The organism is Pseudoalteromonas sp. SR41-8, assembly GCF_014163915.1.
Lineage (GTDB): Bacteria > Pseudomonadota > Gammaproteobacteria > Enterobacterales > Alteromonadaceae > Pseudoalteromonas > Pseudoalteromonas rhizosphaerae.
This window is the reverse complement of sequence record NZ_JACJEE010000017.1, coordinates 30,321-87,991: the sequence shown is the minus strand read 5'-3', so window position 1 is coordinate 87,991 and position 57,671 is coordinate 30,321. Positions and strand designations below refer to the sequence as shown.

General features: G+C 41.5%; 50 protein-coding genes and 1 other RNA gene (1 of these 51 only partly in view). 36 read left to right on the top strand and 15 right to left on the bottom strand.

The genetic code is table 11. From position 1 onward, the window contains the following. From pnp to H5162_RS12955, 10 genes are all read left to right on the top strand, one after another. On the top strand, positions 1–826 hold the end of the coding sequence (pnp, locus tag H5162_RS13000; RefSeq protein ID WP_145240442.1) for a polyribonucleotide nucleotidyltransferase. The gene continues 1,301 nt to the left of window position 1, outside the view; the window shows 826 of its 2,127 coding nt (coding positions 1,302–2,127); its start codon lies beyond the left edge, outside the window; it ends in the stop codon at positions 824–826. 138 nt (positions 827–964) lie between these two features. After that, positions 965–1,843: a lipoprotein NlpI gene (gene nlpI, locus H5162_RS12995; RefSeq protein WP_182778709.1), complete on the top strand. Its 879-nt coding sequence runs from the start codon at positions 965–967 to the stop codon at positions 1,841–1,843. Beyond that, positions 1,827–3,038 (top strand): hypothetical protein, encoded by a 1,212-nt coding sequence (locus tag H5162_RS12990; RefSeq protein ID WP_182718694.1) that lies wholly within the window; start codon positions 1,827–1,829, stop codon positions 3,036–3,038. The genes nlpI and H5162_RS12990 overlap by 17 nt, the downstream gene beginning before the upstream one ends. A gap of 213 nt (positions 3,039–3,251) precedes the next feature. Beyond that, complete coding sequence (locus tag H5162_RS12985; protein WP_149983002.1) at positions 3,252–6,044, top strand: monovalent cation/H+ antiporter subunit A; 2,793 nt, start codon at positions 3,252–3,254, stop codon at positions 6,042–6,044. Next, positions 6,044–6,391, top strand: a complete 348-nt coding sequence (locus H5162_RS12980; protein WP_145240450.1) for a Na+/H+ antiporter subunit C — start codon at positions 6,044–6,046, stop codon at positions 6,389–6,391. The genes H5162_RS12985 and H5162_RS12980 overlap by 1 nt, the downstream gene beginning before the upstream one ends. Then, the gene (locus H5162_RS12975; protein ID WP_145240452.1) at positions 6,388–7,905 is read left to right on the top strand and encodes a monovalent cation/H+ antiporter subunit D; all 1,518 of its coding nucleotides are present in this window, start codon (positions 6,388–6,390) and stop codon (positions 7,903–7,905) included. The genes H5162_RS12980 and H5162_RS12975 overlap by 4 nt, the downstream gene beginning before the upstream one ends. Beyond that, positions 7,905–8,441 (top strand): Na+/H+ antiporter subunit E, encoded by a 537-nt coding sequence (locus H5162_RS12970; protein ID WP_145240454.1) that lies wholly within the window; start codon positions 7,905–7,907, stop codon positions 8,439–8,441. Before H5162_RS12975 ends, H5162_RS12970 begins: the two co-directional genes overlap by 1 nt. Further along, positions 8,435–8,704, top strand: coding sequence for a K+/H+ antiporter subunit F (locus H5162_RS12965; protein ID WP_016707651.1), 270 nt, complete (start codon positions 8,435–8,437; stop codon positions 8,702–8,704). Before H5162_RS12970 ends, H5162_RS12965 begins: the two co-directional genes overlap by 7 nt. An 11-nt stretch (positions 8,705–8,715) precedes the next feature. After that, complete coding sequence (locus H5162_RS12960; protein WP_145240456.1) at positions 8,716–9,048, top strand: Na+/H+ antiporter subunit G; 333 nt, start codon at positions 8,716–8,718, stop codon at positions 9,046–9,048. A 118-nt stretch (positions 9,049–9,166) separates the two neighbouring features. Next, positions 9,167–9,751, top strand: coding sequence for a hypothetical protein (locus H5162_RS12955; RefSeq protein ID WP_145240458.1), 585 nt, complete (start codon positions 9,167–9,169; stop codon positions 9,749–9,751). A gap of 62 nt (positions 9,752–9,813) precedes the next feature. On the opposite strand, the gene H5162_RS12950 is transcribed toward H5162_RS12955, so the two are convergent. After that, the gene (locus tag H5162_RS12950) at positions 9,814–10,884 is read right to left on the bottom strand and encodes an efflux RND transporter periplasmic adaptor subunit (RefSeq protein WP_257326219.1); all 1,071 of its coding nucleotides are present in this window, start codon (positions 10,882–10,884) and stop codon (positions 9,814–9,816) included. 17 nt (positions 10,885–10,901) lie between these two features. After that, complete coding sequence (locus tag H5162_RS12945; protein ID WP_182778707.1) at positions 10,902–14,012, bottom strand: efflux RND transporter permease subunit; 3,111 nt, start codon at positions 14,010–14,012, stop codon at positions 10,902–10,904. A gap of 260 nt (positions 14,013–14,272) precedes the next feature. Here H5162_RS12945 and H5162_RS12940 point away from each other — a divergent pair, with 260 nt between their 5' ends. Continuing rightward, positions 14,273–15,301, top strand: coding sequence for a DUF2804 domain-containing protein (locus H5162_RS12940; RefSeq protein WP_220493608.1), 1,029 nt, complete (start codon positions 14,273–14,275; stop codon positions 15,299–15,301). 535 nt (positions 15,302–15,836) lie between these two features. Here H5162_RS12940 and H5162_RS12935 read toward each other — a convergent pair. The 4 genes from H5162_RS12935 to map form a co-directional block, all read right to left on the bottom strand. After that, a complete protein-coding gene (locus H5162_RS12935; protein ID WP_257326216.1) occupies positions 15,837–16,850 on the bottom strand; it encodes a tetratricopeptide repeat protein in 1,014 nt (337 codons plus the stop codon). Between the two features lie 240 nt (positions 16,851–17,090). Then, the gene (dapD, locus tag H5162_RS12930) at positions 17,091–17,918 is read right to left on the bottom strand and encodes a 2,3,4,5-tetrahydropyridine-2,6-dicarboxylate N-succinyltransferase (protein WP_145240464.1); all 828 of its coding nucleotides are present in this window, start codon (positions 17,916–17,918) and stop codon (positions 17,091–17,093) included. Between the two features lie 9 nt (positions 17,919–17,927). After that, a complete protein-coding gene (gene glnD, locus H5162_RS12925) occupies positions 17,928–20,546 on the bottom strand; it encodes a [protein-PII] uridylyltransferase (RefSeq protein WP_145240466.1) in 2,619 nt (872 codons plus the stop codon). Between the two features lie 53 nt (positions 20,547–20,599). Further along, positions 20,600–21,385 (bottom strand): type I methionyl aminopeptidase, encoded by a 786-nt coding sequence (gene map, locus H5162_RS12920; RefSeq protein WP_145240468.1) that lies wholly within the window; start codon positions 21,383–21,385, stop codon positions 20,600–20,602. A 271-nt stretch (positions 21,386–21,656) separates the two neighbouring features. On the opposite strand from map, the gene rpsB reads away from it, so the two are divergent. From rpsB to H5162_RS12850, 14 genes are all read left to right on the top strand, one after another. Then, positions 21,657–22,385 carry a 30S ribosomal protein S2 gene (rpsB, locus tag H5162_RS12915; protein ID WP_145240470.1) on the top strand — a complete coding sequence of 243 codons (729 nt, stop codon included), beginning with the start codon at positions 21,657–21,659 and terminating at the stop codon, positions 22,383–22,385. A gap of 105 nt (positions 22,386–22,490) precedes the next feature. Continuing rightward, positions 22,491–23,342, top strand: a complete 852-nt coding sequence (gene tsf / locus H5162_RS12910; protein ID WP_145240472.1) for a translation elongation factor Ts — start codon at positions 22,491–22,493, stop codon at positions 23,340–23,342. A gap of 159 nt (positions 23,343–23,501) precedes the next feature. Next, entirely contained in the window at positions 23,502–24,251 is a 750-nt protein-coding gene (gene pyrH / locus H5162_RS12905) for a UMP kinase (RefSeq protein WP_145240474.1), read from the top strand. A gap of 50 nt (positions 24,252–24,301) precedes the next feature. Further along, positions 24,302–24,823, top strand: coding sequence for a ribosome recycling factor (gene frr / locus H5162_RS12900; RefSeq protein WP_215909106.1), 522 nt, complete (start codon positions 24,302–24,304; stop codon positions 24,821–24,823). Positions 24,824–24,881: 58 nt separating this feature from the next. Continuing rightward, a complete protein-coding gene (locus H5162_RS12895) occupies positions 24,882–25,661 on the top strand; it encodes an isoprenyl transferase (protein WP_145240478.1) in 780 nt (259 codons plus the stop codon). Positions 25,662–25,678: 17 nt separating this feature from the next. Further along, positions 25,679–26,545, top strand: a complete 867-nt coding sequence (locus H5162_RS12890; RefSeq protein WP_145240480.1) for a phosphatidate cytidylyltransferase — start codon at positions 25,679–25,681, stop codon at positions 26,543–26,545. Further along, positions 26,542–27,747, top strand: coding sequence for a 1-deoxy-D-xylulose-5-phosphate reductoisomerase (gene ispC / locus H5162_RS12885; protein ID WP_145240482.1), 1,206 nt, complete (start codon positions 26,542–26,544; stop codon positions 27,745–27,747). Before H5162_RS12890 ends, ispC begins: the two co-directional genes overlap by 4 nt. A 1-nt stretch (position 27,748) precedes the next feature. Beyond that, positions 27,749–29,101 carry a sigma E protease regulator RseP gene (gene rseP / locus H5162_RS12880; RefSeq protein ID WP_145240483.1) on the top strand — a complete coding sequence of 451 codons (1,353 nt, stop codon included), beginning with the start codon at positions 27,749–27,751 and terminating at the stop codon, positions 29,099–29,101. Between the two features lie 104 nt (positions 29,102–29,205). Further along, on the top strand, positions 29,206–31,677 hold the full coding sequence (gene bamA, locus H5162_RS12875; RefSeq protein WP_182731381.1) for an outer membrane protein assembly factor BamA: 2,472 nt from the start codon (positions 29,206–29,208) through the stop codon (positions 31,675–31,677). Between the two features lie 11 nt (positions 31,678–31,688). Further along, a complete protein-coding gene (locus tag H5162_RS12870; protein WP_145240487.1) occupies positions 31,689–32,207 on the top strand; it encodes an OmpH family outer membrane protein in 519 nt (172 codons plus the stop codon). Between the two features lie 10 nt (positions 32,208–32,217). Beyond that, the gene (lpxD, locus tag H5162_RS12865; protein ID WP_182778705.1) at positions 32,218–33,255 is read left to right on the top strand and encodes a UDP-3-O-(3-hydroxymyristoyl)glucosamine N-acyltransferase; all 1,038 of its coding nucleotides are present in this window, start codon (positions 32,218–32,220) and stop codon (positions 33,253–33,255) included. 13 nt (positions 33,256–33,268) lie between these two features. Next, positions 33,269–33,721: a 3-hydroxyacyl-ACP dehydratase FabZ gene (fabZ, locus tag H5162_RS12860; protein ID WP_145240491.1), complete on the top strand. Its 453-nt coding sequence runs from the start codon at positions 33,269–33,271 to the stop codon at positions 33,719–33,721. A gap of 2 nt (positions 33,722–33,723) precedes the next feature. Next, positions 33,724–34,494: an acyl-ACP--UDP-N-acetylglucosamine O-acyltransferase gene (lpxA, locus tag H5162_RS12855; RefSeq protein WP_182731383.1), complete on the top strand. Its 771-nt coding sequence runs from the start codon at positions 33,724–33,726 to the stop codon at positions 34,492–34,494. Between the two features lie 140 nt (positions 34,495–34,634). After that, complete coding sequence (locus H5162_RS12850) at positions 34,635–35,018, top strand: septal ring lytic transglycosylase RlpA family protein (RefSeq protein ID WP_182758352.1); 384 nt, start codon at positions 34,635–34,637, stop codon at positions 35,016–35,018. On the opposite strand, the gene cydC is transcribed toward H5162_RS12850, so the two are convergent. Genes cydC through H5162_RS12825 form a run of 5 tightly spaced genes read right to left on the bottom strand, consistent with a single transcriptional unit; the run spans position 35,015 to position 41,418 of the window. Next, positions 35,015–36,748, bottom strand: coding sequence for a thiol reductant ABC exporter subunit CydC (gene cydC / locus H5162_RS12845; RefSeq protein WP_182778703.1), 1,734 nt, complete (start codon positions 36,746–36,748; stop codon positions 35,015–35,017). The genes H5162_RS12850 and cydC overlap by 4 nt on opposite strands. Continuing rightward, positions 36,741–38,525 carry a thiol reductant ABC exporter subunit CydD gene (gene cydD / locus H5162_RS12840; protein WP_145240497.1) on the bottom strand — a complete coding sequence of 595 codons (1,785 nt, stop codon included), beginning with the start codon at positions 38,523–38,525 and terminating at the stop codon, positions 36,741–36,743. Before cydD ends, cydC begins: the two co-directional genes overlap by 8 nt. After that, entirely contained in the window at positions 38,515–38,667 is a 153-nt protein-coding gene (gene cydX, locus H5162_RS12835) for a cytochrome bd-I oxidase subunit CydX (RefSeq protein ID WP_064667585.1), read from the bottom strand. Before cydX ends, cydD begins: the two co-directional genes overlap by 11 nt. Positions 38,668–38,680: 13 nt before the next feature. Then, positions 38,681–39,820 (bottom strand): cytochrome d ubiquinol oxidase subunit II, encoded by a 1,140-nt coding sequence (cydB, locus tag H5162_RS12830; RefSeq protein WP_182778701.1) that lies wholly within the window; start codon positions 39,818–39,820, stop codon positions 38,681–38,683. Further along, entirely contained in the window at positions 39,817–41,418 is a 1,602-nt protein-coding gene (locus H5162_RS12825; RefSeq protein WP_182778699.1) for a cytochrome ubiquinol oxidase subunit I, read from the bottom strand. Before H5162_RS12825 ends, cydB begins: the two co-directional genes overlap by 4 nt. Before the next feature lie 378 nt (positions 41,419–41,796). Here H5162_RS12825 and lpxB point away from each other — a divergent pair, with 378 nt between their 5' ends. The 6 genes from lpxB to H5162_RS12795 all read left to right on the top strand — a co-directional run bounded on the left by lpxB (position 41,797) and on the right by H5162_RS12795 (position 49,763). Then, positions 41,797–42,954 (top strand): lipid-A-disaccharide synthase, encoded by a 1,158-nt coding sequence (gene lpxB, locus H5162_RS12820; protein ID WP_145240502.1) that lies wholly within the window; start codon positions 41,797–41,799, stop codon positions 42,952–42,954. Further along, entirely contained in the window at positions 42,944–43,540 is a 597-nt protein-coding gene (rnhB, locus tag H5162_RS12815) for a ribonuclease HII (RefSeq protein WP_145240504.1), read from the top strand. Before lpxB ends, rnhB begins: the two co-directional genes overlap by 11 nt. Beyond that, entirely contained in the window at positions 43,540–47,031 is a 3,492-nt protein-coding gene (gene dnaE / locus H5162_RS12810; protein WP_182778697.1) for a DNA polymerase III subunit alpha, read from the top strand. The genes rnhB and dnaE overlap by 1 nt, the downstream gene beginning before the upstream one ends. A 16-nt stretch (positions 47,032–47,047) precedes the next feature. Next, on the top strand, positions 47,048–48,004 hold the full coding sequence (gene accA, locus H5162_RS12805) for an acetyl-CoA carboxylase carboxyl transferase subunit alpha (protein ID WP_145240508.1): 957 nt from the start codon (positions 47,048–47,050) through the stop codon (positions 48,002–48,004). 107 nt (positions 48,005–48,111) lie between these two features. Then, on the top strand, positions 48,112–49,419 hold the full coding sequence (gene tilS, locus H5162_RS12800) for a tRNA lysidine(34) synthetase TilS (protein WP_182734970.1): 1,308 nt from the start codon (positions 48,112–48,114) through the stop codon (positions 49,417–49,419). Further along, positions 49,416–49,763, top strand: a complete 348-nt coding sequence (locus tag H5162_RS12795; protein WP_182734969.1) for a hypothetical protein — start codon at positions 49,416–49,418, stop codon at positions 49,761–49,763. Before tilS ends, H5162_RS12795 begins: the two co-directional genes overlap by 4 nt. 47 nt (positions 49,764–49,810) lie before the next feature. Here the strand turns inward: H5162_RS12795 and H5162_RS12790 are convergent, their stop codons facing one another. Then, positions 49,811–50,707 (bottom strand): GGDEF domain-containing protein, encoded by an 897-nt coding sequence (locus H5162_RS12790; RefSeq protein WP_182778695.1) that lies wholly within the window; start codon positions 50,705–50,707, stop codon positions 49,811–49,813. Between the two features lie 150 nt (positions 50,708–50,857). Between H5162_RS12790 and H5162_RS12785 the strand changes: the two genes are divergently transcribed. Further along, on the top strand, positions 50,858–52,834 hold the full coding sequence (locus H5162_RS12785; RefSeq protein WP_145240516.1) for a monovalent cation:proton antiporter-2 (CPA2) family protein: 1,977 nt from the start codon (positions 50,858–50,860) through the stop codon (positions 52,832–52,834). A 14-nt stretch (positions 52,835–52,848) separates the two neighbouring features. On the opposite strand, the gene H5162_RS12780 is transcribed toward H5162_RS12785, so the two are convergent. Beyond that, on the bottom strand, positions 52,849–53,994 hold the full coding sequence (locus H5162_RS12780) for a patatin-like phospholipase family protein (protein WP_145240518.1): 1,146 nt from the start codon (positions 53,992–53,994) through the stop codon (positions 52,849–52,851). Between the two features lie 184 nt (positions 53,995–54,178). On the opposite strand from H5162_RS12780, the gene H5162_RS12775 reads away from it, so the two are divergent. Together H5162_RS12775 and ffs are read left to right on the top strand one after the other, a co-directional pair. Beyond that, positions 54,179–55,054 carry a DUF3014 domain-containing protein gene (locus H5162_RS12775; protein WP_145240520.1) on the top strand — a complete coding sequence of 292 codons (876 nt, stop codon included), beginning with the start codon at positions 54,179–54,181 and terminating at the stop codon, positions 55,052–55,054. Positions 55,055–55,194: 140 nt separating this feature from the next. Beyond that, positions 55,195–55,291: signal recognition particle sRNA small type (gene ffs, locus H5162_RS12770), an RNA gene on the top strand. A 188-nt stretch (positions 55,292–55,479) separates the two neighbouring features. On the opposite strand, the gene H5162_RS12765 is transcribed toward ffs, so the two are convergent. Next, positions 55,480–55,683: a hypothetical protein gene (locus H5162_RS12765; protein ID WP_182778715.1), complete on the bottom strand. Its 204-nt coding sequence runs from the start codon at positions 55,681–55,683 to the stop codon at positions 55,480–55,482. Positions 55,684–55,986: 303 nt separating this feature from the next. Between H5162_RS12765 and H5162_RS12760 the strand changes: the two genes are divergently transcribed. Next, positions 55,987–56,427, top strand: coding sequence for a hypothetical protein (locus H5162_RS12760; RefSeq protein ID WP_182778694.1), 441 nt, complete (start codon positions 55,987–55,989; stop codon positions 56,425–56,427). Positions 56,428–56,740: 313 nt separating this feature from the next. Here the strand turns inward: H5162_RS12760 and H5162_RS12755 are convergent, their stop codons facing one another. Then, the gene (locus tag H5162_RS12755) at positions 56,741–57,028 is read right to left on the bottom strand and encodes a hypothetical protein (RefSeq protein ID WP_182778693.1); all 288 of its coding nucleotides are present in this window, start codon (positions 57,026–57,028) and stop codon (positions 56,741–56,743) included. Positions 57,029–57,439: 411 nt separating this feature from the next. On the opposite strand from H5162_RS12755, the gene H5162_RS12750 reads away from it, so the two are divergent. Continuing rightward, positions 57,440–57,671: PKD domain-containing protein (locus H5162_RS12750; protein ID WP_220493607.1), on the top strand; the 232-nt coding region annotated here is incomplete at its 3' end.

The following is a 57,671-nucleotide window of genomic DNA, read 5'->3' as shown; positions in this document are numbered from 1 at the left end:
TGAATCAAATGGTTCATCCTCAATGGCATCAGTATGTGGTACTTCACTTGCACTTATGAATGCGGGTGTGCCAATTAAAGCGTCTGTTGCGGGTATCGCGATGGGTCTAGTTAAAGAAGACGAAAAATTCGTAGTTCTTTCTGACATCTTAGGTGATGAAGATCACTTAGGTGACATGGACTTTAAAGTAGCTGGTACTGCTGCAGGTATCACTGCACTACAGATGGATATCAAGATTGAAGGTATCACTCAAGAAATCATGCAAATTGCGCTTAAACAAGCAAAAGCTGCACGTTTACACATCTTAGGTGTGATGGACGAAGCGATTTCTGCACCATCTGAAGAGCTTTCAATGTTTGCTCCACGTATCTACACTATGAAGATACCACAGAAGAAAATCGCAGAAGTTATCGGTAAAGGCGGCGCAACTATTCGTCAACTTACTGAAGAAACAGGTACTACGATTGAAATCGGTGATGACGGTACAATCAAAATTGCAGCAACAGACGGTGAAAGCGCAGCAAATGCAATTAGTCGCATTGAGCAATTAACAGCTGAACTAGAAGTAGGTACTATCTACGAAGGTAAAGTTGTACGTATCGTTGATTTCGGTGCGTTTGTAAACATTCTTCCTGGTAAAGATGGCCTAGTGCATATCTCTCAGATCAGTACTGAGCGCGTAAATAACGTGACAGATCACCTATCTGAAGGTCAAGAAGTTAAAGTTAAAGTACTAGAAGTAGACCGTCAAGGTCGTGTACGTTTAAGTATCAAAGAAGCAATGGAATCAGCAGCTGCCGCAGCTGATGCACCAACTGACGCTTAATTGTTGATATTTAATCCAGATATTCTCTGGATAATATAAAAAGGGGCTGTATAGCCTCTTTTTTTATGCTTTAATGAAACCTCTTTGGATAGCACTTGTCCTATCAGTTTGCTACTTATCTTGGTATAAAGGATTTTAATGATACTTAAACACATAGCCTTGGCATCGTTTGCTATTCTGTCTTTAAGCGCCTGTCAATCTACTTCGCAAGCACAACCGACTGCGATTGTGAATGTGCCTTTCACTGCGCCTTTAGCGTCTGATTTTCGTAGTGAAATAGCGATAGCTCGTTATTCTGAATTATTAAATCGTGCTGATCTAGCGCCAGATCAACAAGCAAAATTATTTTATGACCGTGGCGTATTATTTGATAGTTTAGGTATGTCTACCTTGGCGCGGATTGATTTTAATCGTGCTGTGCAATTGAAGCCCGATTTAGCCGAAGTGTATAACTTTTTAGGTATTCACCATACCTTGATGCAACAATTTGAAAAAGCCTATGAATTTTTTGATTCAGCGTTAGAACTCAATGAGCAACACGAATATGCCTACTTAAATCGTGGTATTGCTCTTTACTATGGCGATAGAGCAAATCTTGCAGCGGCTGATCTTAAAGAGTTTTTATCACGTTCGCCAAGTGATCCTTACCGGGTATTATGGCTTTATCTAGCGCAAGCAAGCGCTGATCCTGTGCAAGCTATAGCAAACTTAAAAGCCAACGCACAAGGGCTGGATGATAGTCAATGGGCGTATAGTTTAATATCACTTTATTTGGGCGATATGAGCGAGCAGGGCTTTTTAACAAGTCTTGCCGATGGTGTTAAAACTGAACAAGAATATGCGCAGAGGCTATGCGAAGCTTACTTTTATTTAGCTAAAATATATCAAGCTAAAGGGCTTGATTATCAAGCCGCAGATTTCTTTCGTTTAGCACTTGCCACCAATGTGCATGAGTTTGTGGAATATAAATATGCCCGTTTAGAGCTTGAGTTAATGGCTGGTGAAAACGACAGTTAAATTATTTATTAGCGTTGTTGTTATGCTGAGTTTGGGATATTTACCAAGCTCAGTTAATCAGCATCGCGATATTGCCTTTTGGCATGTAAAACATACCCCAGATTCTATTCTTATTAGTTATTATCGTTTTATTGACGATTTTAATGCTCAGCTTAATTCATTGACTGATGCTACCTTATACTTATTAGCTATAAATGCTGTTACAGATGCACAATTTGCTTGGGCACTGCGGTTACTAACAAATGATCAAGCACAATCGGCTTTACCTTTTTGGCGTGTTAGCGTGGCTCAGCAAAGTGTTGATAAGCGCCGCAGACTCAGTGCATTGTTACTGCAATCAGAACGTTGGGATGATTTAACATCACTGGCAGAGCAACACCTGTTGCCTGCAAGTCATGCGGCAGAACAATTAAAATTACACCATGGCGCCACACCGGCGAGTATTGACCAAAGCTTTGCCAGTCATGAGGGATTTTTATTATCCTTTTCACAGCTGCAAGCGCAACCGCAGTGTCAGTTTAATGTGTTGATGATGACAGATCATCGCCAAGGTTTAGCAAAACTTAATGCATTTAAAATTCGTTATCAACAACACCCCCAACCGAGCTCAGGCAGTTTTTGTTTTAGTAAGCCGATTTATTTAGGGGACTCCATAAACTGCCAACAACAGCCGCAACATGCCGCTAAATGTGATTGGCAGCCTTTAGCTCACAATAAAGCTTGGCCAACGGGCTTTGATTTTATAGTGATGATGACCGCAACTGGCTCAGGCAATGTGCAAGGTGGCATAATGCACTTAAACTCGGCGAGTTATTACGGTTTATTTTTACATGAGCTGATGCACTTTAACGGCTTTGAAGATGAGTATCCATTACCCGCAGCGAAGCAGGCGTGGCTATGTAATCAAAAAGGCTTGGTGGCGCCGAACCTTTTTATTGCCAATGATCTTACACCACCGGCTGGCTGGCAGCTAAGTGATAGCTGTCAAACACCAATTAAAGCATATAAACCAAGTCATAACTGGTCAATAATGCAATATCAACAAATCCCTTTGTCAGTGCATTATCAACAATTATGGTTGCAACAAATTACTGATCCGAGCTATCAACCACTACGATTTAGCGACTATTTTCAGCAATTTAAAGCACCTATGAACTTTATAAACAAAATGACAAAAAAAAATATTGAGGGATAAAGTTGTAAATAATATGCTGTCAGCACTAAAATAGTACAAAATAACAGCAGGTAGAAGGGCTTACTATAGACAAAATCGTCGCTGATCAGTATAACTATATACCTATAAAGCGTTTATTGAAGCTAAAATTAAAACCATCCGAAATGACCAGTACTAAACTAAAACTAACTAGCAGTGTATTGATACTCTTATGACTTCAAAAGGTTTCTCTCTATGACTTTGCTCTGGATACCCCTGTTATCCTTAATTGGCAGTGTTATTTCTTCCTGCACCGGCAAATTGACTCGTAATCAATCTACGAGCTTAACTATGCTAGCGCCTTTATGCGCCTTAGCAATTGCGATTTATCACACGCCAGCGGTTTTAGCGGGTGAGACAATTCGCTTTACCACACAATGGATACCAGCGCTGGGTATGGAGCTGGCTTTTCGCCTAGATGGCTTAAGCTTATTGTTTATCTTTATGATCTTAGGGATCGGGTTGCTGGTTATTTTTTATACCCGTTATTACCTAAGTAATAATGACTCGATGCCAAAATTATACTGTTACTTAATGCTGTTTATGACTGCAATGCTAGGTATTGTGATGTCGAATAACGTGATTCAACTATGGCTGTTTTGGGAATTAACCAGTATTAGCTCATTTTTGTTAATCAGTTTTTGGTGGCATAAATCAGAGGCCCGCAAAGGGGCACGTATGGCATTAGCAGTCACTGGAGCCGGCGGATTAGCTCTACTAGGCGGCTTACTACTGCTTGGTGATATTGTTGGTAGCTATGATCTAGACGTTATCTTAGCTAGCAAAACATTGATCCAGTCACATGACTTATACGAAGTTGCATTAGTGTTGGTATTGCTAGGTGCATTTACTAAATCAGCTCAATTCCCATTTCATTTTTGGTTACCGCACGCAATGGCAGCCCCAACGCCAGTGAGTGCCTATTTGCATTCAGCGACTATGGTAAAAGCCGGTATCTTCCTACTTGCACGTTTTTATCCAGCGTTAGCTGGAACAGATATCTGGTTTATTTTGGTTGCCATGACCGGCTTAACAACGTTATTGGTCGGCGCCTACATCGCTTTATTTAAGCATGATTTAAAAGGGCTTCTGGCGTATTCAACCATTAGCCATTTAGGTTTGATCACTTTATTACTTGGGTTAGATACTGAACTTGCCACAGTAGCGGCAATATTTCATATTATTAACCATGCAACGTTTAAAGCGTCATTATTTATGGCCACCGGTATTATTGACCATGAAACTGGTACGCGAGATATGCGTAAGCTCAATGGTATGTGGCGATTTATGCCTTATACAGCGACACTGGCAATGGTTGCTGCAGCGGCAATGGCTGGGGTGCCGCTATTAAATGGTTTCTTGTCAAAAGAAATGTTTTTTGCAGAAACCTTACATCAACAAATACTTGGTTCTATGTCGTGGCTTATTCCTGTATTAGCAACTCTAGCGGCTGCTTTTTCTGTAGCATATTCGGCACGCTTTATTCACGATGTATTCTTTAATGGCGACCCAATCAATTTACCAAAAACACCGCATGAGCCTCCTCGCTATATGCGTGTGCCAATCGAAATACTAGTTGTGTTGTGTTTACTAGTCGGTATGTTTCCAAACTTTGTGGTTGATGGTATTTTGTCAGCGGCGTCGCTAGCAGTTCTTGGGGAAGCGACACCACAGTTTAAACTGTCAATTTGGCATGGTTTTAATTTACCATTGCTTATGAGTGCGATGGCTGTCGTGGGCGGTGTATTTATATATATTCAGCGTAAGCACTTATTTAAGTTTCAAGCATCACTACCTCCATTAAATGCTAAAAAAACCTTTGAGCGGTTTGTCTATGCGATCATTAAGTGGAGTCAAGAAAAAATCAGCAGCACCGAAAATGGTTCTCTGCAACGTTACATTGTTGTGATGTTGGGGGTCGTATTGTTGTGTGCTGGTTGGCCATTGTTTGAAATGAACGCTTTGGCGGGTACTGCGCCACGTACGCCGATCGATTTTCATAATGCCATTGGTGCAGGTTTAATGATCATCGGTGCCATTAGCACTGTGATTTGGCATCGCTCACGGATGGTATCGTTATTGATGATATCAATCGTAGGGTTAATGGTTTCAGTGGCATTTACTCGCTTCTCAGCGCCCGATTTAGCGCTTACACAGTTAACCGTAGAGGTAGTGACAGTCATTTTATTAATGCTGGCATTATTCTTCTTACCGCAACGCACCCCTAAAGAGTCGAGTTCATTACGTATTTTACGTGATTTAGGGATTGCCTCAGCAGTGGGGGTGGTTATTGCCAGTATTTGTTATGCATTATTAACGCGTCCGCTTGAGTCAATTTCAGATTTCTTTATCGCCAATGCAAAAACTGGCGGAGGCGGTACCAATGTCGTAAACGTTATTTTGGTTGATTTCAGGGGCTTTGATACCCTAGGGGAAATCACGGTACTGGGGATTGCAGCGTTAGGTATTTATAAAGTATTAACTAATTTACCATTGTTTATGCCAGCCAGCGACAGTGAAGGTCGCCCTTGGGCGCGAGAACGTCATCCACTGTTATTAGCCAGTATTTCACAAAGTTTATTGCCATTGGCGTTATTAGTCTCTGCGTATATCTTTTTGCGCGGTCATAACTTACCTGGTGGGGGCTTTATTGCCGGGTTAGTCACTGCAATTGCCTTTATTTTGCAGTATATGGCTCATGGTTCAATTTGGATCTCTGAGCGCTTTGATGTGAACTATCGAAAGATCATTGCCTCGGGTATCGCCATTGCAATGTTAACAGGGCTAGGAAGTTGGGCATTTGGACGACCGTTTTTAACCACTTGGTTTGAATATTTTGATGTGCCATTTATCGGCAAAGTAGAACTGGCCAGTGCCATCGTATTTGATTTAGGTGTTTACATGACCGTAGTCGGCGCGACCTTAATGATACTCGCAAGCCTAGGTAAGTTAACCGCAGATACACCTAAGAAAGAGGTAAATATTTAATGGAACTGTTATACGCATCATGCGTTGGTGTACTGGTGACTTGTGGGGTGTACTTGATCCTAAGAGCACGGACTTTTCCGGTAGTATTAGGGTTAACGATGCTGTCATACGCAGTGAACTTATTTTTATTCTCTGCGGGGCGCTTAACTATTAATAAAGCCGTCGTGCTTGGTACAGGCACTGACTATGCCGATCCGCTGCCGCAAGCGTTGGTACTGACAGCTATTGTAATTGGTTTTGCAATGACCGCCTTTGTCGTGATTTTGGCAATTCGTGGTCGTGCTGATTTAGGCAATGATCATGTAGATGGTCACTTAGGTAAAATTGAACACAAGGAGCACAAATGATCCAGCATCTAGCTTCTTGGCCAATTTTATTACCTATGCTTGCCGGCATTATTTTACTGTTACCTCCCTGTGGGAAAAGTATTCCTATTCGTCGTGTTGCCTCTGTAGTCATGGCATTATTAAACACTTTCGTCAGTGCGCTATTATTATGGCAAGTTTTCCAGTCAGGCATTATTGTGTATGCCATCGGCGGCTGGCAAGCCCCATTTGGGATCGTGCTGGTTGCTGATTTAGTGTCAGTCCTACTGGTGTTACTAACGTCATTTCTAGGTTTGGCTGTTACTGTTTACAGCTGTATGGGAGATGATGAAAAAGGGGGCTTTTTTCATCCTTTAGTACACTTTTTGGTACTGGGTGTTAACGGTGCGTTTTTAACAGGGGATTTATTCAACCTGTTTGTATTTTTTGAAGTGCTGTTAATTGCTTCCTACTCATTACTAATGCATGACGGTGATAAACACAAAACGCGATCAGCCATTCAATACGTGAGTTTAAACCTGATTGGATCGAGTGTGTTTTTGATTGCACTGGGTATTTTATATGGTGTATTAGGCACCTTGAATATTGCCGATATGGCACAAAAAGTGTCGCAGTTACAGGGCGATGACGTCTACCTTGCAAAAATTGGTGGGTTATTACTGCTGGTTGTTTTTGCGCTAAAAGGCGCATTGTTACCACTGCACTTATGGTTACCCAATACTTACGCTAGTGCAATGCCTGTGGTGGCAGCGTTATTCGCAATTATGACTAAAGTGGGTGTATACGCAATGCTGCGTGTCTATACCGTTATCTTTGGTGATGAAGCAGGGCAACTTGCACACATGGCACAACCATGGTTGTGGGGCTTGGCCGTTGCAACTATTATAGTTGGCTCCATTGGTGTTGTTGCCGCGCAAGATTTACGTAAGCTCACTGCTAATTTAGTGATTGTATCGGTGGGGACGTTAGTCGCCTTAGTCGCATTACAAAACATTAATGCCACAGCGGCGCTGTTGTATTACTTAGTGCATTCAACCTTAGTGTGCGCGGCCTTATTTTTAGTGGCCGACCTGATTGCTCATCAGCGTGGTAAAGTTGCGGATCGTTTTGCGCCAGGACGCGGCGTAGCGCAACCATACTTATTAGGCACGTGCTTTATTATTGCTGCTTTAGCTGTAGTCGGCATGCCACCACTGTCAGGGTTTATTGGTAAAGTGTGGATTTTAAAAACCACCTTAGATAGCGAAAAAGCATTGCTATTTTGGCCTGTTTACTTGCTTGCCAGCTTTGCATTATTGGTCGCATTATCTCGAGCGGGTACTACCTTGTTTTGGGAACGCAAACACCAAGACTGTGAACCGACTGAAGGAGTAAAAGCGCATCCATTGCAGATCACGGCAATAATTGCTTTATTAGTTTGTTCGCCTTTGTTAGTGATCTTTGGCGGCGCAGTAAGTGAATATATGATTGCTGCTGCTACGCAATTGCATGATATTACCGGTGGTATCAATACAGTACTTGGAGGGGGCTTATAATGCGTTTAGAATCACGTTTTCGTTGGTTACCAACACCTTTTCGCAGTGCATTATTGTTTGTCGTATGGCTGCTACTTAATAACAGCGTATCGGCAGGTCATATAGTGTTGGCTGTGATATTCGCTATTTTAATTCCTTTAGTCAGTTTTCCATTTCGCGAACCGCAACCGCTTATTATTAAGCCCGGTTTAGCGCTAAAGCAGTTAATTATCGTGATGTACGACATTATTACCGCCAATATGCAAGTCGCATTGCTTATTCTTGGGCCAGTTAAAAAACTGCGTCCCGCGTTTGTAAAAGTACCAATAGAGCTCAGCCATGCTATGCCTATAACTATTTTGGCAAGCACAGTATCGCTCACACCTGGGACCGTAAGTGCAGAGGTATATCCGATACCTGAATCTCTCGCTGAGGGTGAGCAACCAACGCAGCGTTATTTGCTTATTCATGTATTAGATTTAGATGACGAACAAGCATTGATCGACACCATTAAACAACGTTACGAAGCACCTCTTAAGGAGATATTTCAATGTTAGAAACGGTCTTTTTAATTGTTTTTGCAATGATTGGTTTATCGTTACTGCTTAACTTATGGCGTTTGGTGGTAGGCCCTTCGGTACCTGACCGCATTTTAGCGCTAGATACTATGTATATTAATACCATAGCGTTAATTATTTTATACGGTATGAGTATGGGCACAGGGTTGTATTTTGAAGCTGCACTGTTAATCGCGATGCTTGGCTTTGTAAGTACAGTAGCGGTATGTAAGTACTTGTTACGTGGCGACATCATCGAATAAAGGGTAATAACATGATCAGTGAATGGATAGTTTCTATATTATTATTAATCGGTGGTGCATTTATATTAATAGGCTCGATAGGCCTTATCAAAATGCCGGACTTTTTTATGCGTCTGCATGGTCCTACAAAAGCTACAACCCTTGGCATGGCTGGAATGCTAATCGCCGCGATGGTATTTTTTAGTAACACGCAAGATGGCGTTAGTGTCAAAGAATTATTGATCTCAATTTTCTTATTGATCACCGCACCGATCAGCGGTTACATGCTAATAAAATCAGCAATACACCATAAACTAAAAGCCAAAGACGGCACCAAAGGTTTGGATAACATCGAAGACGATTAATTTTTTGAAGATTGAAGATTGAAGATTAATATCAGCCCGTTAAGTTACTTTAACGGGCTTTTTATTCACGGTTTTTATTTGTACACTCAAACCTATCATCAACTGCCATCACTTATAAATGCTAAAACATAAAAAACTTATTATCGCGTGCTTGCTGATATTATTGCCGTTGCTAGATAGTTTATTTATACCAACGGCTTTTGGGCTGCAATGGCATAATGCAAAAAGCATGTATTTACTCAGTGCTTATATGATGCCGATTAAATTAATATTGGTGACTATCGGTGGCTTTTTGTTAGCAAGCCACGGTCATCCCCATCATGACGAGCCCCGAGTTTGGTATGCTAAATTATTTGATATCAGCTTTTTTATATTGGCAGGGATCCAATTTATTGTCCTAGCAATCATTAGTGCATTGTATCTAGTGGTTGGCACTCAAGCCGACGACTACCGGCAACAGGGGAATATTAGTGTGTATACCTCGGATGTTGGCGCGTTTGGCAAAGCAACGCATTATTTTTCTTATCAATGCACTGATAAAAATGGCTTTTATACTTTAACACCGATAGCCACCCTCGATTGGTTAGGGTCGTTCACATTTAGTGAAAAAGCGAATACCTTAATCATCAAGCATGACGATCACAGTGGTAAAGGCGAACAAATTAAACCAATAGATATCAGTGGATTTGGCTGTAAATACTGAGTTGTACCCAGCAACTTTGGGAAAAGTTGCTGGATGAAACGGCCTACTAGTTAGAGTTCTGATTATTTTATCTGTATCTCGACATCTTGCCCTGTTTGTAAACGTTCAGCACCACGCACAGCCACGTTATCTCCTGCATTTAAACCGTTATCTGCAATTGGCGAGACTTCGACAAGTGGCCCTTTTCCACTGCCAACGGTTACAGGAATTTTTATCGCTTGACTTTTCGCATCAATTTTAACCACATGTATGCCTTGCTTACGGATGATTAACGCATCTCGATTTACCAATAATACCGGATTTTTGCTGGTCAATGGCACGGTTACATCAACAAGTTGGCCAATTGCCCAAGCGTGTTGTGCATCTGCTTGTAAATTGGCGCGTATTTCAACTGTCTGAGAGCGTGGATCTGTAGATGGAATTACCGCAGTTATTATTGCTGCAGCTGTTTCTGGTTGCGATAAGTCACCCGCTTTAATGGGAAGTTCGATGCCTGTTCGTAAATATTTTAAGTATCTAACGGGTACATATATACGTACTTCTAAATGATGAATATCAAGTAGCGTAAGTAACTCATCAGCACGGTTTATTTCACGACCTGCGCGCTTAAAGCGCTCGCTTACAACGCCAGCAAATGGCGCACGAATAGTTGCTCTTGTTAGTTTGTCATCGATTACTTTAAGTTCGATCTTCGCAAGTGCTATGTCAGAGCGAGCCAGATCGTGCTTATTTTGCACTTCGTCTACTTGGCTTAGTGCGGCGCTGCTAGATTTTTCTAACTCTTTTAAGCGTTTTAGGTCTTGTTGATATAAACGTAAATTAATATTAGCGCGATTGAGCATTTCTTCTTGGCGTGCTTTATCTAATTCTAAAGGTAAGGTATCCATACGAACTAAAATATCATTTTTCTTGATCACGCTGCCAGGCTCGGCAACATAGATAAGACGGCCACTAATACCTGCTGTTAAAGTAACATCGTCTTTGCCAAACAGCGTACCATTAACTTCTATTTCACTGGTTAACGGCGCTTTAGTGACCTGTGCAACAGTCACAGGAATAACGGCAAAAACAGGTGCTATAAATAAACAGTTACATAGGATGAAAGACTGCATGGCTAGTTTAATTCTATTCATGATTAGGTTCTCTATACTCATTGGCTTGTAGCTAAACTTTTTGCTGTATTGTTTACTGATTTATTATTTGACGCAGGCGGTGTGCTTCGGCCTAGCTGTAACAAACTAGGCATTAAAATGAGAGTGAACAACGCACTGATCGCCATACCACCGACTATAACGGTTGCAAGCCCTCTGTAAATTTCAGAGCCTACACCTGGCATTAGCATCAATGGCAGCATGCCAAATAAGCTCGTAAGTGTACTTAAGTAAACAGGCCTTGCCCTTAGTAATATCGCTTGTTTGACCGCCGCCTCACGACTTAAACCTGATGTCATCGCTACCTTAGTTTGATCCACTAATAATATGGCATTGTTAACTACTAACCCTAACAAAATGATAAACCCTATCATGGTGAGCAAATCAAGCGATTGAAAAGTAAATAGGTTTAAAATAAACAGCGCTAATACGCCACCAGCAATGGCTAGAGGCATAACCAGTAAAACCAACGCACTGTCTTTTGCGGATTTAAACAGTGCTGTCATTAATAAAAATAAAATAAACAACGCCAACACAAAATTCAGCGCCATTTCGGTCATCGCCGAATTCATTTTTTGTGCGTTGCCAGCCAATATTGCTCCCGCATTACTTGGCAGGCTAGCTCTGACTTTAGGCATTACCTGTTCGCTTAAAATTGCTTGCGCTTGTTGTAAGCTCATATCAGCAGGTGGAGTTACGACTATGCTCACTGTACGGCGACCATTTACCCGACGTAACTGAGTGGGTCCCACAGTACGTTCAATGTTGGCAAGCTCGCCAAGGCTTTGTATACCTGCTTGTGGGGTAACAATCGGCAGTGCTTTTAGTTCTTCTGGGGTTTGCCAAGGAATGCCTCGTAAAATGACATTCATGCGTTCATTACCATCAAAATATTCATTCACAAATAAACCACCAGTATATGCTTGTACTGCTTGCGATACATCTCGACGAGTCAGGCCTGCTTGGGTAATACGGCGATCATTAGGTGTTAGTCTAAGTTCAGGTTCAGCCATATCAAGACGAGGCTGTGGCTGGGCGGTAGCATCTGGTAGAACTTCATTGACGGCGTTTAGTGCAATTTGTGCTGCATTAACTAAGTCATCCATGTTCGGCCCGGTTAGGTCAATATTGATATCGCGGCCATCACCACCGTTTGCAACTTGGATCATTGAACCACGAAAGAAAAATACTTGCGTGTCGGGTAAATCAATAAAAATCTCTTCTTTGGCTACTTTCATTAACTCTTCGACTCGTTGTGGATCGGCTGAGTAAATAAAGCCACCTGCATTTGAGCCAAAAGCATAAAAATTAAAATCTTTAATGCCAGGTTCTTTTTCGCCATTGAAGTAGGGCATGAGTCGTTTTTTAACTCTGAGTAAGAGCTCTTCTTCCATAAATTGCACATTCCCACCTGGTGGCGTGACCAAATTGAAAAAGAAGCCATCAGTAGGCGCGCGTGGCATAAAATCGGTTTTCGGTAGCATAGTTAATGTTGCTATCACTGAGCCGCCAAGTAATACGATAATCCACATAATTTGCTTAACGCGAGTGTTCGTTAACTTCATAATAAAATTACTGAGCTTTTGCCAATAGTAATGATATGGGTCCGCTTTGATTTGCGCATCGGGCCATAGATGATTCGCTAATGGGATAAGTGTAATTGCGCATATCATTGATGTGATAACCGCTACAGAGAGTGTCAGTGCTAAATCAGAAAACAATTGCCCTTCAATACCAGCCATAAATAAAATAGGTAAAAATATTGCAACACTCGTTGTTGTTGATGCAAATAACGCCCCAGTAACTTGGGCCGCTCCTTTAAGCGCCGCTTTTTTATTATCTAGGCCTTCAGCGCGAAGTCTGGCGATATTTTCTTGTACTATAATAGCCGCATCTAACACTAAGCCAACAGCAAATGCCAGACCCGCGAGTGATATAACATTTAGACTACGGTCAAAAACATTAAGCGCTAAAAATGCCACCATCAATGAGATTGGAATAGTCGCTGCAATCACTAAAGTAGCTTTCAGGCCTCTAAAAAATAACCATAAAATTAAGCAAGACAAAATAACGCCAAGGCCTAAGTTACTTTTAACTAACGACAGTGCATTGCGTATATGCACCGAGGCATCAAAACTAAGCTCAATAGAGAGTCCATTCGCTGCCAGCGGCCCTTCATTTAGCTCTTTTATTGCTAGATTAATATCGTCAAGTAACGCAACCGTATTGGCTTTATTAGCGCGAGAAATACGGATGTAGTAGGCTGGTTTTCCATTACGTCCACTCATACCTAAGCGGTCAGAGTAAGTCCGTTCAACACTGGCTATATCGCCTAAATAAATAGGCCTATCATCTGAGTAACCAACGCGCATTTGTGCCATGCTAGATAAGTCATATTGTCCCGTAAAACGCACTGTATATTGGCGCCTACCTACATTAGCTAAGCCACCTGAAGTATCTCGTGAACTGGCAAGTACGTTACTAATTTTATCTAGGCTTATTCCTAAGGCTGCTGCTTTATGCGGATCAAACGTAATACGCAATTCTTTCGGGCGTTCACTGGCCAGATCCACCCGCGCAACACCTGGAATTTGCGCTAATCGTGGTTCGATAAACTCATCAATTTGTTTTTGAAACTGCGACATATCAAAATCTAAACTATCCGATTGATAATCTTTAGGTGTGATCAGTAAGGTTGCTGCCGCCTCACCATTATTTCCGCCAGCGAATACAACAGGGTCGAATGCGTCTAAAGGTAAAGGGGGAGCTTGATTAAGGCTGGTTAATACATCAAGCATGGCTTGTTGCATATTTTGGCCAACAGCAAAGGTTAGCGTAATAGCGCCATTGCCTCGGTTGATATTGGTATTTACTTCTAATGCGCCAGGTGTATTTTTAACTGCATTTTCAATGGGCTCAATGATAACCGATTCAATCTCTTCGGGTGCAGCTTGTCGCCAACCAGAGAAAATTGTAATTTGCGGTTGTTCAATATCAGGGGTTAATTGAATCGGCAACTTAAAAATGCTTAATATGCCAAACAACATAATTAGCACCAAGATAACAATGACACTCGCAGGGTTTTTTAGCGAACTACGTGTCAGGTTCATTGTGTGTCTTCCAATATTTGTTTTTGTGCATTGTAGTGATATGTAAAAAAAGCGCCACTATCATAAATAGAATGTATGTCAAAAAGTAACCAAGAAACCACTAAATCAGCCAAAAGAGGCAATTTTGTAATAACTTGTAACACTTTAAGTATAAATTCGGTGGCACTTTTTTAAGCGATCATTTTTAAGTTGTTTTGAGTTAGACTTACCAACAATATTTTTAATCGATAAAATGTTGTTTAAAAAGCAAGGAGCTTATTATGAAAAAGCATGAGCTGATTGACCAAGATGGACAAGCCGACTTTGGTATTTTTCCAGATGGAGTAGATGACATCAATTACTTGGATTTTGACCTGCGTAGTACTATGGGTAAATCCAGAAGTACGCTTTTTAAAAAGTTAAGCTTTAATCAATTTCAATTTATTAGTTTGAGTTGTGAGCAGTTAATTATTGGTTTAGCGATCGTTGATTTAAAAATTGCGAGTCACTGTTTTGTATATGTATACGACCCACAAACGACAGAATTCGATGAAGTCAGTTTTATCAGCTTACTGGCTTTAAATACGTGTATTGATAGCACACCAAACACCGGGCAAGCGACTTTTCGAAAAGGGCGTAACAGCGTAACTATTAATACAACCGCTAAGCCGCAAATACGCTCGGTAGAGGTAAATTTAAAGTCCGGGCTGAAAATTAGTGCCTGTATTGATGAATCGATAAATTATAACCCGCTTGCGGTGTGTGTTCGTGCCGGTTTTACAGGCTTTCATTTTACCCAAAAAACTGCCGCATTACCCTGTACTGGAACACTTCAGTGGCGTGGTAAAAAATATGTATTTGAAGAGCTTAAAATACTGGCAAGTGTTGATTGGAGCGCGGGTTTCATGCGTCGCGAAACCTTTTGGAACTGGGGGAGTTTAGCCTGCACATTAGCTGATGGCCGCCGCTTAGGTTTAAATTTAAGTGCGGGGGTTATTGAAACAGGTTTTACCGAAAACGCCTTGTGGCTCGATGGCACGCTTTATAAAATTGATATGGTCGATTTTCAATTTGAGCGCTATGGTAATGCTAAAGCAACGAGTAAATGGCGGCTGCGTTCAAACGACGGTATCATCAATTTATACTTCGAACCAGAAGGTAAACGCCAAGATAAAACTAACTTAATTATTATCGCGACTAACTTCACTCAACACTTCGGCCGTTACTATGGTGAAATAACTCTTGCAGACGAAGTTATCACACTTAACGGCGAATGGGGATTTACCGAAGACCACTATGCGAAGTGGTAAAGAGTACTTAATACCAATCGACTTAAATATTTAACCATTCTAGCGAGCTAAATAAAGCGCTAACTGCGTTATAATTTTTTCAAGTAGAACAACTGCATGTCAAAATTTATGCCTTGTTATCACTCCATTTATCTGTCGCTATAAATGGTCAGTAACTTTACACGATTGGTATAACCTGACTATCGTTTAAAAATGAACTTAACATCTATCCCAAGATCAGCTCGTTGCCGCGTCACTAAATTCAATTGATTTGTTCAACGACTATAGTGTTTAATGCACTGTGTGATAAACCAAATCGAATCTTGTATTAGGTAAACACCGACAGCACCCAACGTGAGTAAAGCCGCGGCAGCTTGCAACAGCAAATGCTGCGACACATGCTTCGCCAGCAAGCCGTTCTCCCCAGCAGTGAGCCAAGTCCCCAAAAAATCTCACTGTAACCAAATTGCTCAGGCGTGAACCCCAGCGCTGCGAAATTAAATCCACCCAGTTGGTAATAAGAAAAAAGGGAAATGTTGTAAAGTGCCACCAACAATTACCACTGACATTTTTTAACTAACTCAAACCAAGAACGAGTAAACTTTTTAGGGGGGATTTTCTTTGGTGGTACGATAGGGACTTCGAGCTTTTTAGCAAAGTAACGGTGTACAAAGGTTTTCATTTGATCGCTTTCTAATTGCTCGTAAGCTATTTGCAATTGTGCTACGTCCTTTCGGCTAACATAATTTCCTTTAAGTTTTTTAAAACGCATTTCCAGCCATAGTAATAAAGCTTGTTTAGCCTCATTGGGAAAGGCATGGGTTAAAGTGGATGTGGGTCCGTATAATCTTTCAAAGTTTATTGTTTGATCTTGGATCAAAAATACCATTAACAGATTTAATCCTGCAGAAATTTGTCCCGCTCGCTTGTCAATAATTTGATAACGGCTTAAGGCACTACGAAAATAATGTTCAGCTTCTGGGATTTTATTCTCATCAAGTGCCAAATAGCCCAAGTTACTTTCTATCATGGCGACAACGTTAGGGAGGTTTAAACGCACCGTGAAATTATAGCTTTCGGCATATAGGTTACGCGCTTCGTCATTGTTATTTTGTGCCATAGCGACCAGTGCCATACTGTTGGTAAGCGTCAAGCGTTGACGATCATTTTCAGCGTATTTATAACCACATTGAAAACTTAGTTGGGCATCGTCTAAATACTCTGCATAGCGTAGCCAAATACCTAACGCACTCATAATAGACGTTATTCTCTTTTTGAAATAAGGGGCTTGCTGCTGACTAAATATCGCATCTACAGACTGATGAAGGCGGTCAAATTGGCTGGTCGGAACGGCTGCTCGGGCGTTAATAAGATGCCAACGAATAAATAACTCAGGTGAAACTTTATCGATATCGTCAAGATTTTCAAGAATAATAATAGATTGCGCTGGGTTGACCACAAGGTAGTCTTCAGCTTCGTTTAACTTATTTTCAAAAGTGCTTAGTTCAGTAGCAAAAGCTTGCTGAAAACCAAGTAACAGGAACCAACATATAACGAAAAGCCGTAACAACTTGATCTCAATTACTTAATGATGTGATTGATAATTATAGTTGCCGCAGTCATACAAATCAAAGCTAATAAACCAGAATAAGTTCTCAGCTATCAAGTATGTTGTATTTAAAGGTGATATTTATCATAAAAGAGAAAATAACACAGATAGAAAAAGCCCTAGATCTATATAGATTTAGGGCTTTCATTTATTTACTGTTAATGTCAATCAGCTTATTGTTTAGAACTTTTCAGCTCTCTATTATTCGTCTATCGATCTCAATAATGCATTAATCCCTACTTTTTCGCGGGTTTGCTGATCTACTTTTTTCACGATAATTGCAGCGTACAAGCTGTGAGTACCGTCTTTTGATGGCAGTGCGCCTGGAACAACCACTGCACCTGCTGGTACGCGGCCGTAGTGGATCTCGCCAGTTTCGCGGTCGTAAATGCGAGTACTTTGGCTGATGTAAACACCCATTGAAATAACAGCGCCTTCTTCAACGATCACGCCTTCTACAATTTCAGAGCGTGCACCAATAAAACAGTTATCTTCAATGATAGTAGGATTGGCTTGTAATGGCTCTAAAACGCCACCTATGCCAACACCTCCTGACAAGTGTACGTTCTTACCAATTTGTGCACACGAGCCTACAGTGGCCCATGTATCAACCATAGTGCCATCATCAACGTAAGCACCAATGTTTACATATGATGGCATCAATACTACATTTTTACCGACAAAGCTGCCTTTACGGGCAACAGCGTTTGGTACAACGCGCATGCCACCTTGCTGAAATTGCTCCGGTGTATAGTCGCTAAATTTCAGTGGTACTTTGTCATAAAACTGGTTTACGCCGTCGTTCATTGGTTGATTGTCACGAATACGAAACGACAGTAACACGGCTTTTTTTAGCCATTGATGGACAACCCACTCACCACTGATTTTTTCAGCAACGCGTGCGGCACCACTATCAAGTAGCTCAAGTACATCGATTATGGCTTGTTTTACATCACTAGGTACTGTGCTCGGGCTGATGCTATCACGGTTATCCCAGGCGTTTTCAATGGTGGTTTTTAAATCTGACATAAGATCCTCTTATTCGGTTTCTGCGTTGAGTTTTTTACGCAATGCTTGATGAATTTTTGCTTGTTCTTCGTCGGTAAGAGCTTGGTATTCGTTATTCGATACCACGAAGAAATCTTCTGCACGTTCACCTACGGTGGTGATCCGCGCGGCGTGTATATGTAATAAATGGGCTTGAAACACTTCGGCAATTTTGGTTAATAAGCCAGGAATATCTACCGCTTGAATTTCGATTAAGCTGCGGTCTTTACGCGGGTGAGGGCGCAGGATAATTTTTGGTTTAATATTAAAATCTTTAAAGCGTTGTGAGCGATTCTTTTTAAAGCGAATTTTCTTTTTCGGATCAGCAAGCGCTTGATCAAGGCCGCGTTTGATTGACTGCGCTTGAGCGCTGGCAATCGGGTCGCCACTGACTTCAAGTACTACAAAGCTAAACAGCACATAGCCGTCGCGAGTGGTGAGCACTTGAGCATGTTGAATTTGCGCTTTTTTAGAGCCGATCACACTTACTAAACGGGCAAATAAACCGCCGGAGTAGGGGCTATAAACAAAAATCTGTGTACCGCCGTGCATGGCTGTATTTGATACCGCAACACTGGGTTGGCTTAAATCAACGCAGTTTAGTAAATGTTCGGTGTGCCATGATAGTTGTTGTTCACTAAAGGCCGTAAAGTAATTTGCTTTAAAACGGCTCCAAATTAAATCAATCTGATTTTCATCATAGCCATTGTTGATTAACCGTTGTTTGGCTTGATGCTTTTTATCGCGAATTTGGTCGCGCTGATCCATAGGATTTTCAAGGCCTAACCGTAACGCCCTTTGAGTATGCAGGTAAAGCTCACGCAACAAGGTGTTTTTCCAATCATTCCACAAGTTGTCGTTAGTGGCGCGAATATCTGCGACGGTTAAGCAGTATAGATAATCAAGTTGTCGTTCGGTTTTAACTCGAGTAGCAAAGTCTTTGATCACATCTGGGTCATTAATATCTTTACGCTGTGCAGTTACAGACATAAGTAAATGGTTACTAACTAGCCAAGCAATCAATTTGCCATCGGAAGTTGAAAAACGGTGTAATTTGGCAAAAGCAATGGCATCAACAGCACCGAGTTCTGAGTGATCGCCGCCACGGCCTTTGGCAATGTCATGGAAGATACCCGCTAAATACAGTAGCTCGGGCTTGTCCATGCGGGTGACTATTTCACAACAAATAGGAAACTCACTGACGTTTGCTTTATCAAAATATTGATAAATGTTATTGATCAACTTATGAGTATGTTCATCCACAGTATAAGCGTGAAATAAGTCAAATTGCATCTGTCCAAAAATGTTTCGCCACTGGGGTAAATAAGCGGCAAGCATGCCGTGCTTGTGCATTAAAGTAAATGCACGGCCCATGCCGTTAGGGTGTTTAATTAGCCGTAAAAAGGCTTCACGACAGGCGGCATAATCTTGCAAATCTCCTAACAGACGACGGCGCACTTGGCGGATGGTACGGATAGTACTTGGGTAAATATGGGTAATTTCAGGGTTATCGGCAATATGTTCGAACAATACAAATAGTTGATCACGGCGAAAGAACACGGACGGATTTTTTACCCTAATTTGATGGCCAACACGTTCGAAATTACGATCGAGTTCAACTACTGCTTGTTCGTTACTTTCCGGTAAAATGCTTTGTTCAAAATATGATAACAACATTTGATTTAGCTCACGGACCCGGCTCATGATCCTAAATAATCGCTTCATCATCCGCTCAACTGAAGCTTTACCATCGCTACCAAAGCCAAGTAAATCAGCAGCCAGTGGTTGATGATCAAATAATAACCGGTTCTCAGAGCGTCCAGCGGCTAAATGCAGCGCAAAACGGATATTCCAGAGATTTTCTAAACACTCTAGGAGCTCTTGATATTCTTCATGAGTGAGATAGCCGTGGCTAATAAGCTCTTGTAAGGTTTCGGCTCTAAAATGTTTTTTAGCAACCCAAATGATGGTTTGCAGATCTCGCAGGCCACCGGGATTTTCTTTGATATTTGGTTCGAGGTTGTATGCTGTACCGTGACATTTTTTATGACGCAGTTGTTGCTCATGTACTTTTGCTAAAAAGAATTCGTCAGAGTGCCATACAGGCGTATCAAGAATATGCTCTTTGAGTTTTTCATATTCAATGTGATTACCGAACAGTAGTCGACTTTCAAGCAAGCTAGTGGCAAAAGTTACGTCGGCACGTTTTTGCTCAATCGCTTGCTCAATGGTACGCACACTGTGGCCAATTTCTAAATTAAGATCCCATAGCATGGTCACAAATTGGCCGATCTTTTCACACACTGCATCACTAGGTTGCTCAGTAACTAGCAGTAAAAAATCGATATCTGAATAGGGGTGCAGCTCACCGCGACCATAACCGCCAACGGCGATCAAGGCTAAATCTGGCTCATGGGCTAAATCATAAACATGAAACAGTTTAATCAGTAAGCGGTCGATAAACTCAGCCCGGGCATTAATCAAATTACCGACTGGCTGTTTTGAAAACTCGTTTTGTAACCATTTATAAAAATAATTAGAACAATCGCGATAATCGGTTAATTGCTCAGCATCGCTGAGCAATTTTTTAACTTTATTGGGTAATGCCACGTGGGCTGGCTCCTTAGCATACTAATTTCACCCTAAGTCGGGTGAGTCAGTATTTAATGTTCAATGATCCGGTCAATCGTATCATCTGATCGAAGCGTTAAAATTTCAACACCATTTTCAGTTACTAATAAGGTGTGTTCCCACTGCGCAGACAAGCTACGGTCTTTAGTAACCACAGTCCAGTCATCTTTTAATAGTTTACACTGGCGTTTACCCGCGTTAACCATTGGCTCAATAGTCAAACACATACCTGCTTTTAGGGCTTCGCCAGTACCAGCGCGGCCATAATGCATTATTTGTGGTTCTTCATGAAACTCTGCACCAATACCATGGCCGCAATATTCACGAACAATTGAGTAGTTAAAGCTCTCTGCATATTTTTGAATCGCTTCGCCGATATCACCTAAACGCACGCCTGGTTTAACCATTTTTATTGCTAAATAAAGGCTTTCTTGCGTTACTTCAGCAAGACGCTTGCCTTGGATGTTTGGCGTGCCAACATGAAACATTTTTGATGTGTCGCCGTGGTAGCCATCTTTGATAACCGTGATATCGATATTGACACTGTCGCCATCTTTTAATGCTTTGTCGTTAGGAATACCATGGCAAATTACATGGTTTACTGAGGTGCAAATTGATTTAGGAAAACCATGGTAATTTAGTGGGGCAGGAATTGCCTTTTGCACATCGACAATATAATTATGACAAATTGTATTTAGTTCATCAGTGGTTACACCGGGAACTACATGTGACTCTATCATTTCCAGGACATCTGCCGCTAAGCGCCCGGCTACACGCATTTTCTCTATTTCTTCAGGGGTCTTGATCACAGCACTCATGGAGGCTCCATTGTCGAGTTTTACACATTTATCGTCGCACAAATTTTGCACGCGACGTTGAATATTTGTTTTTAATATGGTATAAAGCGCGCCGTCTTTTTACAAATAAATTCTTAAATGATTTTTTGTATTTAAGGCAAACACAATTTTATTTTAACACACACACGTATCGTCACATACACTTGGGTGCATTTCAGTTTCATTTAACTGCGGTGTTGGTGCTATGGGGTATGTGGAGGCCTAACCCTAAACTAAACAGAGGAAATACAAAATGGCAAACGTTTCAATGCGCGACATGCTTCAAGCTGGTGTTCACTTCGGTCACCAAGCACGTTACTGGAATCCTAAGATGAAGCCTTTCATCTTCGGCGCACGTAACCGTGTTCATATCATCAACCTTGAGCAAACTGTTCCAATGTTCAACAACGCACTTAAGTTTTTAACTGGTGCTGCGTCAAACAAAGGTAAAGTTCTTTTCGTTGGTACTAAGCGCGCAGCAAGCGAGTCGGTTAAAGAAGCCGCTATCGCTAGTGATCAGTATTACGTAAATCACCGTTGGTTAGGTGGTATGTTGACTAACTGGAAAACAGTTCGTCAATCAATCAAGCGTCTTAAAGACCTTGAGATCCAAAGCCAAGACGGTACTTTCGAGAAGTTAACTAAGAAAGAAACGTTAATGCTTAACCGCGAAATGGAAAAGCTTGAAAAGAGCCTTGGCGGTATCAAAAACATGGGTGGTCTTCCTGACGCACTTTTCGTTATCGATGCAGACCACGAGCACATCGCTATCCGTGAAGCTAACAACCTAGGTATTCCAGTTGTTGCGATCGTTGATACTAACTCTAACCCAGACGGTGTTGATTTCATCGTACCTGGTAATGATGATGCTATCCGTGCAATCAACCTTTACACAGGCGCAGTTGCAGCAGCAATCACTGAAGGTCGTGAGAGCAATATCGTTGCTCAAGCTGAGAAAGACGACTTCGTAGAAGCTGAGTAATTAGCTGTCATCAAGTCTTCATCTAATTTTAGATGAAGACTTGCTATTCTTGTAGAGCGGGTAACCCGCTTATCTAAACCTGAATTCAGATTTGAGGATTTACTAATGGCTGTAACTACTGCCCTAGTTAAAGAATTACGCGAGCGTACCGGCGCTGGCATGATGGATTGTAAAAAAGCGTTAACTGAAACAGATGGTGACATCGAGTTAGCGATTGAAAATATGCGTAAAAGTGGCGCTGCAAAAGCTGCTAAAAAAGCAGGTAACATTGCTGCTGAAGGTACTATCATCATCAAGCAAAATGCAGGTGTTGCAGTACTAGTTGAAGTTAACTGTCAAACTGACTTCGTAGCAAAAGACGTAAGTTTCTTAGCATTTGCTAACAAAGTTGCTGATGCTGCTATTGCAGAAACGATTTCTATCGAAGACTTACAAGCTAAGTTCGAAGAAGATCGTGTTGAACTAGTTACTAAAATTGGCGAAAACATCAACGTACGTCGTTTACAGTACATTGCTGGTGAGCAACTAGTTGAGTACCGTCACGGTGAGCGTATTGGTGTTGTTGTTGCGGGTGTTGCTGATGAAGAAACACTTAAGCACGTTGCAATGCACGTTGCTGCTTCAAACCCAGAGTACCTAGCACCTGAAGATGTACCTGCTGACGTTGTTGAAAAAGAAAAGCAAGTACAAATCGAAATCGCGATGAACGAAGGCAAGCCTGCTGAAATCGCTGAGAAGATGGTTGTTGGTCGCATGAAAAAATTCACTGGTGAGGTTTCTCTTACTGGTCAAGCTTTCATCATGGAACCTAAAAAATCTGTTGGCGAAATTCTTAAAGAGAAAAACGCAACAGTTACTGGCTTCGTACGTGTAGAAGTTGGTGAAGGTATCGAGAAGAAAACTGAAGATTTTGCTGCTGAAGTTGCTGCACAGATTGCTGCTGCTAAAGGTCAATAAAATCGATTTCCTTTGACGAAAAAGTGAGTTAGATGAAATTATTCTGTTATTTGCTTTTGCGTCATCGCTGAAAATTCTTTAAAATAACCGCGCTCTTTATGTGAAAATCATAAGCGCGGTTATTTTTTATCCTTTTTTTATAAAGTTGGCCCAAATACTATGACAATCAATCGTAAACCTATTTTTAGACGCGTTCTTCTCAAATTAAGCGGTGAAGCACTGATGGGAGACGAAGGCTTCGGCATCGACCCAAAAGTATTAGACCGTATGGCGCAAGAAATCAAAGAGCTTGTAGAACTCGACGTAGAAGTGGGTTTAGTTATCGGTGGCGGTAACTTTTTACGTGGCGGCTCACTTGCTGAAGCAGGCATGAATCGCGTAGTTGGCGATCATATGGGGATGCTAGCAACTGTCATGAATGGTCTTGCAATGCGTGATGCGTTGCACCGTGCATTTGTAAATTGTCGTTTAATGTCAGCTATCCCACTTAACGGTGTGTGTGATGCATACAATTGGGCTGAGGCAATTAGCTTATTAAAAACGGGCCGTGTAGTTATTTTTGCAGCCGGTACTGGTAATCCATTCTTTACAACGGATTCGGCCGCGTGTTTACGTGGTATTGAAATTGAAGCCGATACCGTGATTAAAGCCACCAAGGTTGACGGTGTTTACAGTGATGATCCGGTAAAAAATCCAGAGGCGACACTTTACCGTCACTTGAGCTACAATGAAATCATTGAAAAAGAATTAAAAGTAATGGATCTTGCGGCATTCACTCTTGCGCGTGATCACAAGATGCCGTTGAGCGTATTTAATATGAATAAATCAGGCGCTTTAAAGCGTGTAATTATGGGCGAAGAAGAAGGCACTCTTATCTCTTCACAAGCCTCAGATGAAGTTATTAACTAGATTAGGATTGAACCGTGATAAACGATATTCAAAAAGATGCTGCAGAACGTATGCAGAAAAGTGTAACGGCACTTAGCAGTCAACTATCTAAAATCCGTACTGGCCGTGCTCATCCGGCAATATTAGATGGCATCATGGTGCCATACTACGGCGCACCAACGCCATTGAACCAAGTTGCCAATGTAACAATTGAAGATTCACGTACACTTGCGTTAAGTGTATTTGATAAATCGCTTGCACAAGCGGTAGAGAAAGCAATCATGGCATCTGACTTAGGTTTAAACCCAATGTCAGCAGGTTCTGTGATCCGTGTACCACTTCCTCCGCTAACTGAGGAACGTCGTAAAAACTTAATTAAAATCGTTCGTGGTGAAGTTGAAAGCGGCCGTGTTGCAATCCGTAATATTCGTCGTGATGCTAACGGTGACGTTAAAAACTTATTGAAAGATAAAGATATTTCTGAAGATGAAGCGCGTCAATCTGATGATGCAATTCAAAAGCTTACGGACAAATTCATTAAAGAGATGGACACTCAATTAGCGGCGAAAGAAGCCGAGTTGATGGAAATCTAAGCTAGTAAATTTATTAGTTTTGAAACGCCGTCTGGGGTATACTAGGCGGCGTTTTTTTATGGAATACTCGATATTTATGGTTCTTAACGCTGATAAAATTTCCCAGCAATGTTTACCCAAGCATGTCGCTATAATCATGGATGGCAATGGTCGTTGGGCACAAGCCAAGAATAGGCCACGTGTGTACGGTCATAAAAAAGGCGTGGATGCGGTTCGTCAGTCTGTGCAGTTTTGTACTAAATTAGGAGTAGAGTCATTGACTCTATTCGCTTTTAGTAGTGAAAACTGGCATCGCCCCGAAGATGAAGTCAGTACCTTGATGGAGCTGTTTTTGTTTGTGCTGAGTAAGGAAGTTAAAAAGCTACACAAAAATAATGTTAAGTTAACCATTATTGGTGACTTATCTCGTTTTTCAGATACTTTGCGCAGCAAGGTTGATGCAGCACATGAATTAACGGCTAATAATACTGGTTTGCAACTGAATGTAGCGGCAAATTATGGTGGTCGATGGGATATAACAAATGCTGCAAAGCAATTAGGTAAGCTGATTGCTGCAGGGACGTTAAACCCTGATGATATTACAGAGCACGATTTAGCCGCCCATATGAGTATGCAAGATCAGGCTGAACCTGACTTGTTGATCCGTACTGGTGGCGATTTACGCATAAGCAACTTTTTATTGTGGCAAGCTGCTTATGCTGAACTTTACTTTACCGATACGCTTTGGCCTGACTTCAATGAAGCAGCTTTTGCTGATGCTATCGCTTGTTACGTTGCCAGAGAGCGACGGTTTGGTTGTACTGGCGAACAAATAAAACAATTACTCGCTGAAACCTAATTAAAAAGGGTAACACTTTGCTAAAACAACGAATTTTAACCTCTTTAGTGCTAGCGCCTTTGGCACTGGTGTTGGTTTTTTATACACCTCTTACATTGTTTAGTTACATTGCTGGCGCGATTGTTTTATTAGGCGCGTGGGAATGGTCGGCATTTATGGGGTTATGCGATAAAGTTAAACGTTTTTCGTTTGTGACGTTTATTGGCTTGTTACTGGTACTGCTTAATTGGCATTGGCCAATTGATGGACTGTGGGTCGACGGCCAGCTCGTAGGAGACGCAAATTATATATTCACACTGTCATTTTCGTGGTGGATTGTAGCCACCTACCTAGTGTGGCGCTACCCAGCAATGGCTAAAGCATGGAACGAAGGAGTGGTTATGCGCGCTATTGCCGGTATTCTCACCTTAGTACCGCTGTGGCTTGCGCTTAATACACTGCGCAGTGCTAACTATGAGCAATCAACGCACTTTGGTTCGATGCTTATTTTAGTGGTACTGGGGATCGTATGGAGTGCTGACATTGGTGCATACTTTACGGGTAAAAACTTTGGCAAGCATAAGTTAATGCCAAAAGTGAGCCCTAATAAAACCATTGAAGGTTTAGCTGGTGGCTTAGTTGCTGCGGTAATTTTTGTTTTAGCGTTTTGTCATTTTACCAATGTAGATATGTCTGTTTGGCCAATTTACGCGATTATGACTGTATTCATCGCGTTATTCTCAGCTATTGGCGACTTACTCGAAAGTATGTTTAAACGCGAAGCTGGTCTTAAAGATAGTGGCTCATGTTTGCCTGGCCATGGGGGTATTTTAGATCGTCTTGACAGCCTAACTGCTGCAGCCCCCATTTTTGTGTTGTGCTATGCATGGACACTTAGTTTATGAGTTGTAGACAACAACTCGTCATTCTCGGCGCGACAGGTTCCATTGGTTTAAGTACCTTAGATGTTGTTGCGCGTAATCAAGAACAGTTTGCTGTATTTGCACTTGCGGCAGGTAATAATAGTGAATTGATGGCGCAATTGTGTATTGCTCATCAACCACGCTTTGCAGTGATGGCAGATGACAGCGCTGCAGCTAAGTTAAGCCAACACTTATCGGGCAGTGGCTGCAAAACAGTGATCCGCAGTGGCATTGCCGCCATGAGTGAACTGGCCGCTCACCCAGACGTTGACGCGGTAATGTCGGCGATTGTTGGTGCAGCAGGGCTCATACCTACACTCAGTGCGGTAGAAGCAGGTAAAAAAGTATTACTGGCGAATAAAGAATCTTTAGTCATGTCAGGTCAGTTGTTTATTGATAAAGTAAAACAACATAAAGCCACTTTACTACCGATTGACAGTGAACATAATGCCATATTCCAGTGCCTGCCAAGTGCACTGCAAGGCTCTAAAACTAATGCACAGTTACATGAGCATGGGGTAAGTAAAATTTTACTTACCGGTTCTGGTGGGCCTTTTTTAACGTGTGATATTGCCTCTTTAAAAGACGTTACTGTGGCACAAGCCGTGGCGCATCCAAATTGGTCGATGGGACAAAAGATATCTGTTGATTCAGCCACTATGATGAATAAAGGCCTTGAGTTTATTGAGGCTAAATGGCTATTTAACTGCCAGGCAAACGATATTGAAGTGGTCATTCACCCGCAAAGTATTATTCATTCAATGGTGCAATACCAAGATGGCTCGGTGCTAGCGCAAATGGGGAATCCAGATATGCGTACACCGATTGCTCATGCTTTAGCATACCCACAGCGTATTGATGCTGGAGTAACACCACTGGATTTTTCACAGCTTGCTGATTTTACTTTTACGAAACCAGATTTTGCCCGCTATCCCAATTTACAATTAGCTATTGCTGCGTGTAATGCTGGACAAGGTGCTACAACGACAGTTAATGCTGCCAATGAAATTGCTGTGCAGGCATTTTTACAAGGGCAGATAGGCTTTACTGATATATACCGCATTAATGCACAAACATTAGACACAACGGTTGATGTAAACGTACACACGCTCGATGAAATTCTTGAATGTGACCGTTTAGCTCGACTTCAAGCGACGCAACTCATTGCAAAGGTAGTACGCTAATATGTTCGATTTTCTGTGGAATTTAGGTTCTTTTATTCTAGCGCTGGGAATTTTAGTAACAGTGCATGAATATGGCCATTTTTGGGTTGCCCGCAAAGCGGGTGTGAAGGTGTTAAGGTTTTCTATTGGCTTTGGTAAACCGCTAATAAAATGGCACGATAAACACGACACTGAATATGTCATTGCAGCAATTCCTTTAGGTGGCTACGTGAAAATGCTTGATGAACGTGTTGATGAGGTGTCAGCTGAACAACGTCACTTATCATTTAATGCCAAGTCAGTACAAGCGCGTATCGCGATTGTAGCGGCAGGCCCGCTGGCTAACTTTATATTTGCTATCTTTGCTTTAGCTGCGATGTACATGGTTGGGGTTCAATCGGTGAAGCCGGTGGTTGGCTCAGTAAATGAGGGTAGCCGCGCTGAGCAAGCCGGTATTATGCCAAGTCAGCAAATTATAAAAATTGGCGATGATGATATTGCTACCTGGCAAGATGCTACGTTTGCGTTAATGGCCAGCCTAGGTGATAAAAGCGTTGCAGTTACCGTGCGTGACGAGCAATTTCAAGAACAGGTTAAAATGCTTGATATTGATGGTTGGAAACTTGATCAACAAGATGTGCCACCATTAGCTTCATTAGGTATTGTACCGTTTCGTCCGCAGGCGACTTTAACCGTTGCCACAATTTCGCCAAACTCTGCTGCAGCAGACGCTAATTTACAAGCAGGCGATGAAATTATCGCAGTAAATGGTGAAACAATAACCAGTTGGACGCAGTTAGTTAATGTTATTCAGCAATCCGCTAACAAATCATTACAATTTAGTGTAAAAAGACAAGATAGTATAGAGCTGCTAAATGTTACGCCGAAAGGACAACGTAATAGTGATGGCTTGCTACAAGGCTTTTTAGGTGTAGCGCCGGTGGTTGAAACATGGCCAGATGGTTACATTGAAACTAGACATTATGGTCCACTCGATAGTATGGTGCTGGGCGTAAGTGAAACATGGCGCTTGATCAGCCTAAGTTTTGATATGATTGGTAACTTAATTACTGGTCAAGTATCAGTGAAGAATTTAAGTGGTCCAGTTGGTATTGCTGTTGGAGCGGGAACTAGCGTAAGCTATGGCTTAGTAGCGTTTTTAGGCTTCTTAGCATTGATAAGTGTAAACTTGGGCGTATTTAATTTATTGCCCTTACCAGTGCTTGATGGTGGGCACTTAATGTATTACATAATTGAACTTTTTCGTAAAAAGCCGGTCTCTGAAAAGACACAAGAATTTGGTTTTAAAGTGGGTGCCTTGCTACTCATTTTTCTTACATGTTTCGCTTTGTTCAATGATGTATCGCGATTGTAAGCAATTGCGACAGTCTCGAATTAAAACACGATTGTAAAACACCGCTAAAGTATAATTTTAAGGTGTTGAGCGGTAATACCGTTGTAAAGGATAAAGATAATAAAATGGCTATAAAAAAACATTTGGCAGTAACAAGTTTATTAGGTGCTAGCTTTGCAGCCCTAGGCCAAAACTCCTTTATTGTTGACGATTTAAAAGTTGAAGGCTTACAGCGCGTTGCGTTGGGAGCGGCATTAACACATATTCCTATTAATGTGGGTGATAATGTTGATGACTACACAATTTCAAAAACGATTAAGTCTTTGTATAACTCAGGTCACTTCGACAACATCAAGGCACTACGTGATGGCAATAATGTTATTTTTAAAGTAACAGAGCGCCCAACAATTAGTGTTATTGAGTTTGAAGGTAATAAAGACATTAAAGACGAGCAGCTTACTCAGTCGCTTGATCAGCAAGATATTCGCCAAGGTGAACCACTGGATAAAACTGTGGTGGATAACATCGAGAAAGGCTTAATAGAGTTTTTCCACAGTATTGGTAAATACAACGCTAAAATTGATGTCAGTATCACTAAGTTACCGCGTAACCGCGTTAAGCTAAAACTTGAGTTTGATGAAGGCGATGCCGCATCTATTCGTCAGATCAACTTAGTTGGTAATGAATTATTTAGTGATGAAGACTTGTTAGCACTTGCTGAGTCACAACAAGATTTACCTTGGTGGCAGTTTATGGGCAGCGATCGCTACCAGAAACAAACCATTGAAGGCGATCTCGAGAAAATTCGTAGTTATTATTTAGACCGTGGTTACTTACGTTTTAATATTGACTCAACACAAGTATCAGTTAGTCCTGAGCGTGAATCTGTGTATGTAACAGCTAACATCACCGAAGGCGTTAAATACAAAGTGAAAGGCTTTGACTTCATTGGTGATTTACTTGGCCGTGAAGAACTGATCAAAAGCGTTATTCCACTTCGTGCCGGTGAACTTTATAATGGCTCAGTGGTTACCTCATCTGAAGAATTTATCAAAAGTTATTTAGCGCGTTTCGGTTATGCGAATGCGGAAGTTCGCACCATTCCTGAAATTGACGATGAAAACAAAGAAGTTCAGTTAACACTCTCAGTTAATCCTGGTCAGCGTGTTTATGTGCGTCGTATTATTGTTGGTGGTAACCAAAATACCGCAGATGAAGTATTACGTCGTGAAATGACCCAGCTGGAAGGCGCCTGGTTATCGAATCAGAATCTTGAGCGTTCAAAGCTACAAATTCAACGTCTTCCTTACATGGAAAGTGTTGATTTTAATGTTGTGCCAGTCCCTGGTATAGATGACCAAGTTGATGTCGATTTTACTGTTAAAGAGCAATCAGCAGGTAGCTTTAATGCAGGTCTTGCTTATGGTTCTTACTTAGGTCTGCAATTTAATATCGGTGTTACTGAGTCTAACTTCTTAGGCACGGGTAACCAAATTGGTTTTAACATCAATACCTCGCGTGGTTCAGAACGTGTTAGTTTATCGTATACCGACCCTTACTTCACCCCAGATGGTGTGTCGCAAGGCAGTAGTATTTTCTACAGTAATTACGATGCAAGTAAGTTTAGCCTCATCGATTACAAATCGAAAAGCTACGGGATTGGTACTAATATAGGATTCCCGATTGATGCGGTAAACCGTATCAACTTTGGTGTACGTTGGATCCAAGAAGAATTATCTGAAATTGCTGAATATGAGCAAACTCGTGTTATGCGTGAGACCTTCTTAGACCCGAATAATCCAGATAAAGGATTTGATTTTACTAAGTACGAACTCAGCGTTGGCTGGTCTCGTGTGACAGTAAACCGTGGCTTATTCCCAACTGCAGGTTCGCGTCAAACATTAAACTTAACAGGTACTACGCCAAACTCTGATTTAACTTACTTTAAGTTAAACTATGACTCGCGTTTTTATTGGCCGCTTTCGAATAACCATCGTTGGGTATTCTCAACCCGTGCTGCGCTTGGTTATGGTAACGGTTATGGCACAACCAATGGTTACGACCAAACATTGCCATTCCAAGAGTACTTTCGTATAACAGAAATGGAATTACGCGGTTTTGACCGTAATACTATATTGCCGCGCGCAATATCACGTACGCCACAGTTAATTCCGGGCACTTCGTTGCCAGATGGTGGCCTAACAGGCAATATAGGCGGTTCGCCAGAGTTTGATGTGTTAACACCACAAGGGCGTATTGGTGGTAATGCTAAAGCGGTTGCTGGCATGGAGTTAATTGTGCCAACTCCATTCTTGGATGAAGATAATACCAGTTCTGTACGTACCAGCTTCTTTATTGATGCTGCAAACGTATGGGATACTGAATTTAACGTTGATCGTTATAAAAATTTAGGGCCGGATGAACGCGCTAAGCTTGAGGATTATTCAGATCCGCTGCGCTTTAGGGTATCAACCGGTTTATCACTACAATGGATCTCACCTATGGGTCCTATGTTGATTAGTTTTGCGTATCCATTGCAACAAGAAGAAGATGACGATACGAAGACCATCAGCTTTAACATTAGTAATACATTCTAAAGGAGTTTTTTGTGAAAAAATCATTTAAATCATCGGCAATTGCCATTTTAGCTACACTTATGATGGGTACTTCTGCAAGTGCTTTTGCACATAAAGTAGGTATCGTAGATATGCAAGAAATCTACAAACAAATCCCACAAATGGCAAAAGTTGAGCAAACATTACAAGCTGAATTTGCTGAGCGTCGTCAAGAGCTTGAGAAGTTGCAGGGCGATATCCGCTTTGAAGCAGAAAAATTCAAGCGTGAAAGCACTACGATGAGCCAAGCGCAAAAAGATGCCTTACGTGAAAAAGTGGAAGGTATGCAAAAAAATCTTGCTGAAAAAGGTCGTCCTTTAGAGCAAGAAATTAAAGTTCGTCAAAATCAAGAATTAGCTAAAGTTCAAGGTCTTATCATCAAAGCAATCGAAGATATTGCCAAAGATGGTAAATATGATGAAGTTAAAGTTAAAGATACTACTATCTACTTTAACCCTAAAACGGTAGTTGATTTATCAAGTAAAGTTGTTGATCAAGTAAGTAAGCAATAGAACTTATTATATGCATAATTATACGCTTTCGCAGATTGCGGAACTTCTAGGCGCCGAGCTTGACGGTGACGGCGCTTGGGAAATCTCAAAAATTGCTACACTTGCAAATGCCCAATCTGGGCATATTGCATTTTTAGCGAATAAGAAATATCGCTCACAACTTAGTGATACTCAAGCGGGGGCAGTGATCTTATCTGCCGCAGATGCAGAGTATTATCAAGGTAATAAGCTCATCGTTGCTAACCCCTATGTTTGCTACGCGAAATTAGCTCAGTTACTCGATACCACGCCACGTTCAGCGTCATCAGGTATACACCCAAGTGCGGTGATCCACCCTGATGCCACGGTTGCAAGCACAGCCGCTGTTGCCGCTAATGCGGTGATTGAAGCCGGAGCGGTAATTGGTGATAACGTGCAAATAGGTGCTAATTGCTTTATTGGTGAAAACACAAAAATTGGCAATGGCACAAAACTGTGGGCAAATGTCAGTGTTTATCATGATGTAGAGATTGGCAATGATTGTTTATTTCAATCAAGTAGCGTAATCGGCAGTGATGGCTTTGGCTATGCAAACGATAAAGGACAATGGATAAAAATCCCTCAGCTTGGTCGCGTTATTATTGGTGACAAGGTTGAAATTGGTGCAGGTACTACGGTTGATCGCGGCGCAATAGACGACACAATCATTCACAGCAATGTGATTATCGATAACCAATGTCAAATTGCTCATAATGTTGAAATTGGTTCAGGCACAGCAATTGCTGGCTGTACCGTGATAGCTGGTAGTACAACTATTGGTAAAAATTGCCAGATTGCGGGGCTTGTAGGCATAAATGGTCACATAGATATCTGTGATGGTGTTATACTTACGGGTATGAGCATGGTGACTAAAGCGATTACGGAACCTGGTGTTTATTCCTCAGGGCTTCCACACTCTTCAAATAAAGAGTGGCGCAGAAACATTGCCCATTTACGTAATCTGCCAGAGATGAAAGTTCGCCTTAAAGCGCTAGAGACTCTGACTAAGTCATTAAACGTTGATCATTAATAAGGATGCTATTTTGGCAAACGAATTAAATAGCCTTGATATACAAGAAATTTTAAGCTTACTTCCGCATCGTTACCCGATGCTACTAGTTGACCGTGTGCTTGATTACACCCCTGGTGAATCATTACATGCGATTAAGAACGTAACTTTTAATGAACCGATTTTTACCGGCCATTTCCCTAACCAGCCAATTTTTCCTGGTGTATTAATTTTAGAAGCCATGGCACAGGCAACCGGTTTATTGGGTTTTAAAACTGTCGAAAATCGCAGTGAAAATGAACTATATTTATTTGCAGCGATAGATAATGCGCGCTTTAAACAACCAGTAACGCCTGGTGACACCATGCATTTACACGTTCAATTTTTAAAAGAGCGTCGTAATATTTGGAAGTTTGCAGCAGAAGCAAAAGTTGATGGCAAAATAGTATGTAGTGCCGAAATCATGTGTGCGAGAAGAGAGCTTTAATTGTGATCCATCCTACAGCGATAATCGAACCAGGTGCAAAGTTAGGTAATAATGTATCAGTTGGCCCTTACAGCTACATTGGCAACGATGTGGTTATTGGTGACAACTGCATTATCGAATCCCATGTTGTGGTCAAAGGTCCGTCAACAATAGGTTCAGGCAATCATATATTTCAATTTGCGTCTGTAGGTGAAGCCTGCCAAGACAAAAAATATAATAATGAGCCAACCACACTTATCATTGGCGATAACAATGTTATTCGTGAATGCGCGACTATCCACCGAGGTACAATTCAAGACCAAGGTGTGACTAAGATTGGCAGCAATAATTTATTTATGGCTTACACTCACGTAGCTCATGATGCAGTGATTGGCGATAACGTTATTTTTGCTAATAATGCATCTGTTGCAGGCCATGTACATATTGGTGACTGGGTTATCTTAGCGGGTAATTCAGGTATTCATCAATTCTGTAAAGTGGGGGCACATGCCTTTGTAGGTATGTACTCTGGCGTCAACAAAGATGTGCCGCCGTTTGTAACAACTATAGGTACGCCAGCGGGTCCTGTTGCAATTAATACTGAAGGCATGAAGCGCCGTGGTTTTGAAAGCGATGAAGTAATGGCAACACGTCGTGCTTATAAAACATTATACCGCAAGAGCTTAGGTGTTGAAGAGGCACTTGCAGCGCTTGCTGATGATGCCGCTAAGTACCCAGCAGTACAGTTAATGGTTGATTTTGTGAAAAATTCTGAACGCGGTATTATTCGTTAATTCGTTTATGCTGTGTATAAAAGCCACCAGTTATTAAGTTAACTTGGTGGCTTTTTTGTATTCACTGTTTTGTATTTACTTTAATTCAGTTGCAGCTCAGTTGATACCTGCTACCTTTATGCATTCTAAGGGAGCGTTGAATTTTGATTAAAGCACTTTTAATTAGCTTAGCACTGGCTATTTTAGCTGGCTGTAGTAGCTCGCCGACAAACTATTCTGCAACAAGCACAGGTATTCGTGAGCAGGGAAATGCTAGCTTTTATGCCGATAAATACCATGGTCGGCTGACCGCTAGTGGTGAAAAGTTTGACCAACAAGCCATGACTGCGGCGCACAAACAGCTCCCTTTTAACAGCAAAGTTAAAGTCACAAACACAGCAAATAACCGTTCAGTGGTCGTTAGAGTGAATGATCGCGGTCCTTTTATTCGCGGCCGTATCATCGATTTAACAAAGCATGCGTTTGAGCAACTCGCAGAGCCAAGCTCGGGCGTTATTAACGTAACCGTTGAAGTAATTGATTAAAAGCGTGTGATCAAGTTCACGTACTCAGGTTGCTCTGCTAATAGTTGCTGATGCGTTGCAATCGCTTTTATTTGCCCTTGCTCTAACCAAATTACGTTATCCATATTGGCAAGTAAGGCAGGGTCGTGAGTTATGCTGATCACAGTACAGTGCTGCATGCTGGTTAATATCGCATCCATAACTTGATGCTTCGATTGATTGTCGAGGCCTTCGGTTGGCTCATCAAGCACTAAAATAGCTGGTGCTCTGAGTAAGGCTTGCGCTAACGCTAAACGCCGCGATTGCCCACGCGACAAACTTCTGCCACCTGTGCCTAAGCGGGTGTCTAATCCTAGTTTTAACTCGCTAAGCCAATCACCTAACTGTGCTTGTTGACAGGCTGTGCGCATTTGTTGTTTAGTTGCTGAGGGCGCCGCATAGCGTAAGTTTTCAGCAATGGTGCCATCAAAAATATGATGTTGTTGTGCGACTATGTTAATCAGTTCGCAGCGATTTTGTTGACTGATCGTGTTAATTGCTATGGTTTTGTCTGCTGAAGTTAGATTTATCTCACCATTTTGCTGTGGCCATAAACCACTGAGTAAATTAACCAGCGTACTTTTCCCACTGCCGCTTTGCCCCACAATCGCGACTTTTTGCAGTGGCTCAATCGCAAAACTTAAGTTGTTAAGCGCAAAAGTATCACTGTGGTAACAATAACTAAGATCTTTAAATTCAAGCCCTAAAGGTTGCACTGATAACGACTCCTGAACGCTTGTAGTTTCAGGGCGCAGTTTATCTTCTAAATCAAAAATACGCTTTGCAGCGCTTAGCGCTACGGGCAATTGAATAAACGCATTTGGCAGCGTTAGCACCGTTTCAAAACTAGCAAGCACAAATAAACTAAGCATTGCCAGTTCAACATTGGCCATAGCTCCGCTGTAAACTAGCGGTGCAATTATCACAATGGCACCGAGCATACTCAGTTGTACTATTAATAGTGATATGCCATTACTATGTGCTTCGGCGCTATGGCGAACAAATAGTTGCCGATTATAGCGTTCACTGGCTGCCCGACATTGCTCAATTTGTTGCTCGGTGGCTTGATAGATAGCCAACTCTCGTAAGCCACTTAGGGTATCTGATAATTCAGCACGTAAAGTCGCCGAATAGTGAGTTTCGAGGTCGGCAGTTTGCTGAAGTTGTTTACTCAGTATGATCGGCAGGGCAACGCCTACTATTAAGAGTGCAGTAAAGCATAGTAACGCTACATTACTGTTGTAGGCTGCCATAATTGCAACCACAATTGGCACGCTGATTAGCGCAACAATCATCGGTAATAATACGTTTAAGTAAAATTTATCGAGCGCTTCAACGTCATTTTGCATGCGGTTAAATAGATCGGCGCTGCGGCTCATGGCTAAATCAACATTGCTTAGCTGGCTTAGCGTGTTAAAAACACTGACACGAATTTCACTTAATAATAAAAAGGTGGCGTTGTGGGTTACCAATCGCTCGCCGTAACGAGAGGCGGTTCTTACGATTGCCAAAAATCTAATTGTGCCGGCTGGTGTGAAGTAATTCATTTGCGTGCCAGCCAAGCCAGCTGCAGCCATGGCGGCTAAAAACCAACCAGAAATAGCCAATAAGCCAACGTTTGCCAGTACTGTTAAGGTTGCTAAAAATGCCCCTAACAGCATTGCACCTAGGTGCGGTCTACACAGTTTTAATAAACGTAAAAAATTAGTCATGCTGTTTACTCCTTGCATGCACTAAATCAAACAGCGCGCCTTGGTTATCGATGAGGGTTTTAAAGCTACCTTGCTCAATAACAGCACCATCTTTCATTACAATAACTTGTTTAGCTTGTGCAATGGTATTTAAGCGATGGGCTATCACCACAACGAGATGTTGCTGTGCATAATGATTGATAGCCGCTTGCACCTGTTGCTCAGTTTGGCTATCGAGGTGTGCGGTTGGCTCATCAAGGATCAAAATTGGCGCTTGTTTTAAAAATGCCCGAGCTAAAGCGATCCGCTGCTTTTGCCCGCCTGAGAGTCCTTCGCCTTGTTCACCAATTTGAGTGTCAAAGCCCTCTGGTAATTGATTGATAAACTCAAGTGCACCAGCTTGCTCTGCTGCAGTTTCTAGCTGCGTGAGTGTGGCATCCGGTTTGGCCAATAGTAAGTTAGCTTTGATACTGTTAAACAATAAAGTAGGTTGTTGTGGGATCCAGGCAATATGTTGCTGCCATTGCTTAATGTGTGATGCGGCTAATTGTTGTTGATTTACCGTAACAGCACCGATCACCTGAGGATGAAACCCTAATAAACAATCGAGTAAGGTGCTTTTACCAGCACCACTTTGACCAACGATGGCATACAGGCCTGTGCCTGCAAATGTTAGGTTTATATTGTTAACGCCTTCATTACTTTGTGGATAATGAAAATTTAAATTATCAATATTTAGTTGTTCGATACTTGGTAAGTTTAAGCTATTTTGAGTATTTGGTTGTATGTTCTCAAGAGCCTTAGCAGGGAGTGGCTCATTCAATATTTTTAGCATATCAGCGGCGGCACTAATCCCTTCTAATCGGGCATGGTAATGGCTGCCGAGTTGGCGCAGCGGTAAATAAAACTCCGGGGCAAGTAACAGTACAACAAAGCCGGTCGAAAAATCTAAGGTACCAAAAAACAACCGAAAACCGATTATCACCGCTACTAACGCGACACTAATGGTCGCTAAAAACTCGAGTGCGAAAGATGATAAAAATGCGATTTTTAATACGTTTAAAGTCGCATGGCGAAAGTCATCGGAAATTTTGGCAATTTGTTTTAGTTCGCGCGTAGTCGCATTAAATAACTTTAGTTGGGTTAAGCCTTGTAAGCGGTCAAAAAAGTAATTACCCAACACAGCTAGTTGTTGCCAACGTTGTTGATTCAGTTGTTCTGCTTTGTGGCCAACCAAAATCATAAAAAACGGAATTAGGGGGGCGGTGAATAAAAAAATCAACCCAGCTTTCCAATCGGTAGGAAAAATCACCATCAGGATAGCCAAAGGAATAAGCGCACTGTAAGCCACGCTCGGTAAATAATTAGCATAATAATCGTGCAGTGCTTCAACACCATTGTGTAGGGTGTTTAAAGTCGCGCCATGACCTTGTTGTTCAATATAACTTGGCCCAAGTAAGGTGAGTTTCTCGAGTAAAGCATGGCGCATTGCAGTTTTAATTTTAAGTGCGGCTTGGGCACTTATGCGCTGCGAAAATCCAAGCAATATTCCGCGCCCTAAAATCAATGCTGCTAATGGCCAAAGTAAAGGGGTAATAGTGGCTAAATTGGCGTGTTCAAACATCACTAAATGAATTGATCGTGCCACTAAATAAGCACTGGCAATCATCAATAATGCGTTAAATGTTCCTAGCGCAATACTGATTTTTAAAAGACTGCCTGCGTGATTGGAATGCGTTTTTAAAAACGCGCGCAGCGTAGTTTGCTGCGCGCGATTTGGTCGGGGGTTAGTCGTCATTTTGGCGATTAAGCCTATCGTGTAATTCTTGTTCGTCGTCAGCGATACTGTCTTTGTTCTGGCCAAATTCGTACCACATAACGTTGATCACACCTAACGTACAGGCTAATAAAACACCGAGTATCCAAGCAAAATACCACATAGATCAAATCTCCTTAGTAACTGCCATGGCTGTTATTTTCAATTTCTTCTACGGTTACTTTGCGCCACATTTTCACATAACACCATGTGGTGTAAAGTAAAATAAGTGGCACAAAAATACTTACTGCAATAAACATTACATTCAATGTTCTATGGCTAGAAACCGCATCCCATATTGTTAAACTAATATCAGGGTGATTACTTGATGGCATAATAAATGGGAATAAAGACATTCCAGCCGTCATGATCACACCGCCAAGCATTAAGCTTGTTGCTATTAATGCCAGCCCCGGTCTATTAATTTTTGAACATATCCACGCTAATGTAGCCATTAAAAAAGCGACCGCAGGGAACAGCATAGTTAAAGGCATTTGTTGATAATTGTTTAACCAAGCACCTGCAGAGGTGGTTACTGTTTTATCTAGTGGGTTTGCAAAGCCTTGCGTATCACCCATCGAGATTATTTGGTAACCATCAAGATTAGCAATCCAAATACCTGCAACAGCAAATAACACGATGAATGCTAACAGTGCATAACGACCATATTGCGCTGAGCGACGAGCAACATCACTGTCTGTACGCAGCTGTAACCACATACCGCCATGGGCAAGTAACATAGTTACGCTGATCAAGCCGGCTAATAAGGCAAATGGATTTAATAATGCAAAGAAAGATCCTTGGTAGCTGGTTCTAAGGTATTCATCAATACTAAATGGCACACCTAAAAACAGATTGCCAAAGGCCACGCCAAATACCAGAGCAGGAATGGCACTGCCAGCAAATAAGCCCCAATCCCAATTGTTACGCCAGCGTGGAGAGTCAATTTTGCTGCGATAGTCAAAACCCAAAGGTCTAAAAAATAAGGCAAACAATACCAACATCATAGCAAAGTAAAAGCCCGAAAATGCAGCCGCATAAACCATCGGCCACGCTGCAAATAAGGCACCACCTGCGGTGATAAACCATACTTGGTTACCATCCCAGTGTGGACCTACCGTATTGATCACCACACGGCGTTCACTGTCGGTTTTACCAACTAACTTGATAAGCATAGCCACGCCCATGTCCATACCATCGGTGATTGCAAAACCAATTAACAATACGCCGATGATAACCCACCAAAGTAACTTTAACGTTTCATAATCGAAAATCATGATTTTGCTCCTTGCTCGTCAGTTATTTGGTCGCCATTAGTATGGTCATCTAAATGTTCAAAGTGATATTTACCAGTGTGCAATGAACTTGGTCCTATTTTTACAAATCGCAGCATCAGCCAGCCTTCGACAATAGCAAGGCCGGTGTAGAATACGATAAAGCCGGTTAAGCTTATTAAAATATCATTGACAGTCAGTGCCGAGGTCGCTAAAAAGGTCGGCAGTATTTCTGAAATTGCCCACGGCTGACGGCCATACTCGGCAACTATCCAGCCAAATTCAATTGCTATCCAAGGTAGAGGGATACTCCACACCGCAGCCCACAATAACCAACGTTTTTGTTCAATCACACGATGTGCATTGTAATAAAAAGACAATACAAATACGCCCAGCATAATCACACCACAGCCAACCATGATCCTAAATGACCAAAACATCGGGCCTACTTGAGGGAACGAATCTTTAACGGCTTGCTGAATTTGTGCTTCAGTTGCATCCACTACATTTGGTGTATAACGCTTTAACAATAAGCCGTAGCCTAAATCAGCTTTGAGGGTGTCAAACTTAGCAATATTCTCAGCTGAGTCATCACCACTGCGCAGTTTTTCAAGGTATTTATAAGCGATCATACCGTTACGAATACGCACTTCGTGTTGTTTTTCTAAATCATTAATGCCGGTAACTTGCTCATCTAACGAGCGGGTCGCTATTAAGCCTAGCGCATACGGGATTTTAACGGCGGCATGGGTCACCTGTTTATCGGAATCAGGGATCCCCACTAACGTAAACGCAGCGGGTGCTTCCTCGGTGTGCCATTCAGCTTCAATGGTTGCCAGTTTTACTTTTTGTACTTCACCGACTTCATAGCCTGATTCATCGCCAAGTAAAATAACACACAATACTGAGGCTAAACCAAAGCCGCTAGCGACTGAAAAAGAGCGTTTTGCAAAAGCGAGATCACGGCCCTTAAGGATATACCAACTACTGATCCCCAATACGAACATGGATGCGGCAACATAGCCCGCAGACACAGTATGAATAAACTTAACTTGTGCTACAGGGTTAAACACAAGCTCGGCAAAACTCGTCATTTCCATGCGCATAGTTTGATAGTTAAATTCAGCACCGACAGGGTTTTGCATCCAACCATTAGCGACTAATATCCACAGCGCAGACATATTAGTACCAATAGCCATTAAAAAGGTTGCACCTAAATGCTGGCGTTTACTGAGCCGCTCCCAGCCTAAAAAGAACATACCCACAAAGGTCGATTCTAAAAAGAATGCCATTAACCCTTCTATCGCAAGGGGAGCGCCAAATACATCGCCCACATAATGAGAGTAATAAGACCAGTTAGTACCAAATTCAAACTCCATGGTAAGGCCTGTGGCTACACCAATGGCGAAGTTAATGCCAAATAGTTTACCCCAAAACTTGGTCATATCACGGTAGATTTCTCGGCCGGTCATTACATAAACCGACTCCATGATCACTAAAATCCAGGTCATACCTAGAGTCAGTGGTACAAATAAAAAGTGAAACAGGGCGGTGACAGCAAACTGTAATCGCGATAGATCCACAAAGGTTTCATCTATCATTTTTTATAGCTCCTTGTATGTGCGGGCGAGTCACAAAACAAATAAAGTAAGCAAAAGTTAGTTAATAAGGTTTCAGTAATTATTGAAACTTTATGCATTATTCTCTTTTGGTTAATTATTGTCAATCACAACATGGATAAATATTACCCCATTATGATTAATGCGACGCTTTTTAATCAGCTTTAGTTAGTGGAACACAGAGCTTAACTATTTACCAATATATGTTTGAAAAACAGGCAAATAGTTCTGGTTGTATCAGTAAAGGTACGTTGGTGAAGGTTTCTCTAATTTATTCAGGGTGTGTCATTTAATCGCGCAGTAAAACAAGCTAGACTACTGCCTATGACCGTCTTGTTGACTTGTGAATAAAAAACAGCCATGAATAAAGATAAACAGCCACTACGTATAGCGATTGTAGTTGGAGAGCTCTCTGGTGATATTTTAGGTGAAGGCCTAATTAAAGCATTGAAACAGCGCTACCCTGATGCCATTTTTGAAGGTATTGCAGGGCCGAAAATGCAGGCGCAAGGCTGTAGTAGCTTATTTGATATGGAAGAGTTAGCTGTAATGGGCTTAGTGGAAGTGCTAGGCCGATTACCGCGGTTATTAAAAATTCGCAAGCAACTAGTCCAACACTTTATTGATAACCCGCCAGACGTTTATATCGGTATTGATGCACCTGACTTTAATTTACGGGTTGAAAAGCCGTTAAAAGATGCTGGTATTAAAACGATTCAATATGTAAGTCCATCAGTGTGGGCATGGCGAGAAAAACGTATTCACAAAATCAGCGCTGCAACCAATATGGTGCTGGCTTTATTACCGTTTGAAAAAGCATTTTACGATAAACATAATGTGCCATGTACTTTTGTTGGCCATACACTGGCTGATGATATTGCCCTTGAGCATGACGACAGCGCAGCGCGTCAACAATTAGGTTTAAGCCTTGATGATAAAGTACTGGCATTATTGCCAGGTAGTCGAGGCTCAGAAGTAGGGTTGCTTAGTGAAACTTACCTTAAAACAGCGGCCGGGCTACAAGCTAAAAATCCTGATTTAAAAATAGTGGTACCATTAGTAAATGAGCAACGCAAAGCACAATTTAGTGCTATTTTGGCAGCTACAGCGCCACAACTAAATATTCAGTTGTTGGATGGGCAATCGAACCTTGCTATGCAAGCGGCAGATGTGATTTTAATTGCATCAGGTACCGCGACCCTGGAAGGGATGCTTTATAAAAAACCTATGGTGGTTGGCTATAAAATAAAAGCCCTAAGTTATTGGATTTTTAAAAGTTTATTCACTTTTAATATTAAATACTTTTCGTTACCAAACTTATTAGCTGACGAAGAGCTAGTGCCTGAATTTATGCAGCATGATTGCAGCGTTGAAAACCTAACGAACGCCCTTGAACCAATGCTAAATAGTGATAATCGCGAGTTGAAAGCGCGTTTTTTAGCCATTCACCAGCAAATACGCTTAAATGCTAGTGAGCAAGCAGCCACTGCTGTTGCGGAGATTATAGATGCAAATTGAACGACCTAACCTCAGCTTTATCGCTGGCGTTGACGAAGTCGGCCGTGGGCCATTAGTTGGCGATGTAGTGACCGCTGCGGTGATCCTCGATCCAGCTAAACCGATAGCTGGTCTTGCGGATTCAAAAAAGTTAACCGATAAAAAACGCCAAGCACTGGCAATTGAGATCAAAGAAAAAGCGCTGTGTTGGTCCATTGGCCGATGTAGCCCCACAGAAATCGACGAGTTAAATATTCTCCATGCCACTATGCTGGCAATGACTCGTGCGGTTGAAGGCTTAAGTACCACCCCTGAGTTTGTATTTGTCGATGGCAATCGCCTACCTGCGCTCAGTATGCCGGCACAAGCCGTAATAAAAGGCGACAGTCTAGTGGCAGAGATCTCAGCAGCATCCATTATTGCTAAAGTTGCCCGTGATGATGAAATGATTGAGCTTGATAAACGCTATCCAGAATATGGTTTTGCAGGTCATAAAGGCTACCCAACCAAGGCACATTTTGCTGCTCTTGAGCAGTACGGCGCCATTAGTGAACATCGTAAAAGCTTTAAACCAGTACAACGTGTACTGGCGATGCAGGAGAAGTAATGGCAGCTCCAGATTTTGTGCATTTACGGGTTCATTCAGACTTTTCAATGGTCGATGGTTTAGCGAAAACTAAACCGATTGTCGCCAAAGCGCAGGAATTACAATTACCGGCATTGGCCATTACCGACCAAATGAACTTATGTGGTCTAGTGCGCTTTTATGACACCGCTCATAATGCGGGCATTAAACCAATTGTTGGTGCTGATTTTTGGTTACACAGCCCAGAGTTTCCAGAAGGGCCTTGTCGGTTAGTTATTTTAGCTAAAGATAATGTCGGTTATAAAAATCTTACCCTTTTAATCTCTAAAGCGTATCAACGTGGGCATTTATTTCATCGCCCTGTTATTGAACGAGATTGGTTAGTTGAGCACAAAGAAGGGCTTATTTTACTCTCTGGTGCCAAAGATGGCGATTTAGGTAAAGCGCTATTAAAAGGCAACCCAGCCACAGTTGAGTCGGTGGTTAGTTTTTATAAACAGCATTTTAGTGATAACTACTATATTGAGTTGATACGTACTAAGCGTACACAAGAAGAAGACTATTTACACTTAGCGGTTGAGCTTGCAACCGTTGAGCAATTGCCAGTGGTGGCTACCAACGAAGTGGTATTTTTGAAGCCTGAAAACTTCGAGGCCCACGAAATACGCGTAGCAATATTTGACGGCTATACGCTTGATGATAAACGCCGACCAAAGCGCTTCTCTGAAGAGCAGTACTTAAAAACCCCAGCACAAATGGCTGAGCTGTTTAGTGATATCCCAGAAGCGCTGCAAAACAGTGTGGAAATCGCCAAACGCTGTAATGTGACGGTGCAGCTTGGTACGTATTTCTTACCAGATTACCCAACCGGCTCATTAAAAATTGAAGACTTCTTGGTGAAAGTATCCCGAGACGGTCTTGAAGAGCGCCTACAGTTTTTATTCCCTGATGAAGCGGACCGAGCAGAAAAACGTGCTGAATACGACGAGCGTTTGCAAATCGAGCTCGATGTAATTAACCAAATGGGTTTCCCTGGTTACTTCTTGATCGTAATGGAGTTCATCCAGTGGAGTAAAGATAACAATATTCCAGTTGGTCCAGGACGTGGTTCAGGTGCGGGTTCGTTAGTGGCGTACGCGCTGAAAATTACCGATCTTGATCCGCTTGAATTTGATTTACTGTTCGAGCGCTTCTTGAACCCTGAACGTGTATCAATGCCGGATTTCGACGTCGATTTCTGTATGGATAGACGCGATGAAGTAATCGATCACGTATCGGCTCTATATGGACGAGACGCGGTATCACAGATCATTACTTTTGGTACTATGGCAGCAAAAGCGGTAATACGCGATGTTGGCCGAGTACTTGGCCACCCGTACGGATTTGTTGACCGTATATCAAAACTGATCCCAGGCGATCCCGGCATGACGTTGGCAAAAGCGTTTGATGTTGAGCCACGCCTGCAAGAAGCTTACGATGGCGATACAGAAGTAAAAGACTTAATCGATATGTGTCGCATCCTTGAAGGCTGTACACGTAACGCTGGTAAACATGCCGGCGGTGTGGTTATTTCACCGACTACAATTACTGATTTTGCCGCCCTGTATTGTGACGATGAAGGTAAGTTTCCGGTTACTCAGTTTGATAAAAATGACGTAGAGACCGCCGGATTAGTAAAGTTTGACTTCTTAGGTCTACGAACCCTGACCATTTTGCAATGGGCAGTTGATATGACTAATGAGCGCTTAACCCGAGAGGGCAAAGAGTCAATAGATATCAACACCATTCCACTGAATGATAAAAAGAGTATAGAGCTGCTATTAAGAGCAGAAACTACCGCGGTATTCCAACTTGAATCCCGGGGTATGAAAGACTTAGTAAGGCGCTTAAAGCCCGATTGCTTTGAAGATATGATCGCCTTGGTAGCCTTGTTTCGTCCCGGGCCATTGCAGTCAGGCATGGTAGATAACTTCATCGACCGAAAACTTGGTCGCGAAGAAATTTCTTATCCAGATGCACAATATCAACACGAAAGCTTAAAGCCTATTTTGGAGCCGACTTACGGCATTATCTTGTATCAAGAACAAGTAATGCAAATTGCTCAGGTACTGGCAGGTTACACCTTAGGTGGCGCCGATATGTTACGTCGTGCAATGGGTAAGAAAAAGCCAGAAGAGATGGCAAAACAGCGTTCAACATTTGAAGATGGTGCGCGAAATAACGGCATTGACGGCGAACTGGCGATTAAGATCTTCGACTTGGTAGAGAAGTTCGCAGGCTACGGTTTCAATAAATCGCACTCCGCAGCCTATGCGTTAGTATCTTACCAAACGCTGTGGATGAAAACCCATTATCCTGCTGAATTTATGGCGGCGGTGATGTCGGCTGATATGGATAATACTGAAAAAATCGTCACCTTGGTTGATGAATGTGAGAACATGAAACTCACTTTATTACCGCCTGATGTAAATGCCGGTGCCTATAAGTTTACAGTAAACCTCAAGGGTGAAATTGTTTATGGTATTGGTGCTATCAAAGGCGTGGGTGAAGCACCTGTAGATGCAATTTTAGAAGCGCGAAGTAACGGTGGGCCATTTAAAGACCTATTCGATTTTTGTGCGCGGGTAGATTTAAAACGTATCAATAAACGCGTAACCGAAAAACTTATTTACGCCGGTGCGCTTGATCAACTCGGTCCCGAGAAAACGCAACCAGCGCGTGCTACGTTATTGGCAAGCTTAAAAGATGCGATGAAAGCGGCTGATCAGCATCATAAAGCAGAGTCGTTAGGGCAAACTGATTTATTTGGTTTATTAGCGACAGAGCCGGATGAAGTCGAGCAAGCATTTATAAAAGCCACGCCACTGACTGATAACCAATGGCTTGATGGGGAAAAAGAAACCTTAGGCTTATATTTAACCGGGCACCCAATAAATCAGTATCGTAAAGAGCTGAAATATTACACCAGTGGTAAATTAGTGGATTTACAGCCAACTAATCGTGATGTGCAATCAACCGCTGCAGGCCTTGTTATAGCTGCACGTACACTAGTAAATAAAAAGGGAAATCGTTGGGGGCTTGTAACTTTAGATGACAAGAGTGCCCGTATTGATGTACGCTTATTCCCAGAACAGTTTGAAATGTACCAAGATATGCTGCAAATCAACAATATCTTGGTAATATCTGGACAGGTCAGCTTTGATAACTTCTCCGGTGGTATTACAATGACCGCCAGAGACATATGCACCATCGCGCAAGCGCGCGAAAAACGTATTAAAGCGATTAAAATGACGCTAAATATGGTGCAAATCGAAGCCAACTTCTTCGATAAATTACAAAAAGTACTCGAACCTTATAAGTTTGGTACTTGTCCGATTAAGGTTTACTATCAGCGTCCAGATGCGTTGGCACAGTTAACCCTCGGGACAGAATGGTGTGTTACGCCTAGTGATGACTTAATTCATAAGTTATCGTTAATGGCGGCGCAAGATGTAGAACTAGAATTTAACTAATTAGGTAGTTTAGAGCATGAGCCTCAATTATCTTGATTTTGAGCTTCCAATCGCAGAGTTAGAAGCAAAAATTGAAGAGTTACAAAATATAAGCCGCGCTGGCGATTTAGACCTTGAGTTAGAAGAGGAAGTCAGTCGATTAAAAGAGAAAAGCGCTAAAATGAAAGAGGAAATATTCTCTAAATTAGGTGCTTGGCAGGTTTCTCAGTTAGCCCGTCATCCGTTGCGTCCTTATACTCGAGATTATATCGAGCGTATTTTCACGGAATTTGACGAGTTTGCTGGCGATCGTACTTTTGCGAATGATCCGGCAATTTTAGGCGGTGTTGCACGCTTTGAAGGCCAACCAGTGATGGTTATTGGCCAACAAAAAGGCCGTGACACAGCTGAAAAAATTAAACGCAACTTTGGTATGCCAAAGCCTGAAGGTTACCGTAAAGCATTACGCTTAATGGAAATGGCAGAGCGTTTTAAAATGCCAATTATGACCTTTATCGACACCCCAGGTGCATACCCTGGTGTTGGCGCTGAAGAGCGAGGCCAATCTGAAGCAATCGCACGTAACCTTAAAGTGATGGCAGCATTAAAAGTGCCAACAATTTGTACGGTTATTGGTGAAGGTGGCTCAGGTGGTGCTCTAGCCATTGGTGTAGGTGATCGCGTTAACATGTTGCAGTACAGTACTTACTCGGTGATTTCACCAGAAGGTTGTGCATCAATTTTGTGGAAGAGCGCTGATAAAGCCCCTCTTGCTGCAGAAGCGATGGGTGTAACCGCTGAGCGTGTTAAAGAGCTTGATTTGATCAACAGCTTAGTTGAAGAGCCATTAGGTGGCGCACACCGTAACTACGAAGGTATGGCGCGTAACCTGAAAAATCAACTTAAGCGCGATTTAGCTGATTTACAAGCTCTGTCACTGGATGAGATGCTTGATCAACGCTATAAACGTTTAATGTCGTTTGGCTATTGTTAAGATAAACAAAACAACCAAATTGATGAAAAAAAGCCGCTATTGCGGCTTTTTTGTTTTAGAATGCTTTGGAGCTTGGAGCACTACTAAATTTAAGTTGATGGTTACTCATGCAAACAACATCGTTATACCAACAAGTAAAAAATGCCATTACGCCTTATACCGATGAGCACAAAACCGCATTTACGGTAGCGCTCTCTGGTGGTGTGGATTCGGTGGTATTACTGCATATAATGAATGCGCTAAAAGCTGAAATACCGCAACTGCAATTAAGCGCAGTTTATGTTAATCATGGTTTAAGTCAGTATGGCGACGATTGGCAGCATTTTTGCGAAAAACTATGTGCAATAGTAAAAGTTCCTTTTTACTCGGCTCAGGTAAAAATCACCAATAAATCACGCACGAGTCTAGAAGAGCTCGCCCGCGATGCTCGGTATCAGGCACTTGATCAGCATAGCCCAAGCGGCAGTATTATTTTGCTAGGGCAGCACTTAAATGATCAACTAGAAACGTTCTTATTGAGACTAAAACGGGGCTCAGGATTACAAGGCTTAGCATCGATGCGGCAAACTCGCACCTTGAGTTCTGGGCGAGAATGTTTAAGGCCACTGCTGAACACCACACGACACAGTATTGAACAATTTGCTACCGAGTTTAAGCTTGAGCATATTACCGATGATTCAAATACGGATGAGCGCTTTGATCGCAACTTTATTCGTCAGCAAATAGTGCCTCTATTAAGTGAACGATTTACCGGCTTTGAGAAAAGCGCAGCGCGCAGTGTTAACCTTCTTCAACAGCAGCAAGATGTACTTGATGAATACACTCAGTTAGATTTAAGGCAATGCCAAAACACCCAGCAAGGGTTAAGTTGTTTACAGCTAGCAAATTTTAGCGCTGCGCGCCAAGCAAATGTTTTGCGTTGTTGGCTTGGACAATTTACGACGCTTATGCCATCACAACAACAAACTCAGCAAATACTTACACAAGGTTTAACAGCAAAAGCTGATGCGCAGCTACTTATTCAGTTAACGGATGGGCAAGTTCGCCGGCATCAAAAATTTTTATATTTTGTACGTGAAACAACCGTTCCTGACAGCCAATCACTAACTGCTCAAAACCAGTTACTTTCAGATGGTCGTACCCTAATACAATTATCAGGTATAGGAGTTAGAAAACCATTGCTTGATGAACACGTTTCTGTCCAGTTTAATTGTCCACAGGCGCGTATTAAACCGCTTAAAAAACCGGGTCACAACAGCATTAAACATTGGTTTAAAGATGCAAAAGTAGCGCCATGGTTACGTGCTAATGTGCCACTTATTTTTTATAATGAGCAATTAGTTTATGTCGTAGGGCATTTTATAAGTGCAGAACACGCCGATGAAAAAGGTATATTTTGGGAGATAAAAACATGACAACGTCACAGCCACACGTTGGTTTATCACTAGTCAATAAAGCACCGTTAGGGCTAATAGTTACAGCCGTTATAGCGGGCATTGCCACGGTAATGTTTGAGCTTGAGCTATTAACGTTAGCGTATTCGGTTTTAGGTGGTTTGGTGTGTGCAATTATTTTAATTGCGTACTGGTTAGGTAAAGGTGGACTATTTTTTATTGTTGGGGTAAGTATTCCATTATTAATGGTCATTGTTGTACCACTAACCAGCATGGCTGCTTTGTTATACCTAATTAGTGGTTTCTTTTTTGGTTTTTGCTTAGCACTATTAGGTTATAAGTTATTAGCCAAGTCAGATAATTAGTATAATTATAAAAGAAAGCCTAGTGGGGGAACTAGGCTTACCTTTAATTAATACGCTTTAGCGCAGTTACGCCCTGATGCTTTGGCCTTGTATAAACCTTTATCGGCGCGGGCAAAAATCTCATTCTCACAATCTTTGCTGTTTGCCAAAGTAAATCCAATGCTGGTGGTGACTTCATATTGTTTCATTAAACTTGACTGAGTCACTAACTGCATTACTCGCTGAGCAATCACTTTATTTGTGGTAAATTCAGGATCATCGATTAATACTGCAAACTCATCACCACCAAAACGAAATACAGAATCAGTCCCGCGAATACTACTGCATAAAACGTTGGCAAACTCTTGTAATACATCATCGCCAATTTTATGACCGAAGCTATCATTAACTTGTTTAAAGTTATCTAAATCTAACAACATTAGACTAAATGGACGATGATGGCGGCGAAAACGCTCTAATTTCTGAGCCAAAATAGCATCAAACTGACTACGATTATTAAGTCCTGTTAAAGTGTCTTTAGTAGCTAGCTTTAGCACGCGGCTATACATTAATGCATTACGTAATGGATAAACCAATACGCTGTGTAAGCCAACTAACTTTTGCTTGATACTTCCCGAAAGCGGGTATTGGCAAAAATAGATCAGCTGCCCTAAATGTTCATTATTTATGTCTAAATTAAATGAATATGGCGGTTTACTATTATCACTATTAGGGATTTGTGCCACTCCAAGAGACGACTGAAACTGCAAGCCTGAAAAATTTATGATTTGTTTTGCATGCTCAGCATAAATCGTTAATAGCTCTTCTATATTTAACGTTGTTTGCAGTTTTTCGAGCAAACTATGAATAGCAGCAGGTTCATTATTACGGTAATGCTCTGCCGAAAACGGCAGAAACTCGCCACGTGCCGAGATGCGCTGCGTCAAAATATGGACATTTTCCATGGTTTTCTCCCCCTAGGAGTTTGTTATTACTTTTCTAAGCGATTTTTGTGCCACTATTCCAAACTGGCTGAAAAACAGATAGTTGCTATAGTTAACTCTTAAGTAGCTAAAATTTTGACGGTATGGCAACAGTATAAATAGGAGGTTTATTTGCAAAGTGTATTGGCTCAAATATTTGGCTTATTACTGGCTGCTGTGGTGCTGGTATGGTTATTTAAGCGCATTGGCTTACCGCCGATCCTCGCCTACCTTGCTACTGGCTTATTAGCGGGTAGTCATGGCATTGGCTGGATGGCGCAAAGTCATGAAATACATTTTGTAGCTGAGCTTGGTATTGTATTTTTATTATTTAGTTTAGGGCTGGAGTTTTCTGTTGGCCGCTTAATGGCAATGCGCAATATTGTATTTGGCTTGGGCACGTTGCAAGTAATTGTCACAAGTATTGTGTTTATGCTGATTTTATTGTTGATGGATTTGTCTTTGTTGAGCAGTTTCACTATTGCGACATTAATGGCGCTGTCATCAACAGCGGTGGTGGTTAAATTACTTAAAGAAACCGGCGAACTTAAACAGCGGCGAGGGCAGCTCGCTATCGGAATGTTATTATTTCAAGATATTGCGGTGGTGCCGTTACTGATTACTTTACCTTTACTGGCCCAAAGCAGTGATACTGAAGGCATTGCCTGGGCCCTGACTTTCGCTTTAACTAAAGGCGCATTTGTATGTTTGTTGTTATGGATGATAGGCAAGTGGGTATTGCCAAAAGTCTTTAGCGAAGTTGCATTAATGCGCACCGATGAATTGTTTGTTTTGACCACCTTAGTGGTTGCCTTATTTGCCGCAGGCTTAACGTATTTATTTGGCTTATCGATGGCGCTGGGCGCATTTTTAGCAGGAATGATGCTCGGCGAAAGCCAGTACCGACATCAATTAGAAGCTGATATTCGACCATTTCGCGATATTTTAATGGGCCTATTTTTTGTCACTGTCGGTATGCAGCTCGATATTTTATATGTGTTTGGCGTATGGTATTGGATAGTGGCTGCATTAGCGCTAATGCTAGTATTAAAAATTGGTGTTATTACTTTTTTAGCGCAACTGATGGGCGAGCGAAAACAAGATGCAATTGCAGCAGGCATCATGCTATGGCAAATGGGCGAGTTTGGTTTTGTATTAATTGCGCTTGCTACTAAACACCAATTATTAGCTTTAGATCACGCCTCATTTTTAATTGCTATTGCAGTCATGTCGATGGGCTTAACGCCTTATTTAATAGAATCGACGCCTTGGTTATTAAAACAACTTGGGGTATTAAAAAATCCCAACGGTGAGTGGCAGCAACAGCCTAATAGTAGCACCTTGTATCAAAACCATGTAGTGATCTGTGGGTTCTCTCGGGTTGGGCAAACTATTGCGCGGTTTTTAAAGCCAGAAGCAATAGAGTACGTTGCTGTTGAAAGTAACCCAATACTAGTTCAAGAGGCCAAAGCAGCTGGAGAGCCCGTTATTTTTGGTCATGTAAAACAAAAAGATATTTTAAAATCAGCAGGGGTCGAACGAGCTCGACTAGTGATCATTACTTTCACCGATTTTGAACATGCGCAAATCGTGATCGATGCGATAAAGCAAATAGCTCCTGACGTGAAAATACTGGTACGCATGCGCGATGATAGTCATCTCGAAGCACTCAAAGAGCTTGGCGTGACTGAGGTGGTGCCAGAAACACTGGAAGCGAGCTTAATGTTAGTGTCGCACGTGTTGTCTATGTCGGGCGTGCCGATGTCGCGTATTGTTAGGCGGGTTAGCAAAGAGCGGCGTAACCGTTACCAATTTTTACATGGTTTTTTTGCTGGAGATCAATTTGATAGTGAAGAAAACAACGCCGAGCGGCTTGAGTATTTACACGTTATGGCACTGCCAGAAAACGCCTTTGCGGTTGCTAAAAATATTAATGAATTAAATCTCGAAAAACGTAAAGTATCAGTGCGAGCATTACGACGCAAAGACCGTGAAATTGATAGTCCATCGCTGCACACTGTTTTACTCGCCGGAGATATTCTTGTACTACAAGGTAAACCCCGACGAGTAGAGCGGGTAGAGTGCTATTTACTCGATGGTACGGATTAGTGAATAGTTAACTGTTAATCGAGCTCTAAAAATTCGCGTATCTGTGGCAGTTTCTCTAAACCATCTTTATAACCAATTTCAATCAAATGCTGGGTATAGCGTTTTTCAAACAATAAGTAACTGGTTAAACTCGATTGAGAACGTTTTTTAACCCCGATCATGCGCAGTAATATTTTAATGGCTAAAGGCATATCACTGTAATAGTTTGCAGCAATGGCATTAAAGTTTTCTGATGGATTGATCACAAAACTTTGTATTTGCTTTAATTCTTGGTGTTTATCACGCCCAGGTAACAAACCTAAAGTTCGGTTAATTCGTTCAAGGCGCTCAAGATCTGACTGTAAGGTGTCGGTAAACACACTGTCGAGCAAATGGCCCGCAATCGAGGATAACCCTGGGAAGTGAGGTAGATAACCCGGCGGATGAGCTTCTTTGGGCTGATCAACACCAATAATAAATATTTTTTCAGCGCCTAAATGGACACATGGACTCAGTGGCGATAATTGGTGAATAGAGCCATCACCAAAGTAGTGGTTGTATACATTTACGCTCGGAAACACCATAGGAATTGCACTGGACGCCATTAAATGTTCAACGTTAATACGTGCCGCTTGGCCTTCGCGTTTAGCGCGCCGCCAAGGTGACTGTGTATTAGATTGAAAAAACGCCACAGAATCACCCGTGGTATAGCTTGATGCGGTGATTGACAGCGCATCTAAATAATTACGGTGTAAATTACGCTCAATGCGAGTTAAATCTAAAATTTCATTAAGTAAATTACGTAAAGGCTGATTATTCAACAAGCTCGCTGGTGGATGATTAATATGTTCAGATTGAAAACTAGTCAGCATGTTACGCATTAAATGGCCAAACACGCTGATAAAATCACTTTTATATACCATTGACGTAGAAAAGTTTTTCCAAACAGATTCCAGTTTACGTACCGCCAAATGGGTGCATGAAGCATAGCTTGCTAGCGCAGCTGAATTGATCGCTCCGGCAGATGTACCATTAATAATAGTAAATGGCAGCGGGGCGGTACGCGGCATACTTTGCGCGAGCGCTTTAAGAACCCCAACTTGGTAAGCGGCACGTGCACCACCACCGGTCAGTAACAGAGCAACTTTAGGTTTGTTTTTATCGATTTGCTTGATTTTCATAGTTGAGTTTCGTCGTTGCAATTAAGCGGTTAAGCGTCTTTACTTTATTTATTAACTGTAAGTCTTTAAGCTAGAAGAATCAAAGGATACCTTAGCTACGTTAATAATTATTAGTGTAGGCTATGAATTAAATCCATTTAGGGTACTCTTACTGTTATCGCATTTTAATATTTATGGAGTTCGTATGTCAGATCAACCATCAGCGTCAGATGTTCAAAAACGTCCACCGAATAATAACCTTTTATTTGCAGGCATCATTTTAATTATTATCATTATTGCTGCAGCGTTTGTGTTATTAAACTCAAGTGATGAGTCACAAACAGCAACCGAAGTTGAGCAACCCGTAGCAGAGCGCCCCATGATGGAGCTAAAACCAGAGAACGATCCGGTTGTTAATGCCCCATCTGTTAATCCTGAAAAGCCTGCTGATTTAGCCGTGCCAACACCACGCCCAGTAGAGCCTGAGCCGCAAGTAGAACCACTACCTACTCTTGATGAAAGCGATCCTGTCGTTGTTGCTAAGTTAGACGAATACTTAGGTGATGCAGCTATGAGTTTGGTTATAAACGACGATGTTATTCGTCGCGGTGTGGTATTTATAGATAATCTTGCCAAAGGTAAAATTGCCCAAAAACACACTCCCGTTATTAAGTTAGAAGAAGGCTTTAGTGTAGTAGAGGGTGATATTCTTACCATTGATCCAAACAGCTATGAGCGTTATACCCCTTACGTAAAAATCTTTACTAGCATGAGTGCAGCACAAATCGTACGTTTATACGATGAGTACAAACCACTTATCAATGATGCGTATACAGAAATTGGCTATCAAGGTGATGCGTTTAATCAAACACTTACTGACGCCATAGAATTGCTGCTAGATACCCCAGAGCCAAAAGGGGATATGCCACTGTTACGTGATTCAGTAACTTATCAATATGCTTACTCAGAATGGGAACGCCTACCGGCTGCACAAAAACAACTGCTACGCATGGGCCCTGAAAACATGAAAAAAATAAAAGCTGTACTACGTAACGTAAAAAAAGAGTTAGATAATCAATAATCTTACTTAAATCGTTTAAAAAACAGTGCGATTGTATGTTTAACATGCAATCGCACTTTCTTTTTGTGTTTCCCCTTGAATAACACAGCAAAAGTAGAGATAATCCCTCCCGCGCCAACCAAGGCCCTCAATGGTAGTCTTATTGGTCCTCTCGCAACACTAGCAGGCGAACCTGGTCAGGCCCGGAAGGGAGCAGCCACAGTTTGTGACGTGTGTGCCGAGATGTGGCTGGTAAGACTGCCACCCAAATTCCTCATTTGGGTGTTGTTTGAAGTATAAGTTGACATATTTGTACTAAAAGATGGCATAAATTGGAAGTATAAGGTGGCATAGTCTAGTATTTAACCAAATGGTTAGGTGGTTGACTCACATGTACAGAAGAAAACTCAAACACCCCGTGTTAAAAACCTCCATAAATTTGCTAGTCAAAAAAATAAATCTACCTGTTTAGTTGAATCCTCTTGAATATCCCAACGTAACTCAAGCCTAAACTTCTCAACATTGTTAATACCTAAACCACGATGAATTAATTCAATTTCATCTAAAGGGCTTGAGCTTAAATTAACTTTTCCATTGCTGAGCATCTCTACAAATTTATGATTAGCACTAGGTTGAATATCGCTAGGCATACATACCTTAAAGCCAAATAAAAGTTATATTTAATAATCGCACTCCTGCTATCCAGCTGATAGTCGGGTTAGAGCGATAACCGGTCATTCAGGTGAGTAGTCATTAATTTAATAAGAATAAGGGGAAACTTTACTTTTTTTTACATGTTTATATAGGCTACAGAAAGCATAATATTTATAGTTGGCAATAGTTTACGCTATTTGCTATTAATATAAGTTCATAAAATAAGGACGTTTTCGCGCTAAAATAGGGAAAGTGTCCTCTGATAAAGTTGTCATATTTATATCGGAGTTAGCCACCAAATGTTCAGAAAAAGTCTATTAATTTTTATTATCCTAATATCAGGATGTAGTGATGATGTTAGCCAAGATCTTACTAAAATAAATGAAGATCTGAAAAGTGGAAAAGAATTATCTCCCCGCGATGGATGTATCGTTGATATAGTAATTTCCAATGTTGTAGATAAAAACAATCTTCAAACTTATGCTGCTACATTTGATGTTTTTGCACGTGCGTATATTTCACAGGATGCTATAGAAATTAATGGTTGTGCGGGACTCATTGATCTAGAAAGAAATGGCATCGATACTTATGGTGAGGTAAATAAATGCCCTGTGTTCATGAGTGATCTTGATAAGGCTACTTTAGACAAACTAAACGAAAGGGCTGTTAAAATAGTGCATGCTGCAAGTAACTTTGAAAATAGTGCTCTTTATCAATCATTTGGTCGTTGTATAAAATAAGTATAACAAGAGTCTAAGGTTACGACAGTCCGCTTTTGGCACATAGCAGTCAACTAAACTTGGCGGTATTTTTATGAGATTGGCTTTATAGAGCTTATATTTGGTAACTTTATGCCATTATAAGCTTCAATATTATGCCAAGTTATACTTCACTTACGGCGCTGTAGCCCAGTAAAAACGTATGTTATTATGCCAGCTTATGCTTCAAACAACACAATCATTGATAATGTGAACTGCCGAAAAGGCAGAGGCTAAATAAAAATAGCCCAGCAAACGCTGAGCTCTTTTTATTTACCTTTAATTAAGGTATGAGCTATTTGTGTTTATTCATACTTGAGCTATTTTTTGTTTCACAGATAATTTTATCCTTACCATCTAAGCCATAAAATTTTTCGTTACCGCTCAGTTTTTCAAAATGCTTAGAAAAACCCTGTTCTAAATTAGAGTTTATAGCTTCATCAAAATTATCCATAAATACAGCTTGTTCAGCGGCGCTAAGATCATCTACCGAAAGCCGACCATTTAATGCAGCTTTTACATTGTCGCAATCGAAATTCGCCGATTTATCAATGGTGTTGCTGGTTTTTATTGTTTTAGCCATATTAAACTCCCAAAATATAAAAGCTGATGTTATCTAATCATAACTTAATTCTAAAAATTAGCTGCTGTAATTATTTTTAGACTTGATTAGTAAACGCTTGCTAGCCAGTGCTTTGACAGGTAGATTGATAAGCAAGTAACTATTTAAATGGAATTAATAAGTTAGTTTATGTCTACAGTCTCTAAAGTTTTTTTACCTGACGAGGGTAAAAGCTATACCTCCAATGAAGTTCTGTCTTTAGATGAAGCAGGTTTATTTAATCTTGGGCGCTTTGGTAGGGTTGAAGAGTGTTTAAAGGAATAAGCCCTATTGGATATTATTTTTGTCTAAAAATATCTAGTTTAGCGTATAAGTTCTATATTGTTGAGCAAAAGTGAAATAAGAAATGACTCAAAGGAAGTGGGGAAATAAATGTTTAGATATGCTTTTTTACTTGTATTACTTTTTAACTTAGTTGCCTGTGGAAGTGGGGGGGATGGTAATACTTCGAATTCATTACAAGTTAACAAGGCCCCTTCCGTGAATGCAGGTGATGACCAAACAGTTGTAGAAGGAAGTGAAGTCAGCCTTGAAGGTGAAGCATCAGATAGTGATGGAAGCATAGTTTCCTATGAGTGGCTCCAACTATCATCAGACGATATTG

Excerpts from the sequence above, each read along its gene's own strand:
- H5162_RS12895 (WP_145240478.1), top strand. The coding sequence starts at position 24,882 with ATGGAATACTCGATATTTATGGTTCTTAACGCTGATAAAATTTCCCAG.
- H5162_RS12790 (WP_182778695.1), bottom strand. The coding sequence starts at position 50,707 with ATGGAAAATGTCCATATTTTGACGCAGCGCATCTCGGCACGTGGCGAG.
- cydX (WP_064667585.1), bottom strand. The coding sequence starts at position 38,667 with ATGTGGTATTTTGCTTGGATACTCGGTGTTTTATTAGCCTGTACGTTA.
- H5162_RS12940 (WP_220493608.1), top strand. The coding sequence starts at position 14,273 with ATGAAAAAGCATGAGCTGATTGACCAAGATGGACAAGCCGACTTTGGT.
- H5162_RS12955 (WP_145240458.1), top strand. The coding sequence starts at position 9,167 with ATGCTAAAACATAAAAAACTTATTATCGCGTGCTTGCTGATATTATTG.
- cydC (WP_182778703.1), bottom strand. The coding sequence starts at position 36,748 with ATGACTAATTTTTTACGTTTATTAAAACTGTGTAGACCGCACCTAGGT.
- bamA (WP_182731381.1), top strand. The coding sequence starts at position 29,206 with ATGGCTATAAAAAAACATTTGGCAGTAACAAGTTTATTAGGTGCTAGC.
- H5162_RS12795 (WP_182734969.1), top strand. The coding sequence starts at position 49,416 with ATGACAACGTCACAGCCACACGTTGGTTTATCACTAGTCAATAAAGCA.
- nlpI (WP_182778709.1), top strand. The coding sequence starts at position 965 with ATGATACTTAAACACATAGCCTTGGCATCGTTTGCTATTCTGTCTTTA.
- rseP (WP_145240483.1), top strand. The coding sequence starts at position 27,749 with ATGTTCGATTTTCTGTGGAATTTAGGTTCTTTTATTCTAGCGCTGGGA.
- lpxD (WP_182778705.1), top strand. The coding sequence starts at position 32,218 with ATGCATAATTATACGCTTTCGCAGATTGCGGAACTTCTAGGCGCCGAG.
- H5162_RS12945 (WP_182778707.1), bottom strand. The coding sequence starts at position 14,012 with ATGAACCTGACACGTAGTTCGCTAAAAAACCCTGCGAGTGTCATTGTT.
- H5162_RS12765 (WP_182778715.1), bottom strand. The coding sequence starts at position 55,683 with ATGCCTAGCGATATTCAACCTAGTGCTAATCATAAATTTGTAGAGATG.
- rnhB (WP_145240504.1), top strand. The coding sequence starts at position 42,944 with ATGCAAATTGAACGACCTAACCTCAGCTTTATCGCTGGCGTTGACGAA.
- H5162_RS12825 (WP_182778699.1), bottom strand. The coding sequence starts at position 41,418 with ATGATAGATGAAACCTTTGTGGATCTATCGCGATTACAGTTTGCTGTC.
- H5162_RS12775 (WP_145240520.1), top strand. The coding sequence starts at position 54,179 with ATGTCAGATCAACCATCAGCGTCAGATGTTCAAAAACGTCCACCGAAT.
- cydD (WP_145240497.1), bottom strand. The coding sequence starts at position 38,525 with ATGACGACTAACCCCCGACCAAATCGCGCGCAGCAAACTACGCTGCGC.
- H5162_RS12970 (WP_145240454.1), top strand. The coding sequence starts at position 7,905 with ATGCGTTTAGAATCACGTTTTCGTTGGTTACCAACACCTTTTCGCAGT.
- rpsB (WP_145240470.1), top strand. The coding sequence starts at position 21,657 with ATGGCAAACGTTTCAATGCGCGACATGCTTCAAGCTGGTGTTCACTTC.
- dnaE (WP_182778697.1), top strand. The coding sequence starts at position 43,540 with ATGGCAGCTCCAGATTTTGTGCATTTACGGGTTCATTCAGACTTTTCA.
- frr (WP_215909106.1), top strand. The coding sequence starts at position 24,302 with ATGCAGAAAAGTGTAACGGCACTTAGCAGTCAACTATCTAAAATCCGT.
- ispC (WP_145240482.1), top strand. The coding sequence starts at position 26,542 with ATGAGTTGTAGACAACAACTCGTCATTCTCGGCGCGACAGGTTCCATT.
- H5162_RS12755 (WP_182778693.1), bottom strand. The coding sequence starts at position 57,028 with ATGGCTAAAACAATAAAAACCAGCAACACCATTGATAAATCGGCGAAT.
- cydB (WP_182778701.1), bottom strand. The coding sequence starts at position 39,820 with ATGATTTTCGATTATGAAACGTTAAAGTTACTTTGGTGGGTTATCATC.
- H5162_RS12780 (WP_145240518.1), bottom strand. The coding sequence starts at position 53,994 with ATGAAAATCAAGCAAATCGATAAAAACAAACCTAAAGTTGCTCTGTTA.
- H5162_RS12985 (WP_149983002.1), top strand. The coding sequence starts at position 3,252 with ATGACTTTGCTCTGGATACCCCTGTTATCCTTAATTGGCAGTGTTATT.
- H5162_RS12760 (WP_182778694.1), top strand. The coding sequence starts at position 55,987 with ATGTTCAGAAAAAGTCTATTAATTTTTATTATCCTAATATCAGGATGT.
- H5162_RS12975 (WP_145240452.1), top strand. The coding sequence starts at position 6,388 with ATGATCCAGCATCTAGCTTCTTGGCCAATTTTATTACCTATGCTTGCC.
- dapD (WP_145240464.1), bottom strand. The coding sequence starts at position 17,918 with ATGTCAGATTTAAAAACCACCATTGAAAACGCCTGGGATAACCGTGAT.
- H5162_RS12965 (WP_016707651.1), top strand. The coding sequence starts at position 8,435 with ATGTTAGAAACGGTCTTTTTAATTGTTTTTGCAATGATTGGTTTATCG.
- H5162_RS12960 (WP_145240456.1), top strand. The coding sequence starts at position 8,716 with ATGATCAGTGAATGGATAGTTTCTATATTATTATTAATCGGTGGTGCA.
- tilS (WP_182734970.1), top strand. The coding sequence starts at position 48,112 with ATGCAAACAACATCGTTATACCAACAAGTAAAAAATGCCATTACGCCT.
- pyrH (WP_145240474.1), top strand. The coding sequence starts at position 23,502 with ATGACAATCAATCGTAAACCTATTTTTAGACGCGTTCTTCTCAAATTA.
- lpxB (WP_145240502.1), top strand. The coding sequence starts at position 41,797 with ATGAATAAAGATAAACAGCCACTACGTATAGCGATTGTAGTTGGAGAG.
- tsf (WP_145240472.1), top strand. The coding sequence starts at position 22,491 with ATGGCTGTAACTACTGCCCTAGTTAAAGAATTACGCGAGCGTACCGGC.
- H5162_RS12950 (WP_257326219.1), bottom strand. The coding sequence starts at position 10,884 with ATGAATAGAATTAAACTAGCCATGCAGTCTTTCATCCTATGTAACTGT.
- accA (WP_145240508.1), top strand. The coding sequence starts at position 47,048 with ATGAGCCTCAATTATCTTGATTTTGAGCTTCCAATCGCAGAGTTAGAA.
- map (WP_145240468.1), bottom strand. The coding sequence starts at position 21,385 with ATGAGTGCTGTGATCAAGACCCCTGAAGAAATAGAGAAAATGCGTGTA.
- H5162_RS12980 (WP_145240450.1), top strand. The coding sequence starts at position 6,044 with ATGGAACTGTTATACGCATCATGCGTTGGTGTACTGGTGACTTGTGGG.